This is a genomic window from Bradyrhizobium sp. SSBR45G, assembly GCF_030159255.1.
Lineage (GTDB): Bacteria > Pseudomonadota > Alphaproteobacteria > Rhizobiales > Xanthobacteraceae > Bradyrhizobium.
Genome location: NZ_BSCT01000009.1, coordinates 1 through 55414, shown reverse-complemented (window position 1 = coordinate 55414; position 55414 = coordinate 1). Strand labels below are relative to the sequence as shown.

The following is a 55414-nucleotide window of genomic DNA, read 5'->3' as shown; positions in this document are numbered from 1 at the left end:
CCGGATTTTCCCCGTCTCGGCCGGTCTCGTTCCGTCGTGAGACGTTATCGATGTGGTTTCCGGCTGTCGTTAGAGCCCGTTGAAATCGCGCCGTTTTTTCGAGCCACCTCTAAAAAAGTGCGGCCAGGCCTTGGGGGAGGCCTGGCCGCGCGCGAACCGGTCTGGGACGGGGAGGGGTGGGGATGTGACCGGGTCGCGTAACTCGAATTCTGTCGTTGCCTCGCTTGCGCTTTAGCGCTCTCGGGCGCTGGCGGTGGCCACTGCCGGGCGACCGTCGCCGAGCGAGACCCAGACGTTGGGGTCGCTCTGCGACTGCCGCTTGACGAAGCGGTAGCCGGTCTCGGTCCAGGCGACGACGTTCTCGTTCTGATTGTCGAGCACGTATTCGCCCTTGTCGGTCTTCACGGTGAGGACGGCGTGTCCTTCACCCTTCTTGTCGCGCACCACCGTGATCAGCAGCGCCTCGCGGGGCCAGCCGGCATCGATCAGAAGCTTGCGCTTCAGCAGCACGTAGTCCTCGCAGTCGCCGTAGCCGTCGGACGGCAGCGACCATTTCTCGACCACGCCCCAATGGTCCATGTCGGTGATGGGCTTGACGTTCTCGTTGACCCAGCGGTTCACCTTTAGCAGGTCCCGCCACGCCGTCTGGGACAGCACGATGTCGCGGGGCTGCGACGCACCGCCGCGGCATTCCTCAGGTGTCTCCGTGCAGAACTCGATCCAGCCGATCGGGGCCCGCGTGGTGTCGCCAAGGCTCGCATAGAGCACCCGGTCATCGCCGGCATGCGCCCCTGCGCCCATCGCCATCAGGAAGGCGACCACCGCCAACCCTTTTGCCTGTCCCGTCCGCTTGACCATTTTGGCCCCCGTTTTGTTGGGACCATGTGTCTCACAAAGGTTTTTCGCTGCCGCTAAATCGCCACGATGGATTTGAGGAAAACCCAATTCAAACAAGGCGATAATTCGCATTATTGTTGAATCGAATTCGCTTAAAATTTGAATCGATCGGAGTTGAATCAAAGGCTGTGCGTTAAGCCGCAGACCGCTGCATTTGCAGGCCCGGCCACGCTTCAGCGAACGCATGTTAACTGCGTCCGAGGCCACGTGCGATGGCCGAACGCCACACGGCGCCCGCGGTGGCGGACGCCGTGCACTCCGTGAAGTTGCGGGATTTCGGGGGGCTTCGGCTTTACCGCGCGGTAACGCTCTCTTCGAGCGTTTCGGCGAGCTGCGGATGCATGAACTCGATGGCGAAGCCGCCTTCGAGATTGCGGACCACGCGCGCCTGCACGCGACCGAGCATGACCAGCGATTTCAGCGGGGGTCTCGTCTCCGCCGCGATGGCCGCGCCCGACAGCGACATGTCCATGATGCGGCAGGTCATCTTGGTGCCGTCCTCGAGCGTCAGCACCGCGATCGGGTTGCGCGGGATGATACGGTCGTGGCGGCGATCCTCCGGCAGGTTGAGGATGTCGCGGTTGGCGAGCCAGGTCAGCTGCGCGGCGAGCTTGTCGCGCTTCCGCGCGGTGGCGCCGATCGTCATCGCAAAGCCGTTGTCGATGATGCGGGTGATCTTGCCCTCGACGCGGCCGATATGGTCGAGATAGGCGATCACGCGGTCGCCGACATTGCCGATGCCGGGCGCCAGCAGGGCCAGGCCGCCGGGCGACATGTTGATCACCTGGCAGGGAAACTCGCGACGGTCCGGCAACATGTAGCGGCCGAGCAGATGAACCTTCACCCGCTGGAAACGACGGCGCTCCTCGGCGGCCGGAAGAGATTGTTTTTTGTTCGGCAACGCCATGTTTCGCCACTCAAAGCCGGCTCTTAACAGGGCCGGACGATCCAGCAACGAAAGTAAATGCTGCACGGTTAATTCAGCGTTACGGTGCGCTCCGCCGGCTCTCTGCCACGGCCTGTGACAAGCGCCAATCCATGCTGATAGAACGGCCACGCGCGGCATCGCGCCAATGACACCCTTGAAGACGGGAGAGACATTCATGCGGAGCGTGATGGGCGCCATGGCGGTCGTGGTCTGCGCAGCGGTCGGATCGTGGCCGGCCGCGGCGGCCGAGATGAAGGTGACCTTGCTCGGGAGCGGCACGCCGACGCCGCGCCTGTCGAGCTTCAGCGCCTCCACCCTGATCGAGGCCGGACCCGAGCGGCTCCTGTTCGACCTCGGACGTGGCTCCACGATCCGTCTGTTCCAGAAGAACGTCCCGCTCGGCAGCATCACCGCGCATTTCCTCACCCATCTGCATTCCGATCACGTGGTGGGCCTGCCCGACATGTGGCTGAGCGGCTGGATCGGCACGCCCTGGGCCTCGCGCAAGGGGCCAATGGTCGTGTTCGGACCCAAGGGAACGGTCGCGATGACGGAGAATCTCACCAAAGCCTTCTCCGAGGACATCCGCATCCGCATCGATGACGAGAACTATCCGCCGGCGGGCGTTGCCTTCGCCGCCACCGACATCGGGCCGGGCGTCGTCTACGAGCGCAACGGCGTCAGGGTCAGCGCCATCGAGGTCAATCACGGCGAGAAGATCAAGCCGGCGCTCGGCTATGTCGTCGAGTTCGACGGCAAGAAGGTCGTGCTGTCCGGCGACACCAAGCCCGATCCTCGCGTGGAGAAGGCGGCGGAAGGCGCTGACCTCCTCGTCCACGAGGTGGCTGTGATCGAGCCGGAGCTGCTCACATCCTATCCGAACTACCGTGCCATCCAGGACCACCACACCTCGCCCGAGGACGCCGGCAAGATCTTCAGCGAGGCGAAGCCGAAGCTCGCGGTCTACTCGCACATCGTGTTTGCGACCGTGAAGCCCGCGCAGGACGTGCCTGAAGATGCGCTGGTCGCGCGCACGCGGACGACCTACCAAGGTCCTCTCGTCGTTGGGCGCGATCTCAGATCCTTCGTCATCTCGGATCACGTCGCAGCGTTTGCGCCCGACGGCAGTCCGATCGCGCCGCTGACCGGCTCGCAATGAGGCGAGGGACCTGGAGGCGAGGGAGCTGAGCCTGGATCCCGCAGGCCGCGCGAAGCGTCATGCGGGAGCGTTGTTCTCGGCGGGCGCTGCGCGCGCCCGGCCGATGTAGGCCACAATCAGCGCAGCCCCTCATAGACCATCAGGCCGCGGGCGAGCGCGAGCTTGCGCAGCGCGCGCGGCACGATCGGCTCGGCCGGCGGGTGGATGTAGCGCCAGGAGACCATTTCCAATGGCCCGAGCGCGCCTTGCGGCGTCTCGAACGGGGCGAGCAGGCCGGTCAGGCTGATCGGCTCGTGGGCGCGGTTGGCGAACGGCAGCAGCAGCAGTTCGAAATGTGCCGTCGTGTGATCCGGCGCCTGCGCCTTGACGCCGGCGATCGCCGGCAGCGTTTCCTCGCACACGACAGCGGTGATCTCCTCGATCTCGCGCCGGCTATCGGGCGCAAAATGCGCCGGGAAGCTCCTGTCCTTGACGTCGCCGCCGAGCAGGGCGCACAGCCGGGTGCCGGCCATCCGGAACGGAAAGCCGCTGTCGGCATCGCAGGACAGCACGAAGATGTCGCCGAGCAGTTCGCGCACCGCCGACGGCTCGAAATCGTGACGCTCCGGCGCCTTGGCATGGCCGCGCCTGGCGTTCCAATAGGCGAAGAGCTCGCGATTGGACGGATGTTTCATCTGAAGACCCCTCGCGCCCTCGACGTCGCCAGGACATCGCTGTCCCGCTTTCGTCCAGGCGCCTCCCTGGTTTGTTGTCGCAGGAGGGGCTGTGCAGCGTCCATGCCGATGGTGTGATCTTGCCGGCTTTGTCCGCGTCTTCCGCGCGTTAAGGTTAAATTAACGATGTGCTTGGCTTGGGCCGCGGGATCGTTAAGAAAACGTTCATCAGGTCGCGGCCGGAAGGTGGAAGGTCCACCGCGACGTGGGTGAGAGACACAGGGCGTCGAACACGTTGAGCGTCAAATGAGTTCGGTCGTCGCGACGGGGAGGGGTGGGGACATAACCCCGGGCTCTCCGGACGCACAAAAAGACCGGCGATCTTGCGAGGGAGGGTTTTCTCAGAACCCTCCCTCTTTTTCTTTCTCAGATCCCGCCTGACCCGAGCCATGGGGCCGCACATCAACTCTGCATGTGTGCGCTTGCACATGGCCGTCAAAGCCGCCTATCTGACGGGTCTGTTCCTCTCGTCGAAGGCGTGCGTTCCCTTGGATTCCCCGTCAGACCTCACGCCAGATCCGCCGCTTCAGGAAACGCGAGAGCCGGTTCTGAACCTGCCGGGCGCGCTCACCGCCTACGTCGTGCTGATCGCGATCATCCACCTCCGCGTGCTGCTGCCGGAGGAGTGGGACGGCTGGATCATCGACCTGTTCGCCTTCGTCCCGAAACGATACGACCAGACCTTGCTGGACGGCGCGTTTCCCGGCGGCACGCCGGCCAAGATCTGGACCTTCGTCAGCTACTCGCTGCTGCATGCCAATCTGGCGCATATCGGCTTCAACGTGCTGTGGCTGCTGCCGTTCGGCAGCGCGCTGGCGCGCCGCTTCGGCGCACTCAGGTTCTATCTGTTCATGGCGGTCACGGCGGCCGCCGGCGCGCTCGCCCATCTCGTCACCCATGAGCATGCGTTGGCGCCGATGATCGGCGCCTCGGCCTCGGTGTCCGGCGCGATGGCGGCGGCGATGCGCTTTGCCTTCGTGAAGGGCGGGTTCCTCTCGTTCGGCCGGGGCGATGCCGAGGCTGCCGCGAAGGTGCCCGCGCTGTCGCTGTCGCGTGCGATGCGCAATCCGCGGGTGCTCGGCTTCCTCGCGGTCTGGTTCGGCGTCAACATCGTGTTCGGCGCCTTCGACCTCACGCCCGGTGCCGACGGCGCCAGCGTCGCCTGGCAGGCGCATATCGGCGGCTTCGCCGCCGGCCTCATCCTGTTTGCGCTGTTCGATCCGATCCCGCATGTGCGTGATGATGCTGCACCTGCGTTGCCGTCCGAGCCGGTCGACAGTTAGTTGCCGCATTCCTGCGCTTGCGGGCGCACCGGATTTCATTCATCATTTGCGCGTGATGCAACCGGGGCACGATTCCGGGCAAATAAGGCAGGCGGCTTTTCAGACCAGTCGTCTTGAACAACGCCCGGCCTGCCGACGGCAATGCAACCTGAGCGAGATCCGGAAAGTTGGATCCTTTGCACTGCCAGACTGTTGATTAGACACGCGCTTGACTGAAAACTGCTGCACGCATCGGCCGCAACGACGCCTCGCTCAAGAAGGCGCACCGGCCTCTCAAGGAGACGAGCAATGACAGTACGTGCGATCCTCGACACCAAGGGCCACAAGGTCGAGAGCGTCGAATCCCAGACCACACTCGCCGAAGCCGCCAAGCTGCTCGCCGACCGCAAGATCGGCGCGGTGCTGGTGATGTCGGGGACCCGGATGGAGGGCATCCTCTCCGAACGCGACATCGTCCGCTCGCTCGGCGAGCGCGGCGCCGCGGCGCTGACTGAGCCGGTGTCGAACGTGATGACGCGCCGCGTCGTCAGCTGCAAGCCGGCTGACACGGTTGCGGCCATCATGGAGATGATGACCAATGGCAAGTTCCGCCATCTGCCGGTGATCGAAGGCGGCCTCGTCGTCGGCCTGATCTCGATCGGCGACGTCGTCAAATGGCGCGTCCAGGAATACGAGAACGAGCAGGAAGCGCTGCGTCAGTACATCAAGACGGCGTAGTCCCGCTGCTGCCAGGCGCGCCTGCCGTGGTCGGCTGGCCGATCGCCTCGTGAATCGAATCCAGCGCACGTTCGGCCGCCCTGGTGCCGAACGCGATGAGATCGGCTGCGCGGTGGAAGTCGAACCAGCCGATCTGTCCGACGCGTGGCGAGATCAGCAGGTCCGGCGGGTCGCCGGCAAGCCGTGCCCGGGTGATGCGGTCCTGCATGATGTTGAAGGCGTCGACCATCACCGAGGAGATGCCTGGCCGGCCGCCGCCGCCGAAGAACTGCCGCTTCACCGCGCGCTCGGGCGAGAACAGCTTGCCGAAGCGGCGTTTCGGCGGCGTGCTCTCCATCACCGTCTCCGGCACCTCGACCGGCTGGCCATGCGAATAGATCGTCGTCGAATGCGTGAACACGTCGCTCGACAGATTCGCCGCGATCACGATCTCGGCGCCGAGCGCCCGTGCCGCCGACACCGGCACCGGATTGACCATGGCGCCGTCGACCAGCCAGCGATCGCCGATCAGCACCGGCGCGAAGATGCCGGGCAGGGCGTAGGAGGCGCGCATCGCGTCGACCAGGCTGCCATGGGTCAGCCAGATCTCGTGCCCGGTGCGGATCTCCGTCGCCACGGTGGCGACCTTCATCGGCAGCTCCTCGATCGGGACGCGGCCGAGCGAGGCCTCGAGCAGGGCGGCGAGCTTCTCGCCGCCGATCAGGCCGGAGCCGTTGAGGCGGATGTCGAGATAGCCGAGGACGTTGCGCTTCTGCAGGCTGCGCGCCCATTCCTCGAGCGCATCGAGCTGCCCGGCCGCATAGGCGCCACCGACCACGGCACCGATCGAGGTCCCGACCACCACGTCGGGCACGATGCCATGCGCCATCAGGGTTCGAATCACGCCGATGTGGGCGAAGCCGCGGGCGGCGCCCCCGCCGAGCGCAAGGCCGATGACCGGCTTGCGGATGGTGCCAAGACCGATATCGGCGCCTTCGGTTCCGCTCTGGCGACGTCCTTTCAACATGTCCAGCACTGTCGTCTCCACACTTGCGCAACTGTGCAACGGGCAGGTCAACGGGTCATGACACGCTCGCAGCCGGTTGCCAGGTTAGCAGAAGCATTGTTTATGCCGGCTGACCGGCGCCTCCGATGCCGCCGATTTGAAGGTCTTGAGCCGCGCATGGCTGCGGCGCGGGTGGCTGGGCGCAAGCCTGCGGCGAAGCCGCGCGCCGGGGTGCAGTTGCCCCCATGCCCGTTCTTTAGAGGCTTGAATTCGCCGCGTTTTCGGTCAAAAGCAGGATGATGACGACAGGTCGCGGATCCATCGGTTTCCGGCGCAGCGGGCGGCTATCGCTCGCGCTCGCCTTGGCGTGTCCGCTCGCTTGTTTCGCGGTGTCGCCGGCGTCAGCCCAGCTGTTCAGCGATCGTCCGCCGCCGGTTCCACCGGCCTCGGTCCCAGATCCCGGCGCCGCGGTCAGCCTGGCTCCGCCCTCGGGGCCGGGCGCTGGTCCCGTTCCGCCGCCGCTGCCGCAGGCCGTGCCCGGACCACCGGTCGCGGCCATTCCGCCCGGAGCACCGGCCGCGATCCCGCCGGTTGCCCCGCCGCCCGCGGCGGCGCCCAATCAGGGCGTGCTGTCGCTGTCGGCGCGCTACGGCAAGGATCTGCCGAACATCAATGGTGGCCTAGTCTGGCGGGTGTTCGCCGACCGGCCCGACGAGACCGGCGCCTTCAAGATGCTGCGCGAGGACCGCGGTCCCACGCCGAACATCGTGCTGCCGCCCGGCAACTACGTCGTCCACGTCGCGCTCGGCCTGGTCAGCGCGGTCAGGACGGTCAATCTGAAGGCGGAGACCGACCGCGAAGCGTTCCTGCTGCCGGCCGGCGGCCTGCGCCTCGAGGGCCGGGTCGGCAGCAGCAAGATCCCGCAGAACCAGATCTCGTTTGCGATCTACAAGGGCAGCCAGTTCGACGGCCGCGAGCGCCCGCCGGTGGTGCCCAACGTCGCCGCCGGCGACATCCTGATGCTCCCGGAGGGCACCTATTACATCGTCTCCAACTATGGCGACGCCAACGCGGTGGTGCGCTCCGACATCCGCGTCCAGGCCAGCAAGCTGACCGACGTCACCGTCACCCACCGCGCCGCGGTCATCACCCTGAAGCTCGTGTCCGACAAGGGCGGCGAGGCGCTCGCCAACACCGCCTGGTCGGTCATCAACCCCGGCGGCGACGTGATCAAGGAATCGGTCGGCGCCTTCCCCAAGGTCGTGCTGTCCGAAGGCGACTACCGCGCCATCGCCAAATACGAAGGCAAGGTGTTCGAGCGCTCCTTCAACGTCGTCAACGGCGTCGACGGCGAGGTCGAGGTGCTGGCGCGGTAGCGTCAGTCGCAGGTGCCGTCGGGTGGGCAAAGCAGCCGCCGCACCACGGCGGCAGCGTGCCCACCGTTGATCAGCGAATGCCGCAGCAGGATGGTGAGCACGGCGGGAGGTTACGACCCGCCGCGGATCTTCGAGGTCAGTTCGTCGAATTCGATCAGGGCCTCATCGCTGATGGGACGTTGCATGACCTTGCGCCGATCCTCCCGCAGCGCCTCTATCGGTGTCGAGCTGGGAGAGCCGATCGTCTTCGCGCGGTCCAGCAGCGTCTTGGTCAAGGCGACGGCGTCGGGGTTGTTGTGCGGATTGTCGGCGAAGGACTGCAGGGCAGCATCTGCCGCCGGCGTGACGGCGTACCAGAGCGCCACCAGCAGCGACTTCTGAGTGTCGACATCAGCTTCGCGCCCGAGCCGCTCGATCAGGTCTGGGACGAACAGCTTCTCCTCCATTGGAAACAGCATGCAGATCAGTGCGAAGTCCTGCCCGAGCGTCAGGGAATGCTGGGGAAAGAAGACCTTGAGATCGGGAAACGGAAGGATCTGGAAGGCAGCCTCGCGCGCATCGAGTCCTGCGCCCGCAAGCTGGTGCACGGTGCTGACGTAGTCGGTCGGTTGGATCCCCCTCAAATCTGCCTTGGCGATCGCACGCAGCGCAATCGCCTGGTCGGATCGGTCCGTCGAGAGGGTGAGCAGAAGCTTGGCTCCGTCGTAGAAGAAGAACGCTGAGTTCGATGCAGTGTCCAGCTCGCGCCGCAGCTGCGGCAAGGTCGTTGAAGGATCGGCCTTTGCCATCGTCCAGAACTGATCGAGCTGAGCCGACTTCGCCTGCATCGCGGCGCGGTCCAGCTTGTGCGGCTCGAAGCTGTAGAGCTCGACGACCTTGGCGTGGAATTCAGCCGGCGAGGTCGAGGCGGCGGCTGCTGATCCTGCCCCGAGGGGATAGAGCATCAAAATGAGAGCAAGCGCGCGAGCTGCGATCATGGGGCGAGTGTCTCGAGGCGGTTGTATCGTCGACGCCAGCCTAGCACCGGTTTCTCCGTCTCGTCATGCGCCGATGCGGATAGCGGCTCGAGCCCGCTGAAGCGTCTGGCGTCATCGCAAGCGCGATCCCTATCTATGAGGGGCCATTCATCGGGAGATCAGCATGCAAGTCTCGGAGATCATCCGCCGTGCCATCGAGATCGGCGAGCAAAAGGGCTGGATCACGTTCGACGAGCTGAACGCGATTTGTCCAGGCAGCAAAGTCCAATCCGAGGACATCGAACGGATCATGGAGGCACTCAGCGACGCTGAGATCCGTATCGAGGAGGAGTGATGTAGAGCGTCGTGTTGGGGGCGGGAACGCGCTTCACCACGGCGGCCGGTGGTTATGGGTCCCGGCTCGAGGCCGGGACGACAGCAGTGACGGTCGAGGCGGCCGTGCCACATGGCGGCCTATTCGTGTCGCATCTGCCCCGTCGGATGACTTTGTTGCAGGAGCGTAGGGCAGGCAAAGCAGCTGCCGTCAGGCGGCAGCGTGCCCACCATCGATCTGGGACCGCGAGTGGATGCCTTGTGCGAGAAGGGGCCCTGTCTCGAACGCCCCAGGCGGAACGGAGGTCTCCGTCGTAACGGCGGCGGGCTCATTTTCCGTCGTGCCGTCCCGGACCACGCATGAGGCCGGTCCCGGCCAGCGTCAGCACCCTGCGAATGACGTCGTTCAGGTCGTCATCGCGAACGATCTGGCGGTCGATGAGCAGCAGACCGAGGCCGTGCACGAGCGCCCACAGGAACAAGCCGGCAATCGGCAGCTCCGCGGCCGTCAGCCGGGACTCGAGGCTCGCCTTCATGATCTCGTAGCTGCGCGTCCGCAAGGCGCGGATCGCTGCGCTGTGCTCTGACACGGCCGGAAAACCCTCGCCGAACATCAGCCGGTAGAGCGCAGGATTGGCGCGCACGAAGGCGATATAGGCCTCGCCATAGGTCAGGAGCGAGCCGCCCGGGTTTGGCGGCGCCGCGGCAAGGCATGCGGCGAGCTCTGCCGCGCCCTGCTCGGCGAGGCCGAGCGCGATGGCGTCGCGGCTAGGAAAATGATGATAGGCCGACGGCGCTGAGACGCCGACGCGGCGTGAGATCTCGCGCAACCCGAGGAACGACGGCCCGCGCTCCTCCAGCACCTCGCGCGCCGCCGTCAGCAGCGCGTTGCGCAGGTCGCCATGATGATAGGTCTTGCGCGGCGTCTTGGCCGGCCTTGCCATGTGCCCAAATCCCGTTCAATCTTTACAGTGTTAGAATTATGCGCTATCCCGCAACCTTGCGCAACCGGATGCCTCGGTGTGGGAGAGGGACAATCGTCATGCAGATGGGACAGCCCAGCCGCACCGCACTCGGAGCCGCCATCCTCCGCGCGGCGCATCAGACCGTCGACGGCGCCAGCATCTTTGCCGATCCGCTGGCCCGCGTGCTGCTCGGCGACGATGCCGACACGCTCATCGCGGCCGCGACAGCGGACGTAACCAGGCAGCAGCTCAGGCGGTTCATCGCCGCGCGCAGCCGGTTCGCCGAGGATGCGCTGGCCAAGGCTGTGGCGCGCGGCGTCCGTCAGGCCGCGATCATCGGCGCCGGCCTCGATACGTTCAGCCTGCGCAATCCGCACGAAGCTCATGGGGTGCGCGTGTTCGAGGCCGACCATCCGGCCACGCAGTCCTGGAAACGGGAGCGTATCGCCGCGGCCGGTCTCACTTTGCCCGCTTCGCTCACCTTCGTGCCGGTCGATTTCGAGCAGCAGCGTCTCGGCGATGCGCTGGCGGCGGCCGGCTTCCGGCTGGACGAGCCTGCCTTCTTCACCTGGCTCGGGGTCGTGCCCTATCTCAGGCGCGAGGCGATCCTGGCGGTGCTGACGTTCATCGCCAGTCTGCCCGGTGCGGAGGTCGTGTTCGACTACACCGAGCCGCTCGACAACTACGCGCCGGCGCGCCGCGCCAATGTCGAAGCGCTCGCCGCGCGCACCGCCGCCATCGGCGAACCCTGGCTGAGCCGTTTCGATCCATCGGATCTTGGCCGCGAACTGCGTACATGCGGCTTCGACGAGATCGAGGACGTCGGCCTGACCGGAATCATCGGCCGCTATCTCGGCGCGCCCGATCGTTGTAGCGCGAGCGAGGCAGGACCACACGTCGTGCACGCCCGGCGGTTTGCGTAGGGAGGAGGGTGTGCAAAGCGGCCGCCGAAGGCGGCAGCGTGCCCACCATGCAGCCGCGCCCTCATCGCGAAAACGGTGGGCACGGCGCCATATCGATCTCGCGCGTGGATGGGGCACGGCAGCGCCTTTGCCCGCCCTCCATCTTTGCGAATGGCTCCGGCGTTTGAGGCTACGGCACGCAGCCCTTGAGTATCGAGGTCTTGCCCTTGCCCAGCGCCTTGGCAGCACCGGCAAGCGAGAAGGTCTCTACCAGGCCGTATTTGGGAAACTCGATCGTGAACGAACGCGCACGGCTCGCGGCGAGCGCCGAGACCAGCGCCTGGAAATCCTGCAGGCCAAGACGCGACCCTGCCTTAAACTGCTGCTCATCGAGGTCAAACGCGTAGTTTTTCCCATCGACAATGACCTGCGCCGTCACGCGCTCGCCAACTGGCGGATTCAGCCCGGTTCCTGTGACGAACATGCCTGGCGTGTGGTCCTCCTGCCCACTTGGACAGTAGATGTTGAGGTTCGATCCACGCGCGTTCTCGATGATCGCCTCGACCGTCCCCTGCGCAAAGCCCTGCGTCCAGCGGTAGTCTACAGCCTGCGCGTCTGCTGCGCCCAAGCACATTGCCAATAGAACGATCTTGCCCCGCATGTCCTTCTTCCTTGCTCCGTGCCAGCGATGCACCCGGCGACGACGGAGTGACTTTTGTCACCGCATGCGCATGTGTACAGCGTCGTTTCCACGCCCCAAAGCTGATAGCACGAAATCTGCACGGCGAGGTACGAGACTTTCGCAGGCACTGTGGACGTGCGCGTTGGTCACGTGCGGGCCAGGCGCTCGGGGGACTTGCCGGCGCTGGAATCAGCCAAGTCCTGGTCACGTCTGCCCGTCGGGTTACTTTGTCGCACTTATTAGTTCTTGCGCCGTCGGGCAAATCAGGCCGATCTTTCCGCGCATCCCGTCCCGGGATGAGGGGCGTATCGCGGTCGTCACGGCACGCGGGGCGGGGAGCGGTGGGCGTGGTGGATTGCAGCGCGGGTTGCTCGCGCCGACGAACGATCTGTCACGCACGGTCAAGTCGCGCGGTCCTGATATCCCGAAGCTGATATCAACCTCGTAGCGACGCTCGCGCGTCGTGCGGGGGATGGTGGCCAGAAAGCCCGGCGCACCAGGGAGAACGCGAAGCAGCCGTTAAAGCCATCGCGCAGGGAGGGCCGGATTTCCGGCTGAACCTGTGGTACCTGCCGCCTGCATTTATTTTCGCAGGCGGGCCACGGGCCTCAGTCGAGGTCCGGTCCTCCTTGCGCCCTCACATCATGGGGGCAGTGGGATGCATCACTCGGGCGATATCACGCCGCGAGATCACGCAGTCACGTCTGGTTGTCGCTGCTCATCGCAGCGAGCGGAGGATGTCTGTTCTCGGCGGCTGTAGAGGTGAAGCGGCTGTCATAGTGTCTAATGCGCGATAACCATGGGACGACTTTGAACCGTCATAGTCGCGGCGCGCGTTGCATGGCCAATCTGGATTTACAGCCCGTTAAAAACAAATCTGCATGGAGTACCGCTCCGAGCAGCTGGCGATTGAGTACGATGCGATGAGTGCCGCGAAGAAGAAGACGTCCCCGACGGTCAGCAATGATCTGTTCGAGGACATCCCGGTGCTCAAGCGCAAATGGCACGCGGCGTTGCAGCCCGGCCAGAGTCTGCCCCGCTACGAAGACGTGATGCTGGGAAGCCTCGGCCGTCTTGCCGACCACGTCGCGCTGCTGCGGGAGGAGGACGACCGGCTCGAAATCACCCGCAGCGGCCGCTACGTCCAGCAATGGCTGCAGGACGACGGCTGGGACATTCCGGTCGAGTCCGTGTCGCCGGACTGCGCGACGGTGCTGACGGAAGCCGCGATCTGCGCCGTGACGAGCTGCAAGCCGCATCTGTCGACGGCCTATTGCGTGCGTGACGGCATGGTGCGCACCTACGACGTGCTGGCGCTGCCGACCAGCTCGCGCTGGGGCCGGACGCTGGTCGGCACCTACATCAACGAGCGCGCCGCGCAGTACAATCTGCTCGATTCGATCTTCTCCACCACCGAGGACGGCGTCGTCTCGCTCGCCACCATTCGTGACAGCGCCGGCGTGGCCTGTGATTTCCAGGTCGTTCATCACAATCAGTCCGCGGCGGCGCTCCTGAAGCTTTCGCCGGCCGAGCTGCAATGGCGTCGGTTGAGGCAGGGCGGGACGATGCTCGGCAGCGCCGACGTGCTGGCACGGTTGTTCGCCGTGGTGACGCATGGCAGCCGCGATCAGTTCGAGCTCGATTGCGACGATCGCAATCTGCGGCTCGGCGTGCATGCGTTCGGCGACATCGTCTCGCTGACCGTGTCCGATGTCACCGCGCTCAAGCGCCGCGAGGCGTCGTTCCGCCTGTTGTTCGACACCAACCCGCTGCCGATGGGCATCTTCGATACGGAGACCGGCCGCATCATGAAGGTCAACGCCGCCGCTGCCGAGCATTATGGCTATGAGCGCGATCGGCTGCTCGGCATGACCATCTGGGATCTCTGGCCCGAGAGTGAAACGGCCGATCTCGACGACGCGATGGCGCGACTGACGGCGCGGGACGATTTCCATCGCGAGTGGCGGCACGCCACCGCCGACCGCGCGCTGATCGACGTGCTGGCCTATGGCCGCCGGATCTCCTACGAGGGACGCGACGGTTTCCTCGTCGCCATCGTCGACATCACCGAGCGCCGCAAGGTCGAAGCCCGGATCGCGCACATGGCGCATCATGACGGCCTGACCAATCTGCCCAATCGCGAATTGTATCAGGAGCGCCTGCGGCAGGCGCTGCAGCCTGGCGCGGCCGGCGCCCGATCGATCGCCGTGCTGTGCGTCGATCTCGATCTGTTCAAGAACGTCAACGACTCGCTCGGTCATCCCATGGGCGACCGCCTGCTGCAGGCGGTGGCCGACCGGCTCAGGGAGCGGGTGCAGGGCGGCAATCTGGCGGCGCGGCTCGGCGGTGACGAATTCGCGGTCATCCTCGCCGACGGGCCGTCGCTCAACGAGGCCAGCGATGTCGCGGCGAAGCTGATCCAGGCGTTGAGCGCGCCCTACGAGATCGAGGGACATGAGCTCGTGATCGGCGCGTCGATCGGAATTGCGCTTGCGCCGTCCGACGGCGCGACCAGCGAGGAGCTGATGAAGAATGCCGACATGGCGCTGTACCGCGCCAAAGAGGAAGGCGGCGGCGTGCATCGCTTCTTCGAGAAGGAGATGGACCGCCAGGCGCAGAAGCGCCGCGACATGGAGCACGACCTGCGTCACGCCTTTGCCGAAGGCGATTTCGAGCTGCACTATCAGCCGCTGGTCGATGTCGCGACCAACACCATCTCCGGCTTCGAATGCCTGCTGCGCTGGCGCCATCCCGACAAGGGCATGATCTCGCCGGCCGAGTTCATTCCTGTGGCGGAGGACATCGGCCTGATCGTGCCGCTCGGCGAATGGGTGTTGCGCGAGGCGTGTCGTGAAGCCGCCGGCTGGCCCGACGGCATCAAGGTCGCGGTGAATCTCTCGCCCGTGCAGTTCCGCAGCCGCAACCTGGTGCAGGTCGTGATGCAGGCGCTGGCGCAGTCGGGGCTCGCGCCGGAGCGGCTCGAGCTGGAGATCACCGAGTCGATCCTGCTCGCCGAGACCGAGGCCAATCTCGCGACCCTGCACCAGCTGCGCGGGCTCGGCATCCGCATCTCGATGGATGATTTCGGTACCGGCTATTCCAGCCTCAGCTATCTCCGCAGCTTCCCGTTCGACAAGATCAAGATCGACCGCTCCTTCGTGAAGGATCTTGCGCAGCGCTCCGACTGCGTCGCCATCGTCCGCGCCATCGCAGGGCTTGGCCGCAGCCTCAATATCACCACGACCGCGGAGGGCGTCGAGACCTCCGACCAGCTCGACTGGCTGCGCGCCGAAGGCTGCAACCAGGTCCAGGGTTTTCTGTTCAGCGCCGCAAGGCCGGCGTCGGAGATCGCGGGTCTCCTGGCGCGGTTCGGCGCGAGAGCGTCGAAGGCGGCGTGACGGGATGATGGTTGCCACACCCACAAATGTCGTCCCGGACAAGCGTGCCGCAGGCACGCGCCGATCCGGGACCCATAGCCACAGGGCGATGTGGTGAAGGGCGGTGCCGACCCAGAGTCTGTCACCACACCCGCCGGTGGTTATGGGTCCCGGCGTTCGCCGGGACGACGGCGGAAGTTGTGGCGATCAGAAGCGCGTCACGATATCCGCGAGCGCCGGACGCGGGCGGTCCTCGCTCGGCTTGGTCGGCTTGCCGATATGAATGAGACCCGCCAGCTTCTCCTCCGGCTTCAGTCCCAGACCGTCCATCACGTCGCGGTCGAACATGAACCAGCCGGACAGCCAGCAGCCGCCGTAGCCGAGCGCGGTCGCCGCCGTCAGGATGTTCATCGCGCTTGCGCCGGCCGAGAGCTCCTGCTCGTAGGCGGGCACCTTCGGATGCGGCTTGGTGAAGCTGACGAGGCCGATCACCAGCGGCGCCTCCATGAAGCGGTTCTTCTCCACCTCGAGCTCGGCCGCGGTCGCCTGGGGGTGCGTCTTGGCGAACACGGCGGCGATGACCTCGCCGGCGCGGCGGCGGCCCTCGCCCTCGAACACGATGAAGCGCCAGGGCGCGAGCTTGCCATGGTCGGGCACTCGGGCGCCGATGGTCAGGATGGTGTCGAGCTCGGCGGCCGAGGGGCCGGGACCGCTCATCTCGCGCGGCTTCACGGAGCGGCGGGTCTTCAGGAGTTCAAGGGCGTCAGGCACGTCGTTGGATCTCGTTGGTTGTTCGCGCGAGAGATAGCATGCGGGCCGGCCTGCAACGAGGCCACGCCACGGCGTTTTGATCGGTTCTACCGCCTTGCAGATCGTGCGGCCGGCGCCGATGCTGCAGCCATTGCGGGTTCCAGCCCCTGGCTTCGCGCATGGCGATGGGCAGATGGCCCGACCGCTGCGGCTATCTGTCCGAACCGCGATATCGGCTGCGAATTGTCGAACCTTTGGCAAGCCGGTAAAAACATAATGTCGAGAGATCCACGGGGGCTGCTCGACGTGCAAGATCCGACCTACCGATGACCGCGCTGACACCTTCACCCGACGCCGTCATCCGTCTGCGCGGCCAGCTAGGCTTCGCCCAGGCGATGCGCGCCTCGACCGAGGCCGCCGTCAGGCTCTATCGCGGCGACCGCATCCTGAATGCGCTGCTCAGCGACCGGGCGCGGGCGCTGTTTCCGCATGTCGCGCTGTACCTGCATTTCGCCGGGGAGCGCGACGGCGAGCTTGGGCTCACCGTCGGCGCGATGAAGGAGATGTGCGCCAGGCTCGATTTGTGCAGCGGCGGCCGCTGCGAGGCGATGCTGGCCTTGATGCGCGCGGCGGGCTTCGTGGCCTCGGCGCCGCATCTCGACCGTCGTCGTCGTCCGCTGGTGCCGACCGACAGGCTGACCGCGCTGCACCGCGATCGCTGGGGCGTGCAATTCGACGCGATGAGCGCGGTGATCCCCGCAGCTGTGGCCTATCGGGCCGCGCTGAGCGACCCTGCCTTCGTCAAGACCTTCGTGCTCGAGCTCGGCCGCCGCTTCATCGCCGGCCTGCGTGTGCTCGATGGCGCGCCGGAGCTCGGGCCGTTTGCCGAGCGCACCGCCGGCATGGTGATCCTGTTCAGCCTCGCCCAGGGCGGGGGGGCGGACCAGCCGTTCCCGCCCGATGGTCCCGTGCCGCTCTCCATCAACGCGCTGGCGACGCGCTTTTCGGTCTCGCGCAAGCACGTGCTGACGCTGCTGCGGGACGCCGAGGAGCAGGGGCTGCTCGTCCGCGGCGGCGCCGGCAACGACGCGCTCACCATCCTGCCGCGGGGACGCGAGGCCATCGAGCGGATGCTCGCGACGATGTTCCTCTACATGGCCGAATGCGCCGAAGTGGCGCTGCAGGCGGCGGGCAGGGAGGCGCGAGCCTCCGGAACCGTGGCCAGCCTGTCGGCGTGACGAGGGCCCGGACCAGGAGGGTGGGCAAAGCGACGCCGTCAGGCGGCGCGTGCCCACCACCGGCGCGGGTGGGTGAGGGCGGTGGGCACGGCGCGCGATGGCGCTGTGCCAGCCGAGATGCAGGTGGAGCGCGCCTTTGCCCACCCTACCAACGACGGGCTCTCCCTCGCTCGGGAGCAAGCTCCCCCCGTGCTAGCAATGACGGAGAATGCGTGGCTGGCCTCGCACGTCGCTGTCGCCTGCGCCCTTGTGGGCGCAGGCCTCCGCTCATCCGGGTTACGTCGTCAGGCCGCCTCGCGCTGGCGCCGCCGCACGTCGGGCGGGGTCGCCTCGTCAACCAAAGCGGCGATGGCTTCCGCGGTCGGCATCACGGTCTGGCCATCGCGGCCGAGCCTTCGGACGGAGACCGAATGCGTCTCGGCCTCCTTCTTGCCGACGACGAGCAGCGCCGGGATCTTCTGCAGCGAGTGCTCGCGGACCTTGTAGTTGATCTTCTCGTTGCGCAGATCGATCTCGGCCCGCAAGCCCGCCCGCCGCAGCGCCGCCAGCACCTGCTTGGCGTATTCGTCGCCTTCGGAGGTGATCGTGGTGACGACGACCTGCGTCGGCGCCAGCCACAGCGGGAAGCTGCCGGCATAGTGCTCGATCAGGATGCCGATGAATCGCTCCATCGAGCCGCAGATGGCGCGATGGACCATCACCGGGGCCTTCTTGGCGCCGTCGGCGTCGATGTAGAACGCGCCGAACCGCTCCGGCAGGTTGAAGTCGACCTGCGTGGTGCCGCACTGCCAGTCGCGGCCGATGGCGTCGCGCAGCACATATTCGAACTTCGGCCCGTAGAACGCGCCTTCGCCCGGATTGATCTCGGTGCGGACGTGGTTGCTCTGCGCCTTGATCTCGTTCAGCACGGTGGCCATCACGCGCTCGGCGTGATCCCACATCTCGTCGGTGCCGACGCGCTTGTCCGGCCGGGTCGAGAGCTTGACCGTCAGCTCGCCCTCGAAGCCGAAATCCGAATAGGTCGACAGGATCAGGTCGTTGATCTTCAGGCACTCGTCGGCGAGCTGGTCCTCGGTGCAGAACACATGCGCGTCGTCCTGGGTGAAGCCGCGCACGCGCATCAAGCCGTGCATCGCGCCCGAGGCCTCGTAGCGATGCACCACGCCGAATTCGGCGAGCCGCAGCGGCAGATCGCGGTAGCTCTTCAGGCCGTGCTTGAAGATCTGCACGTGACCGGGGCAGTTCATCGGCTTCAGCGCGAACCAGCGCTTGTCCTCGGCCTCGTCGCCGGCGGACTGCGCCGCGAACATGTTCTCGCGGTACCAGCCCCAATGGCCGGAGGTCTCCCACAGCGACTTGTCGAGGATCTGCGGCGCGTTGACCTCGTCATAGTCACCGGCAAGACGCCGGCGCATGTAGGCGATCAGGGCCTGGAAGATGCTCCAGCCCTTGGCGTGCCAGAACACGACACCGGGGCCTTCCTCCTGGAAATGAAACAGGTCGAGCTCGCGGCCGAGCTTGCGGTGGTCGCGCTTTTCGGCCTCCTCGATCTGCTTCAGATAGGCGTCGAGCTGCTCCTGCTTGGCGAACGCGGTGCCGTAGATGCGGGTCAGCATCGGGTTGTTGGAATCGCCGCGCCAATAGGCGCCCGCCACCTTCATCAGCTTGAAGGCGTTGCCGATCTTGCCCGTCGAGGTCATGTGCGGGCCGCGGCAGAGGTCGAACCAGTCGCCCTGGTAGTAGATCTTGATCGGCTCCTCGCCCGGAATGGCGTCGACCAGCTCGACCTTGAAGGCCTCGCCCTTGTCGCGGAACACCTGCTTGGTCTTCTCGCGGTCCCACACCTCCTTGGTGAAGGGCTTGTCGCGGCCGATGATCTCGCGCATCTTCTTCTCGATCGCCGCGAAATCCTCCGGGGTGAACGGCTCGTTGCGGAAGAAGTCGTAATAGAAGCCGTTTTCGATCACCGGTCCGATCGTGACCTGGGTGCCCGGCCACAGCGCCTGCACGGCTTCGGCCAGCACATGCGCGCAGTCGTGCCGGATCAATTCCAGCGCCCGCGGATCGTCGCGGTCGACGAGCTCGAGCTTGGCATCCTCGTCGATCGGGTCGTTGAGGTCGGCGAGGTCGCCGTTCAGCGCCATCGCGACCGTGCGCTTGGCGAGCGAGGGCGAGATGCCCTTGGCGATGTCGAAGCCGGTGGTGCCCCTGGGATATTCGCGCTTGGCGCCGTCGGGGAAGCTGATCGTGACCTTATCGACCGGTGCGGCGGGCTTCAGGTTGCTGAGGCTGTACTGGAAGCCGGCCTTGGCGTGTTCGGATTTGGAATCGGGGGATTTGGAATCAGGCAGTTTTGAATCAGGCATGGATCTCTCCTTGAGCTCACTCCTGCGAACGAGCGCAGGTAAGCGGGAGCAAGGGGTATAGCAGGGGAATTGGAGGCTGCAACCGGGTCGGGCACGGGAAAACCGGCCGTTTGGGATCGACTGTTGCGGTGCGGACATTGCCGCAGCAGGCCGGTATGATACAACTTCAAGTGTTTTGGGCGTGGGGACGCGTGACGATGGTGTCTTTTGGGGAGACGCCGCTTGCCTTTGGGATTCGGCGTGGCGGCAGACAGCTCGCGGCCGTGCTGCTTGCGGCGGCGCTGATGGGCTCGTCGTCGTTTGCCGCGGCGCCGGCGACCACCAAGCCGCCGATGAGCAAGCCGCTGACGAGCAAACCGGCGGCCTCGCCGAAACCGGCGATGCTGCCGGCATTGCTCCAGAGATCCGCAACCCAGGCGAAGCCGGCTGCGGAAAAGCCGGCTTTCGTCAAGCCGGGGGCAGAAACCAAGCCGGCTGCGAAGCCCGCGGCCTCGCCGCGGATCCCCGACAACTCCGCGCCGATCGCCTTTGCACTGGTCAAGGGTGCACCCGATTCCTGCGGTCCGGGCTGCGACAGCTGGATCGCGGCCGAGGGCAAGATCGATGGCGGCGCGGCGGCGCGCCTGCGCAAATTCATGAAGCAGATCGGCGACCGCAAGCTGCCGATCTATTTCAACTCGCCGGGCGGCAATCTCGAGCAGGCGCTGGCGATGGGCAACTGGCTGCGCGAAAAGAAGGCCGCGGTGCGGGTCGGGCGCACCACGGTGCGCGAATGCGGCTTCGAGTCCCAGGAGGGCGACGTCTGCACCAGGCTCAAGCTGTCCGGCCGCGAGTTGCATGGCGAGATCTGGACGCGCGGAGCGATGTGCAACTCGGCCTGCCCGTACATCATCATCGGCGCGCCCAACCGCGAACTCGCTCCGGACGTGACGCTCGCGGTGCATTCGCCGCGCGTCATCCTGAACTTCACCGGCGGGGTGCCGACGCGCGAGATGCGGGTGCAGGCGCTGCAGCGGGCGATGGAGCGGGCCGACAAGATGGTGCTCGACTACATCAACAAGCTCGGCGCTGACGCCGGCCTGCTGACGGCGGCGCGGTCGGTGCCGTTCGAGAGCATGCGCATCCTGACACGCGAGGAGATCGTGCGCTTCGCGCTCGATCGGCGCGACCGCGTCGAGAGCCCCTGGATGTTCGAGGCTGCCAATCGCGGCATCGCCTACAAGACCATCCTGACGCGCAAGGACGGCGAAACCGCATTCCGGACCACGCGGTTTCAGCTCGTCTGCTTCGACCAGGACCGATTCGAGCTCGACGTCGAGCGCAACGCGGTGCCTGCTATCGGGATCAATGCGCTTTCGATCGCGAGCGGAGATCTCAAGCTCAGCTTCCTGTCGCCGCCGCGCCGTACGGGCGAGCGCGAGACCTGGGGCGTGTTTCTCAACGGCGTCCAGATGCGGACGCTGGCGGCGGCGCCATCGGCCGATCTCAGCGATGCGCCGCTGAATGCCGTGCGGCCGGCCGTCGCGACCTTTCCGGTTGGCAGCGATGGTCTGCAGAATGTTCTGAAGAAGCTGACGGAGAGCTGTCCGCCCTCGAAGGCCGTGGTCTATCCGTCCGGAACTCCGGTGCCGTGGACCAACAATCCGTCGCCACAGGCGTCGGCGCAGCCGGTGCGCTGACGGGCAGGGGGATGGGATGTCATGCGCGGCATGAGAGATTTTCATGCAAGTGCATGAAAATCTCTGCTAATGAACGGCGATGACATCCGCTCAGACGCCTCCCATCCACACCGCACCTCGCTTCGCCGCGACCGCGCTGATGCTCGGCAACATCGTCACCGGCTGCACGGTGCTGGCGCCCGCGGGCATGCTGCCCGAGCTCGCCGCAGGCCTGTCCATCGAAGTCCATACCGCCGGGCTGCTGATCACCTTCGGCGCCGTCGTCCTGTGCATCTGCTCGCCCCTGACCGCCTGGCTGACCAGCCGCTTCGACCGCCGCCATCTGCTTGCGGCAACGTTGCTGGTGCTCGCATGCGGCAATCTTGCGTCTGCCGTAGCGCCTGACTATGCGAGCCTGCTCGCGATCCGGCTGGTGATGCTCGCCGTCGGCGCGCTCTATACGCCGCAGGCCGCGGGAACGGCCGCGCTGATCAGTCCGGTCGAGAAACGCGGCAGCACCATCGCCTATGTGTTCCTCGGCTGGTCGCTGGCCGCCGCCGTCGGGCTGCCGCTGATCACCTTCATCGGCAGCCATGCCGGCTGGCGGACCGCCTATGTCGCCGTCGGCGCCGCCGGCGCGGTCAGCCTGCTGTTGCTGGCGTGGCGCCTGCCGTCGGGCTTGAAGGGCGCGCCGGTCGCGCTGAAGACCTGGAGCGAGCTCGGCCGCAACCGCACGGTGGTGCTCCTGCTGCTGATCACGGCGCTGCAGATGTCGGGGCAGTTCGTGATCTTCACCTTCATGGGGCCGTTGTTGGCCAAGCTGACCGGCGCGGACGCCAATGCGGTGGGGCTGGTGTTCGCGATCTATGGCGCCTGCGGCTTCGTCGGCGTCGTCATCGCCACCCGCATCGTCGACGGCTGGGGGCCCTATCGCACCTCCTTGCTGTTCACCTGCCTGCTGTTCGCGGGGATCGCACTCTGGACGATCGGCGCCGGTGTCTACGCCGCGATGGCGGCAGCGGTCGCGATCTGGGGACTCGGGTTCGCGTCGACCAATTCGATGCAGCAGGTCCGTCTGGTCGCGGCTGCGCCGCCGCTGGCCGCAGCCTCGGTGTCGCTCAACACCTCCGTGCTCTATATCGGCCAGGCGGTCGGTTCCGCGGTGGGCGGCAGCCTGTTCGCGCGGGGCTCTCTCGGCGCAACCGGCTACGTCGCAATGGGGTTCGTCATGCTGGCGCTGCTCGCGATCCTGGCGAGCCGGCCGCGGGCGCCGGTCGCGGCGCTCGCCTGAGGTCCACTGCAAACAGCGGCTTGGCGCTTGGCAAAACCGGTCGGACCGGATTAAAGCCGCTGTGGTGGGAGGCTGTAGGGCGGAGATAGCGCCAGTCGCAGGCGCGGTCACGACGGGGACGAACTCCCGGGCCCACGGTTGGATGAGAGAGACATGGCATGAAAAAGACGATGTTGAGCCTTGCCGCGGCGCTGGTTTGCACCTCTGCGCTGGCCCAGAGCGGCACGCCGATGGTCGGAGACCGCCCGCTGGTGCAGGTCAAGCCGAAGGGGATGAAGACGGCCGCCGCCGCGCCGGCCAAGCCGCAATCGATGGGCGCCAAGCTCCAGGCCTGCCTGGAGATCGAGGACGGCAGCAAGGAGCGGCTGGACTGCTACGATGCGGTCATTCCGCCGGCAGCCAAGCCCAAGGCGATGAAGGCGAAGGCCGTCGCCGACTGCAAGTTCACCAAGGAACAGGACGAGCGGCTCGCCTGCTTCAACGGCTTCGTCGAAAACATGCCGAAGCTGCCGAAGAGCTGATCACCTCAGCGGCTCGATGAACCGGAGACGCCGGCGGCAATTCGGACCGGCGGCTGGGCGGCCGCCATCTTGGTCAGCACGTCCTTGATCGGATGGCGGGTCCAGGCCTGGGTCACGTAATCACGGTGGCTGATGCCGTCCTCGGTCGCGACGAAGACGACGCTGCCCGGACGCAGCGGTTGCTGGATGTCGTCGGAGACCTCGATGCCGCGGCTGCGCAGCATCGCCATCAGCTCCTGATCATGGTGCGCGGTGTAGCGCGTATAGGAGCTCACGAAAAAGCCGGAGCGGTTGCGCTCGATCCAGTTGGCGAATTTGTCGAGCTGGCCGTAGACCGCATCGAGCAGCACGACGCCGCGCACGCGGTCGCTGATGCCGCCGACCTCGAGGCTCCACGCGGTCGGGAGGAACCCGCCGCTGTAGCCGACGATCACGATCGGCATGCCGGCAAAGGCCTTCGCGCTCGCGGGATCGCCGGTCAGGTGGGCGAGATTGACGGCGGCCTCATCCATGAAGCGCTTGAAGCCGCCGGGCTGCCAGAACTTGCCGGCGCTCGAATCGGCGGCGTCCACCGCCATCTGTGGCGCCAGCAGCACGGCGTTGACGCCAGATCCGGTGATCTGTTGCGGCACCAGCTGCCGGTCGCGCACATCGCGCTCCAAGGTGGCACCGTTGCCGTGGAAGAAGACCACGATCACGCCGGGCTTGCGTGCGTCGAACTGCTCGGGCACGTGCACCAGGACGCGGCTGTCATTGTAGGTCTGGTCCTGCCAATAGACGCGGCCCGAGAAGCTGCGATGGCCGCGGCGCTCGCCGCTTGAGACGTTGAGGAAGGGCGCGTCGGAGGCCGGATTGTTGCCGAAATAAGGGAATGCCGACGATGTCATGCTGACGAGTGTCGTGAGATTCTCGCGCTGCTGCCGGGCCGGAGCTTGCGGCTCCAGCGCTGCGACCTGAGAGGCCGGCGGCTTCGACGCGAAATTGGCCGGCGTGCGCAGCTCGAAGCTTTCGCGCGCAGAAGGAAAGCGGTCGCTGAACTCCGCGGCCGGGAAGCGCTCGTCGAATGTCAGCTCCTGCGTCGGCGTGGCGTTCGCAGCCAGCGCCGCCGGGTCCGGCGCCTGGCCGCATTGCGCCAAGGAGAGAGCAAGCGCGGCAGCAGCGATGCCACGGGCCGTGGCTCCAGCTCTATGCGCCGGCCGGAACGCCTGCAGCCGCAAACATGCCCGCAGGCCTGCGCGATCACACCTCGACGATCTCGGACCGGTCCCGATCATACGTCCCCAAGACGAGCAAGGGCCGTTGCGAGGGCCCACCACAACAATCGGCTTCCATCAATCTGCGCCGCCGCCGTTGAGGTCACGTTAAGGATGGTCCCCGGTGAAATCCGGCGCAGCAGGGGACACATCACGCGATCGTGGCGCGATTGTGGGACCCATCTCCGGTCGATGCAACGCTCAGGGCGGCGGAATGCATCAAATAGGTTTTATATTACCATCGAACACGGGCCTTATTTAGCACGCGTTAACTATGATTGAATGCTCTGGCCGGAACATGGGCCTGAAGCGCAGGGAACGGGCGTCACGCGCCCCTCAACGAGATGGCTGCATCCGAGGCAGACGACAGGACTCGCGCGGGCCGGACGAGCGGCGCCGCGATCCCGTCCGTGTCCCTGCCGGTCGCCATTGCGATCGTGATCGCCGACATGATCGGGGTCGGCGTGTTCACCAGCCTAGGCTTTCAGGTCAAGGACCTGCCCTCGGGGTTTGCGATCCTCGCGCTGTGGGCGGTCGGCGGTCTCGTCTCGATCTGCGGTGCGCTGTCCTATGCCGAGCTCGGCGCCATGTTTCCGCGCTCGAGCGGCGAATACAATTTCCTGACGCGAGCGTTCCATCCGGCGATCGGCTTCATGGCCGGCTGGGTATCATCCACCGTCGGCTTCGCGGCCCCGGTGGCGCTGGCGGCGATGGCGTTCGGTGAGTATGGCCGTGCTGTGCTGCCCGGTGCACCGCCGATGCTGCTCGCCATCGGAGCCGTCTGGCTGGTGACGGCCGTGCAACTCGGCGGCATCAGGCAATCGAGCCGCTTCCAGCTGATCTCCACGCTGCTGAAGCTCGGCCTGATCGTCGCCTTCCTGGTCGCCGGCTGCACCCTCTCAGTCCCGCAAGCGGTGAGGTTCATGCCTGCCGCAGCCGATGTCGGCTACATCGGCAGCGCAGCGTTCGCGACCGGCCTCGTGTTCGTGATGTACGCGTTCTCCGGCTGGAATGCGGCGACCTACATCATCGGCGAGCTGCATACGCCGGAGCGAAATCTGCCACGCGCGCTGCTCGCGGGCACGCTGATCGTGCTCGTGCTGTACATGGCACTCAACGCGGTGTTCCTGAGGGCCGCGCCGATGGGCGAACTGGCGGGCCAACTACAGGTGGCCAGCATCGCCGGCGCGCACATCTTCGGCGAGACCGGTGGACGCTTCGTGGCGGCGATGATCTGCATCGGACTGGTTCCCTCGATCGCCGCGATGATGTGGATCGGTCCGCGCGTGCTGATGACGATGGGCGAGGACATTCCAGCACTCTCGGTGTTTGCCCGCCGGTCGCGCAACGGTGCCCCAGCCTACGCCGTGCTGTTCCAGCTCACGGTGGCGACCTTGATGCTGTTCACAGGGAGCTTCGAGGCGGTGCTCGATCTGGTCCAGTTCGCGTTGCTGTCATGCTCGTTTCTGACCGTGGTCGGTCTGTTCCGGCTGCGCATCGCCATGCCCGATCTCAAGCGACCCTACCGTGCCTGGGGCTATCCGCTCACACCATTGATCTTCCTCAGCGTGACCGGCTTCATGATGTTCTATCTTGTCACGGCGCGGCCCTGGCAGGCCGGGCTCGGCGCAGTGGCGATGGTGTCGGGATTGCTCATCTATTGGCTCGCTCACGGGCGGTCGCGCCGGACCGCCGCAACGGCCATATCGGGTTCAGATTGAAATGCCGCTGGTGTCGAGATTGTGGTTTGTGGTTGCGTGCCTCGTCGCCCTGATGAGTTGTGACGTCAGGGCCCAGACCGTGACGCCGGACGACACGGCGCACGTGCTGGCGGGCCTGGCACCGGCGGCAGGCTCGCCGCTGTCTGCGCTGACAGAGGATCCCGCGTGGCGGCGGCACGCGGCCTTCTTCGATTCCGCGTTCAACCAGCTCGAACAGCGACAGCTGTCGAAGATCAGGACCTGGGCGGACGCCAACGTCGCGGCGCCGCGGCCCACGATGTTCTATTTCTTCTCCGGACCGGACTTCCTCTACGCCGACGCCTTTTACCCGAAGGCCACGACCTATGTGATGGCTGCGCTCGAGCCGACCGGGCCTATCCCCGACCTCAGCAGATTGCCGCGCGGCAGCATCGGTCCGGCGCTGTCCTATGTCGAGCGTTCGCTGCAGTCGATCCTGAGCTTCTCGTTCTTCATCACCAAGAACATGAAGGCCGATCTGCGCGACGGCGAGATCGAGGGAACGCTGCCGATCCTCTACGTGTTTCTCGCGCGGACCGGCAAGACCATCCGTGGAGCGAGCCTGATCTGGCTGGACGAGACCGGGGCCGTGCATGAGGCGAACGAGCCGCCGGCCCGCAACGCCACCAAGGGCGCGCGCATCGTGTTCGCCGGCAGCGACGGGGTCGAAAAGACACTCTACTACTTTTCAACCGATCTGTCCGACACCGGCGCGAAGGCCAGCGGCTTCCTCAAATTCTGCGAGCCGCTGGCCCCGGGCAACAGCCTGCTGAAAAGCGCGTCCTACCTGCTGCACGAAAGCTTCTTCTCCCGGGTGCGCAGCTGGCTGCTCCGGAACAGTGCGACGATGATCCAGGACGATTCCGGCATTCCGCTGGCGAGCTACGATGCGAGGGCGTGGCGCTTCTTCCCGTTCGGGCGCTATGCCGGGCCGATCGACAAGTTCCCGGACATGTACCAGGCCAGCTACGCGAGACTGTTCGAGCGCGCCCAGCCGCTGGAGTTCGGCATCGGCTATCGCTGGCGGACGCGAGAATCCAACGTTTTGCTGGCGGTGAGGTCACCCTCGGCCGACGCGACGATTTCGGCCGAAGCCACGGGGCCGGCGGAAACGAGCGATCAGCCGCCGCGCGTGCGGCGTGCTCCGCGGCCGCCCGAGCCGATTCCGAACTATCCGCCGCCCCCGCGCCGCGACGACTTCTTTTTCTTTCCGCGATGGTGAGCTTTTCCCGTGGGCAAGGCGGCCGCTAGCCATGGGGATGCAGCGTGCCTCAGCGAACGCATCAGCATGATATTGGGCGTGCGCTACAGTGATTGATCATGGAGATCGCGCGGCTGCGTCTTTGCCCACCAAGGTGTTCGCTTAGCCTGTGCCTGTCACCAATGCACGGTCTGGCTCGGCACGATGTAGGATGTCGTCGTCGGGGGCATGGTGGTGGTGTCGGCCAGGTAGCGCCACGCGCCGACGATGACGATCAGCAGTGCGATGATGCAGAGCAGGTCGACTTGCCGTGCGTCATGGGCAACGTGAGTGCCATCATCGTGATCGTGGGTGACGCCGGTGCGTGATCGGCGCGATCTCGGATTGATCGTCCAGCGCATCGCTGCTTCTCCCTTCCCAGGAAGCTTCAACATCAATGCAAGACTGCAGGGCGACGTTCCCTCGGCAAGAGACCGACGCCACCTTGAAACGTAATCCTACTGTGAGATTTTGCTAGTTGGATTTGTTTCAAATCAAGCGATGCGCGGTCCGCTCTGTTGCGTTGCAATCAGCCGGGACCGTTGACGCCGCGCCAGCGCGCATAGCGCCACGGCAGATACCAGCGCGCGCGCGGCGGAAGATCGATAGGGACATTGTCGATGCCCGAGGTGCCGAATGGCTGGCAGCGCAGCAGCCGGGCGAGCGTCATCCATCCGCCCGCCCAGAGTCCGTAACGGGCAATGGCCTCGTCGGCATAGACGGAGCAGGTCGGCAGATGCCGGCAATTATAGCCGACCAGCGGCGAGAGGGTGTGACGGTAGAGCCAGATGAGCGAGCGGGCTGCGTGTCGCGGCATCTGCGACAGCAGCACTGACCGGTTGTGCGCAGATTGGCAGTTCGGATCAGAGCATGAGTGCTTCATGGGCGCTTTGCCGGACTGATGTGCGCAGTGTGAGCGGTTCCTCGGCAGGAAACCCGGGCTCGCGTGCTCGTGTGATGATGTGATGCAACAATGGCCGGTTTTCAGCAACGCTGCGATGCGGCGCACCTGGACGGTCGGGGATTGCCCGGATACGATTCCAGACAATGATGTGACAGACTCATAACGGATTTGAGGCTGATTTGTCAGGCCTGACGGCGAGGACGACGAGGGACGGCATACCGAGCTTGACGGGGGGGAACGGAGTGCGCGTGAGATTGCTGCGGTCGCGTGGATTGCGCTGGATGCTTCTCGGTGTTGCGGCGCTGGGTGCGGTGCTCGGGGGCACGGTTTCCCTGATGTCTAACTCCGCGCGCGCCGGCAGCGCGCTCGAGGAGCGCAAGCTCCCGATGCGATTCAGCTGGGTGGCCTGCGAGCCGAATTGTGGCTGGGTCAGCGCAGTCGGCATCGTCACCGGCGACAGCCCGAAGGATTTCGAGGAGTTCGCCCGGGATCGTGACCTGACCGGCACGACGGTCGTGCTCGACTCCAGCGGCGGCTCCGTCAACGATGCCATCACGCTCGGCCGCCGCCTCCGCGCCCTGAAGATGCGCACCACCGTCGGCCAGACGCAGCGTCCGAGCCGGGCGAACGAGCGGCCGCGCATCGTGCCTGAGGCTTACTGCGAGTCGATGTGCGTGTTCCTGCTGCTGGCCGGCACCACGCGCTATGTTCCCGACACCGCGCATGTCCGCGTCCACCAGATCTGGATGGGCGACCGTGCCGACGACGCCAAGGCGGCGAGCTACTCGGCGCAGGACCTGATGATCGTCGAGCGCGACATCGGGCGTCTGGCCAAATACACCTTCGACATGGGCGGCGCCGGCGACCTGCTGCTTCTCGCCCTCAACGTGCCGCCGTGGGAAGATCTGCACGAACTGTCGCGGACGGAGCTGCGCCTGACCAACGTCATGACCACCGAGCTGCTGGCCGACGTGCTGCCGCCGAAGGGCACGACGCCGGCCGTGGCCGAACTGGCGCCCAAGCGGACGGAGCCGGGCCAGACCAAGCAGCAGGACCGCTTCTCGGTGTCGTTCGAAAAGCCGCTCTCGCGCACCGCCGAAGCCTTGCCCCCGGCCACCGTGGCGGCGACCCCGCCGCAGCAATAGGCCGCGGCCACAAAGCCGCCGCCGTCTCGCGGATGACCGACAGCCAACGCACGGCACGCGCGCAGGCGATAGCGACATCTGGCGTCTCACGTGCTGTCTCGGAGAAACCCGGATATGGCTTTCGGCCTTCGCCCTTGCGGGCGCAGGCCTCTCGCTCATTCAGGCTACGGGTCTGTGTCCATCAATCCGAGGCCCGCTCTCTCCACATCGTCATTCCGGGGCAGCCCGCAGGGCTGAGCCCGGAATCCATAACCCCGAACGGTCGTGAGACGAAGACGAGGGCCACGGCGATCTCGCACCACATATCGGCCTGTGACTATGGATTCCGGGCTCGCTCTGCGCGCGCCCCGGAATGACGGGTGGAGAGAGTCGTCAGGCCCTGCTGGCGTCTCGGGCTCAGCCCGGCGCGGCCTCGGCCTTGACGCCGGCTTTGGCCTCTATCTGGCCGATGGCATCGACGACGGCGTCGAAGGTCAGCATCGTCGAGGCGTGGCGGGCCTTGTAGTCCCGGACCGGCTCGAGCAGGGCGATATCGGCCCATTTGCCTTCCGGAGGAGAACCATTTTCCTTCAGCATGCGGCGGACGGTGTCCCTGATCTCGCGCAGCTCGGCGGCACTGGAGCCGATCACATGGCGGGCCATGATCGAGGAGGAGGCCTGGCCGAGGGCGCAGGCCTTCACGTCATGGGCGAAATCGGTCACCACGGGACCGTCCATCTTGAGATCGACCTTCACGGTGGAGCCGCACAGCTTGGAATGGGCGGTGGCGGTCGCGTCCGGATGCTCCAGCCGTCCGAGGCGCGGAATGTTGCCGGCGAGCTCGATGATGCGCTTGTTGTAGATGTCGTTCAGCATGTGCCTGACGTCCAGGAACTGCCGCCGGAATTACCGGCGGGTCGGCCTTGGCGGCCGGGTTTCATCGCCCTATATTGCGACTATATGGAAACGATTGGCAGGAATTCCAGCCACATCCACAGCCGTCCGGCCCGAGACCGCAAGTCGGCTCGCGTCTCGGCTGTCGGAAATGCTTCTATGCGGGTGACGCTCTGCCGGTGACACTCCGGTCGGACCACCGACCGGTCGAACGGAGTTGAGATGGACGCTTTGATCAAGACGCTGCGCGGGACCACGCCCGATGGCAAGTCATCCGAGGCCAAGCTGGCGGGTGAGCGCCCGGCGGAGCTCGATCCGGCGGAGTTTCTGGCTGCTGCCGTGCGCGCCGACCGTCCTAGGCCGTCGCGCGCCGAGGCTGAGGCCGCGGTCTATACGCTGCTGAATTACATCGGCGAGGATCCCACCCGCGAGGGCCTGGTCGATACCCCGCGCCGGGTCGTCGAGGCCTATGACGAGTTGTTCCAAGGCTATCATCAGTGCCCGGCTGAGGTGCTGGACCGGACCTTCGGCGAAACCGCCGGCTATGACGACTTCGTGCTGATTCGCGATATCGAGTTCACGTCGCAATGCGAGCATCACATGATGCCCTTCTACGGCCGCGCGCATATCGCCTATACGCCGGTCGAGCGCGTCGTGGGCCTGTCCAAGCTCGCGCGCCTGACCGACATCTTCGCGCGCCGGCTGCAGACCCAGGAGCATCTCACCGCCCAGATCGCAGCCGCGATCGACGAGGTGCTGAAGCCGCGCGGCGTCGCCGTGATGATCGAGGCCGAGCACACCTGCATGTCGGTGCGCGGCGTCGCCAAGCATGGCGCGGTCACCTTCACCAGCCGTTTCACCGGCATGTTCCGGGACAATCCGGCCGAGCAGGGGCGTTTCCTCTCGATGGTGCGCTCGCCGCAGCGTTAGGCGCGCCAAACGCCGGCTTGCCAAGGTCTTAGCGAGAATTTCGTGTCTGCATCCTCAGTTGAGCGCGAGGAGGGCTTGGCCTTCCTGCCCAAGTTCGACGCCGCCGGCCTCGTCACCTGCGTCACCACCGATGCGGTCAGCGGCGACGTGCTGATGGTCGCCCACATGAACGACGAGGCGCTGCGCCGGACCATCGCGACCGGGGAGGCCTGGTATTTCAGCCGCTCGCGCAACGCGCTGTGGCGGAAAGGTGAGAGCTCGGGCCAGACCCAGCGCGTGGTCGAGATGCGCACGGATTGCGATCAGGACGCGGTCTGGCTGCGCGTCGAGCAGCGCGGGGCGGCCTGTCACACCGGCCGTCACTCCTGCTTCTATCGCAAGGTTGAAAGCGCCGACGGGGACGGGGCACGGCTCGTGTTCGTCGATGCCGACAGGCTGTTCGACCCGGCTGCGGTCTATCGCAAATAGGCGGCAAATCGAGCGGCAGTTCGCGGGAGCCGGGTCGCGCCGTGAATATGAAGCTCGGCGCGGGCAGGTCGGCCAGCGACCTGCATCCGCAAATGTCCGGGTCGTTCATTGGCCTTGTCGGGCCGGCGAATTAACCAGCCATTAACCATGCCCGCCGCAATTTGCCTGATGTTTCCGGCGCGTTCGTCTGCCAGCGAATCTGCAAACAGCGGGTCTTCCCATGTCGGTCGACGCATCCAATTCCTCACCAGCGGGACTGCTCGACGGCGTCCGGGCGAAGGTGGCCGGCGCCATCAAGCAGGCGGCCGATAGCGTCGGCGCCAGCTTCGAATATCTGCTGTCGACCGCGAAGATGGAGTCGGACTTCAACCCGACCGCGGGCGCCTCGACGTCGTCGGCGCGCGGGCTCTATCAGTTCATCGACCAGACCTGGCTCGGCACGGTGAAGGAAGCCGGCGCCGATCTCGGCTACGGCCAATACGCCGACGCCATCACGCGGACGTCGTCCGGCGACTACACGGTCAGCGATCCCGGCATGCGGCAGGCGATCATGAAGCTGCGCGACGACCCCAAGGCGTCGTCGGCCATGGCCGCTGCGCTGACCCAATCCAACAGCTTCCAGCTGACCGCCAAGATCGGCCGGCGGCCGAGCGATTCCGAACTCTACATGGCGCACTTCATGGGCGTCGGCGGAGCCGCGAAGCTGATCACCAGCGCCCAGGACACCCCGAGTGCGTCCGCGGCGCAGATGTTTCCCAACGCAGCCGTAGCCAACCGCTCGATCTTCTATGATCGGGACGGCCAGGCCCGCAGCGTCTCCCAGGTCTATTCGGTGCTGAACACCCGCTACGCCGGCGCTGCCAACTCCTCGACGACCCGCGGGGCACTCGCGCTCTATGGTGGCTCCTCGCCGAACGTCGCGGTGGCCAACTCGGCCGGCGGCGGCGCGCTGCCGACAACCGACACCGCCACCTTTCTCTCGATGTTCCCGGATGCGCGCGGCGCCCAAGCCGCGTCCGCGACGACGGCGGACGCATCGGCGGGCCGGCCGGCCGATCCGATGTTCCGCTCGCTTTTCCAGGTCGACGGTCAGTCGAGCCAGGCGGTGTCGCCGACGGTCCGCGAATTGTGGGGCCGCTCGCCGGTCGCCAGCGCCGACTCTGCCGACGCCGGCAGCAACAATACTGGCAGCGGCAGTGGCCAGCGCCGCCTCGACCTGTTCAGCGACCCCAACGGCACGTTCTCCGGCTGACTGCCGACGCGTAGCCTCTCGTAACCCAGATGAGTGATCGCGCCCGCCCGGAGAGCGCAGGCCTCCGCTCATCCGGGTTACGCAGCGCGGCGTGTCGCTGGCGATCGGGCCGGTTACGATCATCATTTTTTTTGCGGGGGTGGGCGGTCGTTTTGGCCCGTCGGATTACGGCAAACGTCGCCAAAAACGGTATCCTAATATTGTATTAACTCCCGGCCTTAACAAAACATCAACAAAACCAGCCACTTATGGTGAACGCTTTGTTAAGCGTCGTGGTTTATTTTCGGTGTTGTTGAGGCCCCCCGTGGCCTTGTTTGCAAGTTGCGTAAGCCGGAAAGACCATGATCGTTCGGCAGTTTCTCAGTTGGGTCAGAACCGCACCCGCCGGTGAGCGGGCCGAGGCCACCAGGGCGCTCGCGCGGGCGTGGTTGCTGTCGGATCTCAGCGATGAGGACCGCGGTGCCGCCGAAGGCGCGCTCCTTATGCTCCTCGACGATCCCTCGCCGCTGGTGCGGCAGGCCATGGCGGAGGTGTTCGCGCGCTCGGACGAGGCGCCTGCCGCCATCGTCCAGGCGCTGGCCACCGACCAGCCCTCGGTCGCCGTCGTCATCCTCGAACATTCGCCGCTCCTGATCGATGCCGACCTCGTCGACATCGTCGCGACCGGCAATTCCGAAACCCAATGTGCGATCGCGCGCCGTGTCGGCTTGCCGGCGCCGGTCTGTGCCGCGATCGCCGAGGTCGGCAGCGCGGCCGCAGCGCTCGAACTGATCGAGAACGCCTATGCCGAGCTCGCGCCCTTCTCCTGGGATCGCATCGTCGAGCGGCATGGCCATCTCGCCGCCATCCGCGAAGCGATGCTGGTGCTGGACGATCTGCCGGCGGCCACCCGCGCCGCACTGGTCGACAAGCTGTCGGAGACGCTGGCGCAGTTCGTCGTGGCCCGCAACTGGCTCAGCCTCGACCGGGCCGGGCGCATCACCAGCGAGGCGCGCGACCGCTCGACCATCACGATCGCGGCGCGCACGCGCGGCGAGGAGCTGCGCGGCCTCGTCGAGCACCTGCGTGTCACCTCGCAGCTCACCGCGGGCCTGATCCTGCGCGCGCTGCTCTCAGGCAATGTCGAATTGTTCGAGATCGCGCTCTCGGAGCTCGCGGAGATGCCGCGGGCGAGGGTGTCCGCGCTGCTCAACGACCGCGGCCGCGCCAGCCTGCAGGGGCTGCTGCGCAAGGCGGGCATTCCCGACACCACCTTCGATGCGTTCGCCATCGCGCTGGAGGTCTGCCGCGAGAACGGCTTTGCGGACACTTTGAGTGGAGCGGCGATCCTGCGCCGCAAGATGGTCGAGCGCGTGCTGACGCATTGCGCCACCGATCGCGACGCCGCCGAGCCGCTGTTGATCCTGCTGCGACGGTTCGCCACCGAGTCGGCCCGCGACGAGGCCCGCGAATTCTGCGACGAGGTGATGGCGGAGGACTTTGTAGCGGGGGTGGAGTTCGGGCTGATCGCGGCGTGAGCCGCGGCTCGCGGTCGATCCGCGACACCGTTGTGAGAGAGCGTCCTATCTCTCTCCACGTCATTCCGGGGCATCGCGCAGCGATGAGCCCGGAATCCATAACCCCGAGCCGTCGTTTGGCGAAGGCAAGCGCCATTGCCATCTCGTACCACACATCGTTCTGTGGCTATGGATTCCGGGCTCGCGCTGCGCGCGCCCCGGAATGACGAGCGGAGAGAATGTGCCCATAGTGCCGTAGCTCGGACGAGCGAAGCGATATCCGGATTGCCCGCGCAACCGCACAAATAGTGCTGTCGCCAGCAAGCCTACGGCTGATCGCTCGGCACCAAGCTTGGCGCCAAAATCGCCTCCAGATGCTCCGGCCGGTTGCGGTTGACCTGGACCAGATAGTCGTCGGCGACGCGGCGCAGGCGACGGCTCAGCTCGGCGGCGACGGTCGGGCTGTGGTACTTCGTATGATCGTGCACGATCGCCTGGATGGCGTTGACGTGATGCTCGAACAGCTCGGCGGGGACCTTCTCGAGATCCGGCGCGTGCTCGATGATCCGGCACAGGCTGTCGGCGACCTCGGCGGCGGCCGGATAGCCGAAGGTCGCGGCATCGCCCTTGATGTCGTGGGCGGCACGGAACATCTCCTCGCACGCGTCGTCATCGAAGCCGCTCTTGAGCACGCTCGCGTAACCCTTCGACAGCCGCTCGGCCTCGGTGTCCATCCATGACTTGAACTCGCCGGACAGTCCGGCCAGCGCGGCTTCGGCGCGCGCGATCGGATCGTCGAGATCCTTCTCGTCGGTTCTGTGCAGCACCTTCTTCAGCGGGTTCGGCTGGGTGATCACATGATGCGAGGCATAGCTCTTGACCTGGATCGCCGGAGCCTTGTCTTTCGCCATCTCGATCTCCTCAGGTGATGCCGACCAACGCAATCTGACCGAAGTTAGGATTCATAGCCGAGGACCGGGACCTGCTGTGCGGCGAATCCCGGACGGCGTTAACAGAGGCTCACTGCTGCGCCCTCAAACCGCGGAGCGCGCTTTATCCAGAAGTGACGGCTGCTGGAAGATCTCCGCCTCGCCACCGATCCGGCGCTCGGGGCCGATATAGGCGCTGTTGGTGTTGCGGCGCCGGTCCGGTCCGAAATAGGTCTTGGTCTTGATGAAGGGGCGGGGATTGGCGACCACGTTGAGGATGCGCTGGTAGAGGCCCTTGGCCGAGATCGGCTTGGCGAGAAACTCGGTCACGCCGGCATCGCGCGCGACGGTGACGCGGCGCTTCTCCGAATGGCCTGTGAGCATGATGATCGGCGCGTAGGGATTGCCCTTGGCTTCCGGCTGCCGAATCATCTGCGCCAGCTCGAGGCCGTCGAAGATCGGCATCGCCCAATCGGTGATGACGATGTCAGGCGAGAAATGGGTGTACATTTCGAGCGCGGTGGCGCCGTCCTCGGCCTCGTTGACCTCGCGGGCGCCGAACGAATGCAGCAGCGTGCGCAGGATGCGGCGCATGTGCGGGTTGTCGTCGCAGACGAGGAAGCGCAGCTTGTTGAAGTCGATGCGATACATTTGGCCGGCCTGAAGGCATCACCCATGAAGGTGGTCAACGCGCATTAACCATAAGGAGCGCCGGGTTAACAAAGCGTTGCGGCAAGGGTGTTTTGGGCAGGCGCGCCCCACGCTCTCCGCCGTCATTCCGGGGCGCGCGGAACGCGCGAGCCCGGAATCCATAACCCCGAGCGGTGATGTGGCGAAGACAGGAGCCACTGCCATCTCGCACCTCACACCATCCCGTGGTTATGGATTCCGGGCTCGCCCTTCGGGCGCCCCGGAATGACGCGTGGAGAGCGTGGGGCGGGCGTCTTGCGACTCTCTTTCCGCCGTCATTGGGAGCGCAGCGAATCCATCCAGAGTCGTGGGCGGGATTCTGGATTGCTTCGCTGCGCTCGCAATGACGGGTGGAGGGAGCGGGGGCCGCCATCCAGCGACCGACGCCCGTGCTAATAGCCGAACTGCTCGCTCAGGATGCGCTCTTCCAGGCTGTGGCCGGCGTCGAACAGCATCCGCATCGAGATCGTCTTGTCCGAGAGCACCTCGACGCGGCGGACGTTGCGGACCTCGTCGTGGTCGGCGACGGCTGCCACCGGCCGCTTGTCGCCCTCGAGCACCTCGACGATGACATAGGCGGTGTTGGGGAGCAGGGCGCCGCGCCAGCGCCGCGGCCGGAACGCGCTGATCGGCGTCAGCGCCAGCAGCGCGGCATTGATCGGCAGGATCGGGCCCTGCACCGAGAGATTATAGGCGGTCGAGCCCGCCGGCGTCGCCACCAGCACGCCGTCGGCGATCAGCTCCGGCATGCGCTCGCGCTCGTCGATCATGATCCGCAGCCGTGCGGTCTGCGCGGTCTGGCGGAACAGGTAGACCTCGTTGATGGCGTGATGAATGTGAACCTCGCCGCCCGCGTCGGTCGCCCGCATCAGAAGCGGATGGATCACCGATTCCTGCGCCGCCTCGAGCCGCCCGTGCAGATCGATGGTCGAGAACTCGTTCATCAGGAAGCCGACCGTGCCGCGATGCATGCCGTAGATCGGCTTGCCCGAGCGCATTTGGTCGTGCAGCGTCTGCAGCATCAGGCCGTCGCCGCCGAGGGCGACGACGACATCGGCCAGATCGGGATCGGAATTCCCATACAGCGCGCTCAGCTGGGTCAGCGCAGCCTGCGCCTCGGCACTCGGGCTCGCGACGAAGGCGATCCGCTCATATCGCTTGGGCGTGGTCATCAGTCGCAGGGCTCGCTGGGTCGATCGACCGGAATGAAGGCGCCGTGTCGTCTAGCCGACCTTGGCCGTGCTTGTCCATCGCGGCCGGTATGCGGGGCCAATGCGGCCGGGATGAGGGCTGATATCGCCCGGAAATGGGCGCCCAACGCGGCTGTTGCGACGGATTATGACTCCCGTCTGCGCTGATGCGGGCGACGGGACCGTCATCGCCGTGTCATTTCTCTTGCAATGTGCGCACGGGATCCCAGGCGGCGGCTTCGTCCCGCATCGTTGCAGTCACGCGTTCGGCGAACAGGGCGCTCGGCGGGTCGCTCGTGGCCGCCGGCGCAAAGCATTCGGCCGCCTGCGGCAGTTCGCCAGCCCGCCAATGCGCCAGACCCGCCGCGTAGCCGGCGAGCACAGCCTGGTCGTGCGGCGTGAGCTCGGCAGCGCGGCCGTGCAGCTCATGGATCTTCAGCGACTGCTCGCGGCCCTTGACCCGGATCGTGTCGAGCTCGCGCCAGGCGAACTCGGCGCCGGCGAGCGCCACGGTGCTGTCCGAGGCGATGATCGTGGTGCCGTAGAACTTGTTGGCGCCTTCGAGCCGCGAGGCGACGTTCACCGCGTCGCTCATCACGGAATAGTTGAAGCGGCGCTGCGAGCCGAAATTGCCGACCAGCGCGGCGCCGCTGTTGATGCCGATGCGTTGCGCCACCGTGATGCCCTGGAACGCCGTCGACGACAGATTGAGCTCGGCGAGCCTCGCCTTGCAGCCGAGCGCCGCGCGCGCGGCGCTCTTCGCATGGTCCGGATCGTCGAGCGGGGCGCCGAACACCGCGACCACGGAGTCGCCGATATATTTGTCGACATAGCCGTCATGGCTTTCGATGACGTCGGTCATCGCCGACAGATATTCGTTGGTCAGCGCCATCAGCTGCTCCGGCGTCATCTGCTCGGCGATGCGCGAGAAGCCTACGATGTCGGAGAAGAACACCGTGACCTCGCGCGTTTCGCCGCCGAGCTGCGGCAGCCGGCGCGAGGCCAGCATGCGGTCGATCTCGCGCGGCGCGAGGTAATAGGCAAAGCTCTTCTGCAGCAGCCGGCGGTCCTTGTCGGTGACCATGAAGCGATAGCCGGTGGTCGCGGCCAGTGCGAGTACGCCAGCGGCGAGCGGCTCGGCCAATGGCAGCACGATGGCCTGGTTGAAGAGCGCGGTGGCCAGCGCAGCGTAGACAACGGCCAGCAGGCCCAGGAGTCCGGCCGCGAAGGTCGGCCGCAGCAGGCGGGCGAGCAGGGCGGCCAGCAGCGCCATCGTCATCGCGATGCCGAAGATGGCGAGCCGGCTCATTTCGATGGCGGCGTCCTGCCTGACCAGATTGTTCACCGCGGTCGCGTGGATGTAGACGCCGGCGATGGTGCTGCGGGCGAACGTCTCGGTGACCTTGCGCTCCTCCAGCGCGCAGCGCGGCCGCCGCGCGCCCTCGGCGCGGGTCGCGAAGCGCTTCGACGTCAGCCGCCGGTCCTCGATCCCGACCGTGCCGATCAGGACGACCTTGCCGGCGAACTCGCGGCGGAAATAATCCTTGTCGCCCTTGACCGCGCAGGCGCGCAGGTCGGCGAAGGAGTAGGTCGGGATGTCCTGCGCGCCGCCCGCGAAGTTCAACGTCATGATGCCGGGCACGCTGCTGGGCACGCGGTCATCGCCAAGCGTCACGCCGTCGGACGTGAACACGGGCGCGGTGCCGCGGGCGCGTGCCGCCAGCTCGAGCGCCATGCTCGGAATCGCCTTGCCGTTCGCGCTCAGCGTCAGCGGATGTCGGCGGACGACATCGTCGCTGTCGGTGTAGGTGTTGAGCGGCCGCAGGTTCTGCTGCTGGCGCACCGCGATGCGCTGTCCGGGCGCGGGCAGGATCGGAGGCTCGCCGAAGATCTCGCCGAGCACCACCTTGCCGCCGGCTGCGGCGGTCGCCAGCGCGCGCAGGAAATCGCGATCGAAGCCGCGCGTCTTGTCGCCGAGCGTCGAATCGCCCAGCGGAATCTCCGACTGCTCGATCGAGGTCTGGAACACCATGTCGAAGCCGACCACCTTGGCGCCGCCATCGAGCACGGACGTCAGCACGCGGCCGATCTCGCCGGTCCAGGCCAGCAGCGGCGCGCCCTTGAAGGGTGGGGCCTGATAGCTCTCCTCGTCGATCGCGATCACGACGGCGGGACTGGTCGCGGCGTCATGCCGGTTGCCGAACGCCTCGAAGCGCAGCCAGGTCAGCGCATCCAGGGACAGGCCGCGGCCGCGCTCGAACGCCGGCGAGATGAACAGGCCGACGCAGGCGAGCGCGATCGCGATGAGGGCGAGCGCGTCGCGCGTCCGGCGTCCGATCGCCACCGACAGCTGCTTTCGATTTCAGTTGAGCCGGATCAACCGCCCGATGGCCGGTCCGGGACCGGCCTTGGCCTGCGCGTCGACCTTGAACACGAGCCGCGACGGACCGAAGCTCGCGACATAGGTGCCGCCCGGCGTCAGTGGATGGCTGGTGCCGGCGAAATCGTAGAAGCGGCCCTTGTATTGCCGGCCGGTCAACTCGATCTGCTGGCGCTCGCCCGGCTGGTCGAGCCGTTCGACGATCAGCGTGCCGCGGCCCTTGGCCTCGACGATCGGCGAGGCGCCGTAGATGACGGCCTGCGCCAGCGGCGCGCTGTCCGGCCCCAGGCCGCGCACGATGGTCGCCGCCACCTCGCTGGTTTCACGCGAGCTTGCCTGCGCATGGCTGGCGTCGCAATTGACGATGTCGCTCTTGAGCATGACGCCGTCAGCCGTGCTCTCGGCGGGACCGATGGTCACGCTGCCGGCGCCGCTGACGGTTTCGCGGCGGCATGATTTGAGGTAGCTCATGACCACGCTGCCGTCGCGGCCGAGCTTGATCACCTGACCTGGCGCGACATAATCCATCAATTCAGCGCCGGCGACCTCGCCCTGGACGTCCTCGACCAGGGCCGCGGGCGGCCCGGCCAAGGCGGGGGCCACGAGCCCCGTCAGGGCCACGACGATGAACGTCGGCAACTTCATGATGAACTCCGTGATCGCAACCGGCGGTGCGCCTCTTGTCCCATTGATGGGACGTTGGACGGGATCGAGAGGTTCGAGCCCATAGCACAACTGCCGGTCACAGGCACTTGCCCTGATGTGACCTGGATCACGGAAGCGTTGGTTGAGGTTGGTTCTCCGCCGCGTTTCATGCGTTACGGGCCGCGATGGTCTATTCGGTTGGCGTCCAGGGAGTTTGAGCCGATGGCAGGTTTGAAGTCGTCCATCTTGCGATCGGGTCTCACGGCCTTGGCCCTCGCGATTCTGGTCGCCGGTCCCACCTTGCGGGCGCAGGATACCCCTCCAGCCGGGCAGGAGCAGGCGGCGCCCGGCGGATCCCGCACCGGTTCGGCCGGCAATCGGTCGGCCGGTCCGTCCAGTTCGTCGTCGGCAGCCGAGCAGCACAAGCTGCCGGCGGATTCCACGACGACGCAAAAGCTCGAGCTGCCCGGCCGCACCTTGTCGTTTACGGCGACGGCAGGCGCGATCCGCGTGTTCGACGACAAGGGCGAGCCTCAGGCCGACATTGCCTACACCTCCTATCAGCTCGACGGCACCCAGCGTGCGAGCCGTCCGGTCACCTTCTTCTTCAATGGCGGGCCGGGCGCGTCCTCGGCCTATCTGCAGCTCGGCAACGCCGGCCCGTGGCGCATCTCGATCGACGCGCCCAGCGTGACGCCGTCGTCGAAGCCGGACCTGCTTCCCAATGCCGAAACCTGGCTCGACTTCACCGATCTCGTCTTCATCGATCCCGTCGGCACCGGCTACAGCCGCTTCGTCGCGACCGGCGACGAGGTCCGCAAGCGCTTCTTCTCGGTCGATGGCGACGTGCGCTCGCTGTCGCTGGTGGTGCGCCGTTGGCTCGAGAAGCACGACCGGCTGGCGTCCCCCAAATTCATCACCGCCGAAAGCTATGGCGGGATCCGCGGGCCGAAGATCGTGGGCAACCTGCAGCAGGACCAGGGCATCGGCGTCAGCGGCCTGGTCCTGCTCTCTCCGCTGCTGGATTTCCGCGATTATTCCGGCTCCAGCCTGATGCAATATGTTGCCAGCCTGCCGAGCTATGCCGCTGTCGCCAGGCAGATGAAGGGGCCGGTGACACGGGCCGATCTCGCCGATGTCGAGCGTTACGCCAGCGGCGATTTCCTGCTCGACCTCGTGAAAGGCGAGGCCGATGCGGAGGCGACCAACCGGCTCGCCGACGCGGTGGCGAGCCTGACAGGGATCGACCAGACGGTCAGCCGCAGACTTGCCGGCCGCTTCGATGTCTCCGAGTTTCGCCGCGAGTTCGACCGCAAGAACGGCCGCATCACCGGCCGCTATGATGGCTCGGTGCTGGGCATCGATCCCTATCCGGATTCCAGCCATTCGCGCAGCGCCGATCCCTCAGGCGACGTGCTCACCGCGCCGCTGACCAGCGCCGCGGTCGAGCTGACGACCCGCAAGCTGAACTGGCGTCCCGACGGCTCCTATGAGCTGTTGAGCGGCGCGGTAAACCGGTCCTGGGATTTCGGCCGCGGCATCAGCCCGCCGGAATCGATGAGCGACATCCGGCAGATCCTGGCGCTCGACCCGAAGCTGAAGCTGCTGGTCGGCCACGGCCTGTTCGACCTCGCCACGCCGTATTACGGCTCGAAGATCGTGCTCGACCAGCTGCCGTCCTTCGCCCGGCCGCCGCGGGTCAAGCTGGTGGTCTATCCGGGCGGGCACATGTTCTATTCCCGCGACGATGCGCGGAAGGCTTTCCGCGGCGAGGTCGAGGCGCTGATGAAGTAGTTCGTCGTCTGGATGTCGCTTCTGCCTTGCCCTGGCGAGCTTCGGCGGACAAGTCGATCATCTGGGCTACAGGAGCGTTGCCGCTGACGTCCTCCGCCCTTCCAACTTGCTCCGTCATTGCGAGCGCAGCGAAGCAATCCAGAGTCCCGCACACCACCCTGGATTGCTTCGCTGCGCTCGCAATGACGATGAAGAGAGCGTCGTTCGGAGCCCGGATGTCGCCATCGCTCATCCGGGCTGCGCGTCGACGCTGCCGCTACGCGTCCTTCTTCCGCCGTCCCTTCGGGTATTTCCGCTCCATCTCCGTGCGGACCACGCGCTCGGGGCGCACGCGGGTGCCGGCGAGCCAGATCTCGCTGACGCCGGTTTTGGTGCGCACCCGCCGAACCGGTTCGCCATGGCTCGCATAGCCGGCGGCCTGGACGATGCGGCCGGCGTCGCGGCCGGTGACCTCGATGCGGGCGGCATCGATGAAGGGATTGATGAAGGACGGGTTGGCGACCAGAACCTGGGCGCCGAACGGGACCAGATCGACCGCGCCCCACAGCGTCCACCAGCGCCCGGTCCAGTCGTGCGTCCTGCGCGATGGTGCGCCGTGGGTGGCGAAGGCCTGCAGGATGAACTTGATGCCGTTGGCCCAGCCGGGCGCCCAGCCGTCGACCGCGTTGGTGAGCACGGTGATCGCGATGTCGTGGGCGGGAATCACCGAGGTGCGCGAGATGTAGCCCTGGAAGCCGCCGCCATGGCCGAACCAGTCGAAGCCGGCGGTGGTGCCGCTCATCAGGCAAGGCCGTAATAGACTTCCTCGATGTCCTGCGGGACCCGCCATTGCCGGCGGGTCATCTCGCGGCGGCTCGCGACCGACAGCAGGCTCTTCTTCGCGTTCGGCGCGAGCTGGGCGAAGAAGCGCGCGGTGTCGGCGGCCGTGGCGACCACGCCCGCCGCGGCCATGATGGCGTTGGTCGGATTGTCGCCGGGAATCACGACACGGCGGCCGACCGGCACGGTTCGCGAATGGCCGCGCGCGAACGGCACGTTCTTGCCGAGCAGCGTCATGTCCGGCGCGCTTTCGCGCAAACCGAGCGGCGTCATGATCTCGCGCTGGAGAAACGCCGGGTAGGGCTCGCCGCTGATCGCCTCGATGACGAGGCCTAGCAGGCCATAGCCGTGGTTGGAATATTTGAAGCGGGTGTTCGGATCGATCACCGGCGGAAGCTTCAGCTCGGCGAGCAGCTCGTCCCGGTCGAGATAGGAGCGGCCGTCGGTGAACTGACCCGAATCTTTGCCGTCGCGGATCAGGCCGGCGGTGTGCGACAGCAGTTGGCTGATGGTCGCTGTCGCGATGTCCGGATGCAGGTCCTTGACGTATTGGCCGACCGCATCGTCGAGCTTCAATCGCTTCTGTTCGCGAAGGCGCATGATGCCGGCGGCGGTGAACGCCTTGGTATGCGAGGCGATGCGGAAGCGATGTCGCGGCGTTAGCCGCTCGCCGGTGTCGAGATTGCCGTGACCATAGGCGGCTTCCAGGACGATTTCGCCGCGATGAGCAATGGCGATGATGCAGCCGGGCTGCCCGGAGACCTCGACCTGAAAAGCCATCCAGTCGCGGACATAGTCGAGCGCTGCGCCAAGCCAGGACTCCACGCGGCAATCTCCCGTTCAAATCGAATGATGAAAATGGATGGCAGCGACGCTCATCCTTAGCCGACAATCCGCGGCCGACAAACAGAAATGGCGCAACCCTTTCGGGTTGCGCCACTGTCGAGATCGGAGCAGATCCGATCGCGTGTCGTCAGTAGACGAGGCCAGTGCCCGGCTGCTTCTCAAGCGCGTCGGCCAGCGAGCGATATTCGGCGCTGTTGGTGCCGGCGAGCTGCGCCACCTTGTCGAGGTGGTACTTGGCCTGCTCGCGGTTGCCCTGCTCGAGCTGCCACAGGCCGTAATACTGCCAGGTGCGCACGTGGTTCGGATCATCCGCCAGGGCCTGCTCGTAATACTGCTTGGAGGCCTGGTAGTTGCCGAGCTTGCGGTAGGAGTACCCGATCAGATTGGCGACGTCGGCGACATCCTCGCGGTTCAGCGCTTTGAGCTGCTGGATCGCGGTGGTGTAATCGCCGCGATCATAGATCGAGGTGTAGGCCGTGCGATAGGCCGCGAGGAACTTCGGATCTTCGATGCTCGAGCTCTTGTCCTTCTTCTTCTTGTCCGGCGGCGGCGAAGACGGAGTCTCGCTGCCCGCGGCATAAGCCTTCGACAGAAGCAGCGGCCCGGAGGCCACGGCCATCGCGCAAAGTGCCAGCGTGGCAATCCTGATCGCAGACTTTTTCATTCGTATCTCCCGAGTTGTCGATCCAACAGGTGACTGCATGCGGAGAAGAACTTCCGCAGCTGCGAAATATTCCCGGTCATTTGCGCGGATTTTGCGCCGCGATCGGTGCATTATACTGGCCACATGGTGACAGGCCAGTCATCTCGATGACTATCCCTTCATCTGCATGAACTGAAACATTCGCTTTACTTCAGGGTGGGTTCAGTGCCGGTTCCCTATGGTCGCATCCATGATCACGAGCCCATCCGCCACTGGATGGTGTCTCCAGATCTTCAACATCACGGAGACGACCATGCTGAAGACAATGTCCGTTGCGCTCCTCGCCGCGTCGATCCTGGCTGCGCCCGCATTCGCCGCAGGTCCTGCAAAAACCGATACGTCCGCGAAGTCGACGCAGATCACCGGCACGACCACCGGCACCGCCAAGACCGACGCGGCGAAGACGGAGGCCGGCAAGTCGGACGCCGCGAAGGCGGGCGGCACGCAGGTTGGCGACAAGGCCAATGAGATGAAGCCGACGGTCGGCAAGTCGAAGACCAAGCCGCACGCCTCGCTGCTCCGCCACACGCACCGGCATACCGCGCACCTTCGCCATCACGACAAGGTGAAGGTTCAGCATGCCTCGCTGACCGGCCACAAGACGATGAGCGTCAAGCGCCTGACGCCGGCGACCCGCCGCGGCTGATCGGCCCGGCCGACGGTCACGTCGTCCATCAGAAGGCCATCAGGTGTTGTGCCGCCGGCGCGCCTCACGTGTGCCGGCGGCCGCCGTTTGGCGGTGGCGTGAGCGGTACGATTTCCCTGACTGCCGGCTTTGGGTTAGAAGCGGGCGTCGGACATGTCTTTCAGAGTTGGGCGCTGTGCGGATGGGGAGATCGACTTGGTGGCCGGCGGTGACGCTGGCGCTGTTGCTGGCCGGCTGCGCCAGCGGCGGACCGGCTGCTTTCATGAACGAAGACAATCGCGGCATCTCCTACACCGGCGACCGCGGCGTCGCGAACCAGCCGTTTCCGACCAATTACCGCGGCGAGATCGTGTCCTATCTCAGGACCTACCTGAACAATCCCGTGGGGGTGCGTGAGGGCGTCCTGGCCGAGCCGGTGCAGCGGACGGTCGGCGGACGGCTGCGCTATGTCACCTGCGTGCGCTATGCGGCCCGAGAATCCGACGGCAGCTACCGTCCTGCCAGAGAGCGCGCGGCCGTCTATGTCGACGGCCGCTTCGATCGCCTGATCGAGGAGGGAGGCGAGCTTTGCGCCGGCTCAACCTACGGGCCATTTCCAGAGTTGGCCGCCATGACGCGTTGACGCGGCCGCCTCGGTGAGCGGACGCGCAGCGGGGTGCTTCAATGGAGCTCGTGTGATCGCCCCGAGGCCGCTGCGGCTCCGTGCTCTCGACGCAGACCTGCCAAGTCGTCGCAGCGGGTTGTCAGGACGCGGTCGTGATCACAAATCGGGGATGTATCGAACCGCTTTGCCGCCGTAGTGCGACCAAATGTCGGGCGCGGCGTGCAGCTTCACGAAATATTCGGGAAGCCTATGGAACATAAGGCCTTTGTTGCTCGCTGGTGACACGCTGACGCAATCACAGCTGCGTCACCGCCATCGGGCAACCCAAATGCGGCCACGATGTTCAATTGATGTCGCAAACGAATAACAGGGACATTCCATGAAACGCGTTGTTTTCAGTGCAGTGGCTTTGACCGCTCTGGCTGTCCCGGCCTTCGCCGCCGACATGCCGGCCCGCACCTATACAAAGGCGCCCCCGATGACGCCGCCGCAGGCCATCTACAACTGGACGGGCTTCTATATCGGCGGGCATCTGGGCGGTGCGTTCGCGGGCGGCAACGGCCTCGAGGGCAACAACGGCCGCTTCCTTGGCGGCGTGCAGGGCGGCTTCGACTATCAGTTCGCACCGAACTGGGTGGTCGGCATCGAGGCCCAGTACAGCTGGATGGATCGCAACACCACCAATTTTGGCTTTCCCGGCGCGACGGTCGTGACCTCGAGCGGCGCCAACCAGCTAGGCTCGGTGACCGGGCGGCTCGGCTACACCTGGGGACCGGCGCTGGTCTATGCCAAGGGCGGCTATGCCTGGCGTGACGGTAACGGCCTCGGCGTGAGCGTCGCCGGCGTGCCGGCCGGCTTCACCACGAACGGCAACACCAAGGATGGCTACACCGTCGGCGCCGGCCTCGAATACATGTTCGCACCGAGCTGGTCGGCCAAAGCCGAGTATCAGTACTATAATTTTGGTAACACCACTTTCACGGGTGGTCCGGCACCGGTTGTGGGCAGCCGGTTCAACAACGAGGACCATACTGTCAAGGTCGGCGTGAACTATCGTTTCGGCTGGGGTGGCCCGGTCGCGGGCAAATACTGAGTCCTCCGGCTGAGATGGCGCAGCTGGACGGCTTAGCTGACCGCCCCGGCAATGACATCATTGTCCTACGCCCGCGCCTCGGCGCGGGCGTTTTGCTGTGTCCGGCCTGAGGCCAACGATGGTTTCAGGGGTGCTCACGCAGTGCAAAAAAATTTTCAAACCTTCGTGAAACTTTCGCCACCAGTTGATATTATGAGTCCGCCGGTTTGATGGATCATCCCACATGCGTATCTTGTTGTCCGTGCTGTTGTTATCGGCGGCCGTTTTGCCGTGTTCTGCCCAGACCGTCCTGAAGTCCGAACCGTTGATGCTGGCTCCTTACGAGGTGGCGCTGGTGCAAGCCGCGTCCTGCCCCTCGGGCAAGGTGCTGAAGGTGACCGGCGCGATCCGCGGCGTCAGCCGCAAGCGCGCTTGTGTCGCCCTTCCGGCTGAAACCGCCTCGCTGGCGACGGCCACGCCGTAGGCCCGGACGTCATGGCAACACTGCAGCGGACAGCTTCGGCTGCCCGCTGATCGCGGTATCGTCTCTGCAAATCCTGTTGCGAAAGCTGCCGCCGAACGGGCCCGTCATCCGGGCGTCAGCGCATGATAACCGCTGCCAGGGCCCTTTGGGCCCGCTATCCCGCTGCATGTGTCGCGTGATGCCGGCCACAGCCGGCCTCGTTGCTTTCTGTTGCGCGTCTCCGGGAAGGCCCAGGAGAGTGGAGGCCGCGCAAGACGATCAGGACGCGTAGGGGAGGTTGAACTCCTGCTCGGCCTCGGCCCGGTTCTGCCACGGATCCTCTTCCGGCTCGGCAGCGCAGGGACGGATCTCGTAATCATTGTCGAGTTGCAGATGCCCGCCCGCGCGGCGCGCATTGATCATCACATCCACCACCAGCCCACTCTGCCGCGCCAGCCGCCAGACATCAGCCTCGGTCGGATAGGTCTTGCTCAGCTTGGCCTCATTGCAAAACAGCGCATAGGGCATTCCAAACGGCTCCAGAGAAGCGAAGGATGAACCGACGATGAACAGCGGTTGTAGCGAGACACGGGCGTGTTCGCGGCCGGAAAGCGGCCTTTTCGGCCGCGGCGAGTCGTAAACGAGTCCTAAATTTTTGGAAAAAGAATCCGTGGGACTCCGGGGCCAGAATCGCCGGATGGTTAAGTCATGGGAACCGATCTCCACATCTTTTGCGGGCGGATCCAGCTGACACTCGCCTGTGGATTGCTGCTCGCCTTCATCGCCAACCTGGCGCTTCTGTGCGCCTGGCTGTGAGCCGGCATGCCGCTTGCGGGCACCGATCACCGTGCGCAGGCGCGCTCAGTCCTCGGGGAGCTCCGTCCCCTCGGCCGACGCTTTCAGACGGGCCAAGGTCGCGCTGAAATATTCCTGGCGCTCGCGGTTGAAGCGTTCCTGATGAGCGCGGAAGCGGGCGACCCGAGCGCGGATTTCAGCCTGCATGTCGCGCTGCAGATCGAGCTGCGAGGCGATGCTGGTGAAACGTTCGGGGAGCCCCATGCTCGGGCGGGCAGGGGCCGCGTCCGGAGCTGCAAACTCCCGCGCTCTGGTGTCAGGCGACGGGATGGCAGCAGGATTCGGCCCCTGGTTGGCGTGCGAGTGGTCGGCGTGCGAGGCGTCGGCCTCGGTCAGGGTGACAGCAGCGGGCCGTGCAACAGCGGGCGCGCCACGCGTCGCGGCGGCTTGTTGGGGCGTGACCGGAGTCCCAACCGGGACGGCAGGCAGCTCGAACTGGGAGAAGTCGGCCGGCTTGCCGGTCACCGACTGCACGAAAGCCATCGTCTGCGCGATCAGCGCATCACGCTCTTCCTTCCACGACATGCGATTGTCCCCCAGAAGTCGCAATTGCAACAAATGCTCGCTGTGAAATCAAGCTGAAAGACCAGTGACTTCTGGGGATAAGTGAGAGTCCTGGTTGAGATGTGGCAATATTGTTGCCACAGTCTGAGCCCGTTTCGTCCCGCCCGCGGAAGCCGGTACCGTCAATCCGCCGGTGTGCAGATGGTTCCTGCGCCCCGATCCGAGAGGCGCGGCTTGACAGAAGAGGGTGGCTCTCGCCTAACACCTCTGGGCAGGAGCGCAGTCTCGCTCTCCTCTGCCCGAACCCCATGCACCTCCCGCGAGACTTGGCATTTTCCGATGGACAATCCCTCGCGCTCCGAACGGTCGCGCAAGGCCGCGCTGACCGCCGCCCTCACCATCATCGCCCGCGACGGTCCGGGGCGCCTGACGCTGGACGCGATCGCGCGCGAAAGCGGCCTCAGCAAGGGCGGGCTGATGCACCAGTTTCCCAACAAGGAAGCGGTGCTCAAGGCGCTGCTCGAGCAGCAGTTCGCCCATTTCGACGAATTTGCCGGCAAGTTCAGGGCTGAAGCGGGCAGGGCGGATCAGCCAGAGCTCGCCACCCAGATCGCGATCTCGCGTGAGCTGATCGCCCAGCAATATTCGGTGGCGCAGGCCATGCTCGGCGCGCTTGCGCAGGAGCCCGGATTGCTGGCGGACGCCCGAGCGAAGGATGCCGAGAGAGTGGCCGAGATCCGGGACGAAGCTGACGACGCCGACCTCGCCGTGCTGCGATGGGCGGCGGCCCGCGGGCTCGCCTTGATGACGATGCTCCGCGTCTCGCCGCTCGAGCAGCCGGAACTCGATCGCCTGTTCGCCCGCCTGCTCGACGATCGCCAATGGACGGGGTTCGAGCAGGACGTCGCGGCCAGGCGCTGAGTCGGCAAAGCGCCGTGGATGGACGCGCGTTGGCGCGTCGCCGTCCGTCCGGTCCTTGCCGCCGGATTAACGCAATCTTCATCGTGCCACTTTACAAACCGTCTAGTCGGTTTTATTGGATGGCAACACTGATTGTGCTCTGCAACAGGCCGCACGATAAGGAGAGAGGGAAATGGTGGTTCGAGTCCGGATATCCGGTTGGGTGGCAATGGCTGCCGCGGCTCTCTGCGCCGGCTGCAACACGGTGACGCCGGTAGCCTATTCCGAGATGGCATCGGCGCGCTATCTGGCGCCGAATTCCTCCGATCCGTCCGGGCGGGTGCCTTACCGCTACGCGGCCGCCGCCGACTGGCGCAGCTATGACAAGGTCATGCTCGACCCAGTCGTGATCTATCGCGGCCGTGATCACCAGTTCGGTGACATGCCCGAGCCCGACAAGGCGAAGCTCGCCGCCTACATGCGCGCGCGCTTCCAGGAAAGCCTGTCGGCGCGCTTCCAGCTCGTCAATCAGCGCGGTCCGAACACCTTGCGCGTGCGGCTCACCTTGACGGGCGCCGTCGCCAACACGCCGGTGCTGGGCACGGCGTCGCGCTTCGATCTCGCTGGAGCCGTCTACAACGGCGTGCAGCGCACGCGATGGCGAGGGGCTGCTGACCGGCTCGGTGTTCTACGCCGCCGAGATCTTCGATGCCGCGAACGGCCGGCTGCTGAACGCCTTCGTCAGCAAGCAGTATCCGACGCCCTACGACATCAAGGCCAGCGTCGGCGCGCTCGCGGCGGCCGAAGCCGGGATCGACAAGGGGGCCGATGCCCTGGTCGCACAGCTCCAGTGAGGGGGCGGGACGGACTGCGCCGGGCCCGCGGTTGGCGGCTCACGACGGCAGCCGCGCTGCCGCGCTTTGGAATCGAGGGCACCGGCCAACGCGGCGCGGCCGCCAGCGACGGCCGGCCTGTCGCACGAGCGCATGGCTTGAGACCCTGGAGACAACGAGGATCCTGAACATGACTGTGAGATTCGTTCTGCGCGTCGGCCTGCGCATCGTCGTCAGCCTGATCGTGTCGATGGCGGAGGGCCGCGGTCAGGCTGCAACGGTGAGTGATCCGGTTGGCACCTGGCTGACCGAGGACGGCCGCGCCCGCGTCCGCATCGAGCGCTGTGGCGCGATGGCCGATCGCATCTGCGGCTACATCGTCTGGATGAAGGAGTCCGCCGATGCCAAGGGGCAGCCATTTCGCGACCGCCTGAACCCCGATCCGGCCAGGCGCGGCCGCCTGCTGCTCGGCCACCAGATGCTGCTCGGCCTGAAGCTGAACGCCGACGGCCGCCATGCGGGAGAGGTCTACAATGCCGAGGACGGCAAGACCTACGGCGTCTCGATCTGGCGAGAGGGGGCGAAGATGCTGGCCGTCAAAGGCTGTCTGCTCGGGCTGTTCTGCGCCACCCAGGGATGGGTTCAGGTGACGGATCAAGTGCCGGGCCAGCTCCTGGCCCCGACCGGGGACGGCGGCGGCCCCGTCCCGGACGCGGAATGGGCGCCCCCGAAGCCGGCGTCAGGAGCCGCGCTCAAGCCGTCAGCAGCCGCTGTCAGGACGAAGCCGAACTGACCGCTCGTCCGACGAGATGCCGATCCCGAGAACTGCGACCTTCCGGCACGAGTGGTTCTGCGGGGGATGGTGCCGGCTGAGGGGATTGAACCCCCGACCTTCGGTTTACAAAACCGCTGCTCTACCGCTGAGCTAAGCCGGCGAAGGCACCTGATGGGTGGTGTCGGAGGTCTCGACCTTGCAGGTGCGGCGAGGGCCTCCGAAGCGCGGTGTTCCTACCAGAGTTGATGCACAGAGGCTACTGGCGTTGCACGCGCCCGCAGGATTGAGTCCAGATCGCAAAAAGGGCGGCCGTGAGGCCGCCCCTGTCGAACGCCGCCAAGCCGGCCTTACTGGCAGATGTGCATCAGGCCGTCGCTGCCTTTGAACACGGTGCCGGGACGGCACACCAGTCCATTGCGGGTGGCGTAGCTGTTCCAGTCGCCGTAATAGCCGTTCGGGCCGCGATCATAGCCGGGCTGGCTGAAGCGATACGGGCCCGGATCATAGGCATAGGCATCCGCGGTGCGGAATGGCGCAGTGGCAATGGCGCCGGCGGTGCCGATCGCGGCACCCGCGATGCCTGCCGCGGTGCCGACTGCGCCGACGGCGATGTCGGTCGGCCAGAAGCCAGTGCCGCGGCGGTTCCAGTCATTGTTCCAGCCGCCATCCGTGCGCTGCTGCATCATCGCAGCGTCGTGGCCAGCCATATGGTGGTCCATGTGGCGGTGGTGCATGTCGCGCGCCATCGCCGGGCCGGCGAGCGCGGTTGCGAGAACAGCAGCCCCGAGAATTGCAGATCTGATCATGGGTTGACTCCGTCGTTGCGCCCCGAAGCTTAAGCGCATCCGGCCGCTGCTGTTCCGCCGCTGCGTCGATGTTTTTCGCCGGCGGCTCGCGGCAGAGGAAAATGCGAACGGCAACCCGCTGTGGCGGGCGAGGCGGTCAGGCTTGCGGGCAGGGCAGGCGCGTTTGATGACATGGCGATCGGAGGGCACATGATCGCGGCGGCCACAGGCGGATGATGATCCCCCATTAACCGTCGCGTGCGAACCGGCCTGGCGCCTTAACCCGAAGGAATGGCTCGTGCGTTAGCCTTACCGGCAGATTGAGCCGCGCGTTTAACCCATCCGGGCGCGCGTTGCGCTATTGATAGGACAGCAACCGGGGCGTGAATTCATGCGTTGTGCAACAGCTCTCGCGATTCTGATCGGGACGGCGTCCGCCGCGCTCGCCAGCGAAGGCTTCGAAATCGTGATCCCGCAGCGGCCCGGCGTGCCCGTCGTCATCAACGGCATCGATGCGTCCTATGCCGTCGTCGAGGGCCAGACCAGCCTCGGCAAGGGCAACTACATGCAGCCCTCCCTCTATGGCGGCCGTCCGGTCGAGCCCGAGCCCAACGTCGGCCACTATTATCCGACGCTCGGCGCGAAGCCCGGCTACGGCCGCATGGAAATCGAGCCGCCGGCCAACCGCAAGCTGCCGAAGCCGGCCGAAAGCTATTCCCGCTCGTGGGGCGCCCAGTCGCAGATGCAGCCGGTCCAGCCCGAGGTGCCGATGTCGCCGCCGAACGTCATCCTCGCGCCGCGAGAGGACGGAGTGCCGGGCGATTATGCCAATCCGCCGCCGGCCTATCGCCGGTAGCAGCTGTCCATCGACAATGAGTTCAAACAAAAAACAGATCATCAGGAGAGTGTTCATGCGTGGAGTGATTTCAGGACTTGTCGCCATCGTCGGTCTCGCTGTTGCGGGCAGTGCGCCAGCCGCCGCCTGCGGCGCCTCCGCCTGCGCACCGTGCGGCTATGCGAGCCCGTGTGCGCCGACCGTCGCCTATCAGCCGACCTACAGCTATCAGCCGGCCTACACCTATCATCCCGGCTACACCTATGGTCACACCGGCTGCGGCAGCTGCGGCGTCAGCTATGAACGGCTGCCCGAGCCGACCCGGCAGTACTATTATGTCAACCAGGGCCCGACCTATAGCGGCCCCGGCGCCTTCGCGCCGTATCCGGCCTATGAGGAGCGGGCGATCCCGGTCTATCGCTATCACCATCGTCACCACGCCTACGAGGAAACCCGCGTCGCGCCTGAAGTGGTCTATGCGCAGCCGCAGCACGCCTATCGCTGGGGCGCCTCGCCCTATTATCACGGCCGGCGCGTGCTGCGCCGCTACTACTGATCGGCCCGAACAAGCTCTCAGCAAACGCCCGTGCGCTTCATGCGCGCGGGCGTTTTGTCGTCCGGACTGCAGGCGGATGGCCGGGTCTCACGCGCGGCGATCAGCGCGCCCCTCGGGGATCATCCGCCCATCAACCCCAGCCGGCTGGCCCCGACATAGAGTGCAAGCACGGCGGCGTTGGAGACGTTGAGGCTCTTGATCGCGCCGGGCATGTCGAGACGCGCCACCACGCTGCAGGTGTCACGCGTCAACTGCCGCAGGCCCTTGCCCTCGGCGCCGAGCACGAGCGCGAGCGGCTGGCGCAGGGTGACGGCGGCGATGTCGGTGTCGCCGGCGCTGTCGAGCCCCACGGTCTGGAAGCCGCGCTCGTCGAGGCGGGCCAGCGCACGGGCGAGGTTCTGCACCGTGATCATCGGCACCAGCTCCAGCGCGCCCGAGGCCGATTTGGCCAGCACGCCGGTGGCCTCCGGGCTGTGGCGCGCGGTCGTGATGATCGCCTTGACGTCGAACGCCGCCGCCGAGCGCAGGATGGCGCCGACATTGTGCGGATCGGTGATCTGGTCGAGCACCAGGATGATGCCCTCGGGGCTCAGCGTGTCGATGTCGGGCGAGGGTAGCGGATCGGCCTCGGCGAGCAGCCCCTGATGCACGGCGTCCGGCCCGAGCCGCTGGTCGATCTGGCTCGGGCGCACGATCTCGGGCGTCACCCGCGTCTCGATGCGCTCGTCGGCGAGCCGGCGCGCGGCGTTCTCGGTGAGGTACAGCTTGCGAATCCGGCGCTGGGGATTGGCGAGCGCCAGGGTCACGGTATGCCAGCCATAGAGAATGACCGGGCCATCCGCGCCCGAGTCGCGCTCCCGCCGGGCTTGCGGCCGGTCGAAACCGCGCGGTTTGCCGGTGAATTTGCCGCCTTGGCGGCGAAAAGGGGGCTTTCGGTCACGTTCGCTCATGACCTGAGCTTCTGTCACGGCCTGCGGATTCTGGCAATTTGGCACCGCCGGCTGCGAAAATTCGTCGGGCCTTGGTTGACTTTACGGTCCCGGTTCGATCATAAGGGCCCCGGTCGCGCGCAGCCCTCATCGGGCCCCCGCGGCCTTACCGTCTCCATGGCGCTGATGGTCGCTCAACCGCTGTTTCCTGCGGCCGGCCTTCAACTGCCATCGGTACGGGGGAGTGTCCCGAGTGGCAAAGGGAGCTGACTGTAAATCAGCCGCCTCATGGCTTCGCAGGTTCGAGTCCTGCCTCCCCCACCATCCCTCAGGGGAATCGCATGTGAACTAGCCCTGTAAGGCATTGTGATCCGGTCAAAAATCGATTCTGAAGGTGGCTTCTGAGTTGGAAGGAGCTGCCGATGGATCGATTCTCGGAATGCTTCGAAGACCTGCCGGATCCGCGCGCGGACAATGCGCTGCACGATCTGACGGAGCTTTTGTTCATTGCGCTGATGGCGACGTTGTGCGGGGCCACGAGTTGTACCGACATGGCGCTGTTTGCGCGGTTGAAGGCTTATATTTGGAAAGATGTGCTGGACCTCAAGCATGGACTGCCGGGCCACGACACGTTCAGCCGTGTGTTCCGCATGCTCGACCCGAAGGCGTTCGAGACGGCATTCCGGCGCTTCATGGAGGCCTTCGCCGAAGGCGCGAAGATCGCACGGCCGCAGGGCGTGATCGCCCTGGATGGAAAGGCGCTCCGGCGTGGTTACGAGCGCGGCAAGAGCCACATGCCGCCGGTCATGGTCACGGCATGGGCGGCGCAGACGCAGATGGCTCTGGCCAACGTTCTGGCGCCGAACAACAACGAAGTGGACGGCGCTTTGCAGTTGCTGCAACTTCTGCAACTCAAGGGATGCGTGGTGACAGCCGACGCGCTGCACTGCCATCGCGAGATGGCCAAGCAGATCGTGGCGCGAGGTGGCGATTACGTCCTGGCGGTGAAGGAGAACCAGCCCGCTTTGCTGGCCGACGCACGGGCGGCGATCGCCGCAGCGGCGCGCAAGGGCAGCAAAGCGGTTGCCACGACCGATGCGGACCATGGCCGCAAGGAAAAGCGCAGTGCGCTCGTGGTGCCCGTGAAGGACATGGAGGCGAGGCACAACTTTCCAGGCCTCAAAGCCGTCGCGCGGATCACCAGCAAGCGCGGCACGGACAAAACCGTCGAGCGCTACTTTCTGATGAGCCAGAACTTCAGCCG

At 66.0% G+C, this 55414-nt stretch carries 53 protein-coding genes, 2 tRNA genes and 2 pseudogenes; 32 read left to right on the top strand and 25 right to left on the bottom strand.

The annotated features are described in order from the left end of the window. Positions 1-231 precede the first annotated feature (231 nt). Positions 232-858, bottom strand: a complete 627-nt coding sequence (locus QQL87_RS13815; RefSeq protein ID WP_284419193.1) for a transglutaminase-like cysteine peptidase — start codon at positions 856-858, stop codon at positions 232-234. A gap of 331 nt (positions 859-1189) precedes the next feature. Beyond that, entirely contained in the window at positions 1190-1804 is a 615-nt protein-coding gene (locus QQL87_RS13810; RefSeq protein ID WP_284419194.1) for a PilZ domain-containing protein, read from the bottom strand. A gap of 196 nt (positions 1805-2000) precedes the next feature. On the opposite strand from QQL87_RS13810, the gene QQL87_RS13805 reads away from it, so the two are divergent. Beyond that, positions 2001-2984, top strand: a complete 984-nt coding sequence (locus QQL87_RS13805; protein WP_284419195.1) for an MBL fold metallo-hydrolase — start codon at positions 2001-2003, stop codon at positions 2982-2984. A 116-nt stretch (positions 2985-3100) separates the two neighbouring features. Here the strand turns inward: QQL87_RS13805 and QQL87_RS13800 are convergent, their stop codons facing one another. Next, the gene (locus QQL87_RS13800; protein ID WP_284419196.1) at positions 3101-3658 is read right to left on the bottom strand and encodes a PAS domain-containing protein; all 558 of its coding nucleotides are present in this window, start codon (positions 3656-3658) and stop codon (positions 3101-3103) included. Positions 3659-4185: 527 nt separating this feature from the next. Between QQL87_RS13800 and QQL87_RS13795 the strand changes: the two genes are divergently transcribed. Beyond that, complete coding sequence (locus QQL87_RS13795; RefSeq protein ID WP_284419258.1) at positions 4186-4980, top strand: rhomboid family intramembrane serine protease; 795 nt, start codon at positions 4186-4188, stop codon at positions 4978-4980. Between the two features lie 288 nt (positions 4981-5268). Continuing rightward, positions 5269-5697 (top strand): CBS domain-containing protein, encoded by a 429-nt coding sequence (locus tag QQL87_RS13790; RefSeq protein ID WP_284419197.1) that lies wholly within the window; start codon positions 5269-5271, stop codon positions 5695-5697. On the opposite strand, the gene QQL87_RS13785 is transcribed toward QQL87_RS13790, so the two are convergent. Continuing rightward, positions 5684-6712, bottom strand: a complete 1029-nt coding sequence (locus tag QQL87_RS13785; protein WP_284419199.1) for a patatin-like phospholipase family protein — start codon at positions 6710-6712, stop codon at positions 5684-5686. The two genes, QQL87_RS13790 and QQL87_RS13785, sit on opposite strands and share 14 nt — an antisense overlap. Before the next feature lie 266 nt (positions 6713-6978). On the opposite strand from QQL87_RS13785, the gene QQL87_RS13780 reads away from it, so the two are divergent. Then, complete coding sequence (locus tag QQL87_RS13780; protein ID WP_284419200.1) at positions 6979-8058, top strand: RgsD C-terminal domain-containing protein; 1080 nt, start codon at positions 6979-6981, stop codon at positions 8056-8058. A gap of 110 nt (positions 8059-8168) precedes the next feature. On the opposite strand, the gene QQL87_RS13775 is transcribed toward QQL87_RS13780, so the two are convergent. Then, positions 8169-8885, bottom strand: coding sequence for a hypothetical protein (locus QQL87_RS13775; RefSeq protein WP_284419202.1), 717 nt, complete (start codon positions 8883-8885; stop codon positions 8169-8171). Positions 8886-9198: 313 nt separating this feature from the next. Here QQL87_RS13775 and QQL87_RS13770 point away from each other — a divergent pair, with 313 nt between their 5' ends. Continuing rightward, positions 9199-9369, top strand: a complete 171-nt coding sequence (locus QQL87_RS13770) for an RNA polymerase sigma factor region1.1 domain-containing protein (RefSeq protein ID WP_284419203.1) — start codon at positions 9199-9201, stop codon at positions 9367-9369. A gap of 307 nt (positions 9370-9676) precedes the next feature. Here the strand turns inward: QQL87_RS13770 and QQL87_RS13765 are convergent, their stop codons facing one another. After that, positions 9677-10291: a TetR/AcrR family transcriptional regulator gene (locus QQL87_RS13765; RefSeq protein ID WP_284419204.1), complete on the bottom strand. Its 615-nt coding sequence runs from the start codon at positions 10289-10291 to the stop codon at positions 9677-9679. A 98-nt stretch (positions 10292-10389) separates the two neighbouring features. On the opposite strand from QQL87_RS13765, the gene QQL87_RS13760 reads away from it, so the two are divergent. Further along, positions 10390-11235 (top strand): class I SAM-dependent methyltransferase, encoded by an 846-nt coding sequence (locus QQL87_RS13760; RefSeq protein ID WP_284419206.1) that lies wholly within the window; start codon positions 10390-10392, stop codon positions 11233-11235. 169 nt (positions 11236-11404) lie between these two features. On the opposite strand, the gene QQL87_RS13755 is transcribed toward QQL87_RS13760, so the two are convergent. Beyond that, positions 11405-11875: a YfjT/YkfB family phage-associated protein gene (locus tag QQL87_RS13755; protein WP_284419207.1), complete on the bottom strand. Its 471-nt coding sequence runs from the start codon at positions 11873-11875 to the stop codon at positions 11405-11407. 902 nt (positions 11876-12777) lie between these two features. Between QQL87_RS13755 and QQL87_RS13750 the strand changes: the two genes are divergently transcribed. Next, positions 12778-15294: a putative bifunctional diguanylate cyclase/phosphodiesterase gene (locus tag QQL87_RS13750; protein ID WP_284419208.1), complete on the top strand. Its 2517-nt coding sequence runs from the start codon at positions 12778-12780 to the stop codon at positions 15292-15294. A 186-nt stretch (positions 15295-15480) separates the two neighbouring features. On the opposite strand, the gene QQL87_RS13745 is transcribed toward QQL87_RS13750, so the two are convergent. After that, positions 15481-16044 carry a nitroreductase family protein gene (locus QQL87_RS13745; RefSeq protein ID WP_284419209.1) on the bottom strand — a complete coding sequence of 188 codons (564 nt, stop codon included), beginning with the start codon at positions 16042-16044 and terminating at the stop codon, positions 15481-15483. Positions 16045-16349: 305 nt separating this feature from the next. Here QQL87_RS13745 and QQL87_RS13740 point away from each other — a divergent pair, with 305 nt between their 5' ends. Then, positions 16350-17261 carry a hypothetical protein gene (locus tag QQL87_RS13740; RefSeq protein ID WP_284419210.1) on the top strand — a complete coding sequence of 304 codons (912 nt, stop codon included), beginning with the start codon at positions 16350-16352 and terminating at the stop codon, positions 17259-17261. Positions 17262-17545: 284 nt separating this feature from the next. Here QQL87_RS13740 and thrS read toward each other — a convergent pair whose 3' ends face one another. Further along, the gene (gene thrS / locus QQL87_RS13735; protein ID WP_284419211.1) at positions 17546-19627 is read right to left on the bottom strand and encodes a threonine--tRNA ligase; all 2082 of its coding nucleotides are present in this window, start codon (positions 19625-19627) and stop codon (positions 17546-17548) included. 197 nt (positions 19628-19824) lie between these two features. On the opposite strand from thrS, the gene QQL87_RS13730 reads away from it, so the two are divergent. The 3 genes from QQL87_RS13730 to QQL87_RS13720 all read left to right on the top strand — a co-directional run bounded on the left by QQL87_RS13730 (position 19825) and on the right by QQL87_RS13720 (position 23097). Beyond that, positions 19825-21306 carry a hypothetical protein gene (locus tag QQL87_RS13730; protein ID WP_284419213.1) on the top strand — a complete coding sequence of 494 codons (1482 nt, stop codon included), beginning with the start codon at positions 19825-19827 and terminating at the stop codon, positions 21304-21306. A 79-nt stretch (positions 21307-21385) separates the two neighbouring features. After that, a complete protein-coding gene (locus QQL87_RS13725) occupies positions 21386-22576 on the top strand; it encodes an MFS transporter (RefSeq protein WP_284419214.1) in 1191 nt (396 codons plus the stop codon). 158 nt (positions 22577-22734) lie between these two features. Continuing rightward, positions 22735-23097: a hypothetical protein gene (locus QQL87_RS13720; RefSeq protein WP_284419216.1), complete on the top strand. Its 363-nt coding sequence runs from the start codon at positions 22735-22737 to the stop codon at positions 23095-23097. A 5-nt stretch (positions 23098-23102) separates the two neighbouring features. Here QQL87_RS13720 and QQL87_RS13715 read toward each other — a convergent pair whose 3' ends face one another. Further along, on the bottom strand, positions 23103-24233 hold the full coding sequence (locus QQL87_RS13715; RefSeq protein WP_502871169.1) for an alpha/beta hydrolase: 1131 nt from the start codon (positions 24231-24233) through the stop codon (positions 23103-23105). Between the two features lie 461 nt (positions 24234-24694). On the opposite strand from QQL87_RS13715, the gene QQL87_RS13710 reads away from it, so the two are divergent. Together QQL87_RS13710 and QQL87_RS13705 are read left to right on the top strand one after the other, a co-directional pair. After that, positions 24695-26071: an APC family permease gene (locus tag QQL87_RS13710; RefSeq protein ID WP_284419218.1), complete on the top strand. Its 1377-nt coding sequence runs from the start codon at positions 24695-24697 to the stop codon at positions 26069-26071. Between the two features lies 1 nt (position 26072). Beyond that, positions 26073-27311: a hypothetical protein gene (locus QQL87_RS13705; RefSeq protein WP_284419219.1), complete on the top strand. Its 1239-nt coding sequence runs from the start codon at positions 26073-26075 to the stop codon at positions 27309-27311. A 155-nt stretch (positions 27312-27466) separates the two neighbouring features. Here the strand turns inward: QQL87_RS13705 and QQL87_RS13700 are convergent, their stop codons facing one another. Together QQL87_RS13700 and yidD are read right to left on the bottom strand one after the other, a co-directional pair. Further along, positions 27467-27691 carry a hypothetical protein gene (locus QQL87_RS13700; RefSeq protein WP_284419220.1) on the bottom strand — a complete coding sequence of 75 codons (225 nt, stop codon included), beginning with the start codon at positions 27689-27691 and terminating at the stop codon, positions 27467-27469. A gap of 167 nt (positions 27692-27858) precedes the next feature. After that, positions 27859-28212 (bottom strand): membrane protein insertion efficiency factor YidD, encoded by a 354-nt coding sequence (yidD, locus tag QQL87_RS13695; protein WP_502871168.1) that lies wholly within the window; start codon positions 28210-28212, stop codon positions 27859-27861. A 263-nt stretch (positions 28213-28475) separates the two neighbouring features. Here yidD and QQL87_RS13690 point away from each other — a divergent pair, with 263 nt between their 5' ends. Beyond that, positions 28476-29378 carry a COG3904 family protein gene (locus QQL87_RS13690; RefSeq protein ID WP_284419223.1) on the top strand — a complete coding sequence of 301 codons (903 nt, stop codon included), beginning with the start codon at positions 28476-28478 and terminating at the stop codon, positions 29376-29378. Between the two features lie 396 nt (positions 29379-29774). On the opposite strand, the gene QQL87_RS13685 is transcribed toward QQL87_RS13690, so the two are convergent. Next, positions 29775-30233, bottom strand: a complete 459-nt coding sequence (locus QQL87_RS13685) for an iron-sulfur cluster assembly scaffold protein (protein ID WP_284419224.1) — start codon at positions 30231-30233, stop codon at positions 29775-29777. A 240-nt stretch (positions 30234-30473) separates the two neighbouring features. Between QQL87_RS13685 and folE the strand changes: the two genes are divergently transcribed. From folE to QQL87_RS13660, 5 genes are all read left to right on the top strand, one after another. Next, entirely contained in the window at positions 30474-31181 is a 708-nt protein-coding gene (gene folE / locus QQL87_RS13680) for a GTP cyclohydrolase I FolE (protein ID WP_284419226.1), read from the top strand. A 42-nt stretch (positions 31182-31223) separates the two neighbouring features. After that, a complete protein-coding gene (gene hisI, locus QQL87_RS13675) occupies positions 31224-31649 on the top strand; it encodes a phosphoribosyl-AMP cyclohydrolase (RefSeq protein WP_284419227.1) in 426 nt (141 codons plus the stop codon). A 220-nt stretch (positions 31650-31869) separates the two neighbouring features. Then, complete coding sequence (locus QQL87_RS13670) at positions 31870-32901, top strand: lytic transglycosylase domain-containing protein (RefSeq protein ID WP_284419228.1); 1032 nt, start codon at positions 31870-31872, stop codon at positions 32899-32901. 91 nt (positions 32902-32992) lie between these two features. After that, complete coding sequence (locus tag QQL87_RS13665; RefSeq protein ID WP_284419230.1) at positions 32993-33292, top strand: hypothetical protein; 300 nt, start codon at positions 32993-32995, stop codon at positions 33290-33292. Further along, positions 33243-34418 carry a DUF2336 domain-containing protein gene (locus QQL87_RS13660; protein ID WP_284419231.1) on the top strand — a complete coding sequence of 392 codons (1176 nt, stop codon included), beginning with the start codon at positions 33243-33245 and terminating at the stop codon, positions 34416-34418. Before QQL87_RS13665 ends, QQL87_RS13660 begins: the two co-directional genes overlap by 50 nt. 305 nt (positions 34419-34723) lie before the next feature. Here QQL87_RS13660 and QQL87_RS13655 read toward each other — a convergent pair whose 3' ends face one another. The 5 genes from QQL87_RS13655 to QQL87_RS13635 form a co-directional block, all read right to left on the bottom strand. Continuing rightward, entirely contained in the window at positions 34724-35308 is a 585-nt protein-coding gene (locus QQL87_RS13655; protein WP_284419232.1) for an Hpt domain-containing protein, read from the bottom strand. Positions 35309-35431: 123 nt separating this feature from the next. After that, a complete protein-coding gene (locus QQL87_RS13650) occupies positions 35432-35977 on the bottom strand; it encodes a response regulator (protein ID WP_284419233.1) in 546 nt (181 codons plus the stop codon). Positions 35978-36408: 431 nt separating this feature from the next. Then, on the bottom strand, positions 36409-37188 hold the full coding sequence (locus tag QQL87_RS13645; protein WP_284419234.1) for an NAD kinase: 780 nt from the start codon (positions 37186-37188) through the stop codon (positions 36409-36411). A gap of 214 nt (positions 37189-37402) precedes the next feature. Next, positions 37403-39550: a CHASE2 domain-containing protein gene (locus QQL87_RS13640; RefSeq protein WP_502871167.1), complete on the bottom strand. Its 2148-nt coding sequence runs from the start codon at positions 39548-39550 to the stop codon at positions 37403-37405. Between the two features lie 18 nt (positions 39551-39568). Next, the gene (locus tag QQL87_RS13635) at positions 39569-40231 is read right to left on the bottom strand and encodes a hypothetical protein (RefSeq protein ID WP_284419235.1); all 663 of its coding nucleotides are present in this window, start codon (positions 40229-40231) and stop codon (positions 39569-39571) included. 222 nt (positions 40232-40453) lie between these two features. Here QQL87_RS13635 and QQL87_RS13630 point away from each other — a divergent pair, with 222 nt between their 5' ends. Then, complete coding sequence (locus QQL87_RS13630) at positions 40454-42025, top strand: S10 family peptidase (protein ID WP_284419236.1); 1572 nt, start codon at positions 40454-40456, stop codon at positions 42023-42025. 256 nt (positions 42026-42281) lie between these two features. Here QQL87_RS13630 and QQL87_RS13625 read toward each other — a convergent pair. Together QQL87_RS13625 and QQL87_RS13620 are read right to left on the bottom strand one after the other, a co-directional pair. Next, positions 42282-43669: pseudogene (locus tag QQL87_RS13625) on the bottom strand (serine hydrolase domain-containing protein). Positions 43670-43817: 148 nt separating this feature from the next. Then, positions 43818-44354 carry a tetratricopeptide repeat protein gene (locus QQL87_RS13620; protein ID WP_284419237.1) on the bottom strand — a complete coding sequence of 179 codons (537 nt, stop codon included), beginning with the start codon at positions 44352-44354 and terminating at the stop codon, positions 43818-43820. Between the two features lie 292 nt (positions 44355-44646). On the opposite strand from QQL87_RS13620, the gene QQL87_RS13615 reads away from it, so the two are divergent. From QQL87_RS13615 to QQL87_RS13600, 4 genes are all read left to right on the top strand, one after another. Next, complete coding sequence (locus QQL87_RS13615; RefSeq protein ID WP_284419238.1) at positions 44647-45039, top strand: hypothetical protein; 393 nt, start codon at positions 44647-44649, stop codon at positions 45037-45039. Positions 45040-45220: 181 nt separating this feature from the next. After that, entirely contained in the window at positions 45221-45661 is a 441-nt protein-coding gene (locus QQL87_RS13610) for a hypothetical protein (RefSeq protein WP_502871166.1), read from the top strand. Between the two features lie 361 nt (positions 45662-46022). Next, a complete protein-coding gene (locus tag QQL87_RS13605; protein ID WP_284419240.1) occupies positions 46023-46736 on the top strand; it encodes an outer membrane protein in 714 nt (237 codons plus the stop codon). A gap of 223 nt (positions 46737-46959) precedes the next feature. Further along, positions 46960-47199 (top strand): DUF6719 family protein, encoded by a 240-nt coding sequence (locus QQL87_RS13600; RefSeq protein ID WP_284419241.1) that lies wholly within the window; start codon positions 46960-46962, stop codon positions 47197-47199. A 258-nt stretch (positions 47200-47457) separates the two neighbouring features. Here the strand turns inward: QQL87_RS13600 and QQL87_RS13595 are convergent, their stop codons facing one another. Then, positions 47458-47706, bottom strand: a complete 249-nt coding sequence (locus QQL87_RS13595; protein ID WP_284419242.1) for a hypothetical protein — start codon at positions 47704-47706, stop codon at positions 47458-47460. A gap of 180 nt (positions 47707-47886) precedes the next feature. Between QQL87_RS13595 and QQL87_RS13590 the strand changes: the two genes are divergently transcribed. After that, positions 47887-47994: a glucose transporter gene (locus QQL87_RS13590; protein WP_284419243.1), complete on the top strand. Its 108-nt coding sequence runs from the start codon at positions 47887-47889 to the stop codon at positions 47992-47994. Positions 47995-48039: 45 nt separating this feature from the next. Here the strand turns inward: QQL87_RS13590 and QQL87_RS13585 are convergent, their stop codons facing one another. Beyond that, positions 48040-48558, bottom strand: a complete 519-nt coding sequence (locus tag QQL87_RS13585) for a hypothetical protein (protein ID WP_284419244.1) — start codon at positions 48556-48558, stop codon at positions 48040-48042. A gap of 318 nt (positions 48559-48876) precedes the next feature. On the opposite strand from QQL87_RS13585, the gene QQL87_RS13580 reads away from it, so the two are divergent. The 3 genes and pseudogenes from QQL87_RS13580 to QQL87_RS13570 all read left to right on the top strand — a co-directional run bounded on the left by QQL87_RS13580 (position 48877) and on the right by QQL87_RS13570 (position 51063). Next, entirely contained in the window at positions 48877-49458 is a 582-nt protein-coding gene (locus QQL87_RS13580; protein ID WP_284419245.1) for a TetR/AcrR family transcriptional regulator, read from the top strand. Between the two features lie 172 nt (positions 49459-49630). Beyond that, positions 49631-50291 (top strand): annotated as a pseudogene (locus QQL87_RS13575) (DUF3313 domain-containing protein). Positions 50292-50460: 169 nt separating this feature from the next. Further along, positions 50461-51063 (top strand): DUF2147 domain-containing protein, encoded by a 603-nt coding sequence (locus QQL87_RS13570; RefSeq protein ID WP_284419246.1) that lies wholly within the window; start codon positions 50461-50463, stop codon positions 51061-51063. Positions 51064-51130: 67 nt separating this feature from the next. On the opposite strand, the gene QQL87_RS13565 is transcribed toward QQL87_RS13570, so the two are convergent. Beyond that, positions 51131-51205: transfer RNA gene (locus QQL87_RS13565), tRNA-Thr, on the bottom strand. Between the two features lie 187 nt (positions 51206-51392). Further along, a complete protein-coding gene (locus QQL87_RS13560; protein ID WP_284419248.1) occupies positions 51393-51851 on the bottom strand; it encodes a hypothetical protein in 459 nt (152 codons plus the stop codon). A gap of 370 nt (positions 51852-52221) precedes the next feature. Here QQL87_RS13560 and QQL87_RS13555 point away from each other — a divergent pair, with 370 nt between their 5' ends. Further along, positions 52222-52686: a hypothetical protein gene (locus QQL87_RS13555; RefSeq protein ID WP_284419249.1), complete on the top strand. Its 465-nt coding sequence runs from the start codon at positions 52222-52224 to the stop codon at positions 52684-52686. Positions 52687-52741: 55 nt separating this feature from the next. Beyond that, a complete protein-coding gene (locus QQL87_RS13550) occupies positions 52742-53221 on the top strand; it encodes a hypothetical protein (protein WP_284419250.1) in 480 nt (159 codons plus the stop codon). 119 nt (positions 53222-53340) lie between these two features. Here QQL87_RS13550 and rlmB read toward each other — a convergent pair whose 3' ends face one another. Then, positions 53341-54171 (bottom strand): 23S rRNA (guanosine(2251)-2'-O)-methyltransferase RlmB, encoded by an 831-nt coding sequence (gene rlmB / locus QQL87_RS13545; protein WP_284419251.1) that lies wholly within the window; start codon positions 54169-54171, stop codon positions 53341-53343. A gap of 217 nt (positions 54172-54388) precedes the next feature. On the opposite strand from rlmB, the gene QQL87_RS13540 reads away from it, so the two are divergent. Together QQL87_RS13540 and QQL87_RS13535 are read left to right on the top strand one after the other, a co-directional pair. Beyond that, positions 54389-54474 (top strand) — tRNA-Tyr (locus QQL87_RS13540). A 98-nt stretch (positions 54475-54572) separates the two neighbouring features. Next, positions 54573-55414: ISAs1 family transposase (locus QQL87_RS13535; protein ID WP_284424111.1), on the top strand; the 842-nt coding region annotated here is incomplete at its 3' end.

Coding starts and splice junctions, on each gene's coding strand:
- rlmB (WP_284419251.1), bottom strand. CDS start 54,171: ATGAGCGAACGTGACCGAAAGCCCCCTTTTCGCCGCCAAGGCGGCAAA.
- QQL87_RS13775 (WP_284419202.1), bottom strand. CDS start 8,885: ATGCAGGCGAAGTCGGCTCAGCTCGATCAGTTCTGGACGATGGCAAAG.
- QQL87_RS13560 (WP_284419248.1), bottom strand. CDS start 51,851: ATGATCAGATCTGCAATTCTCGGGGCTGCTGTTCTCGCAACCGCGCTC.
- QQL87_RS13730 (WP_284419213.1), top strand. CDS start 19,825: ATGGTGTCTTTTGGGGAGACGCCGCTTGCCTTTGGGATTCGGCGTGGC.
- QQL87_RS13720 (WP_284419216.1), top strand. CDS start 22,735: ATGAAAAAGACGATGTTGAGCCTTGCCGCGGCGCTGGTTTGCACCTCT.
- QQL87_RS13635 (WP_284419235.1), bottom strand. CDS start 40,231: ATGAAGTTGCCGACGTTCATCGTCGTGGCCCTGACGGGGCTCGTGGCC.
- QQL87_RS13655 (WP_284419232.1), bottom strand. CDS start 35,308: ATGGCGAAAGACAAGGCTCCGGCGATCCAGGTCAAGAGCTATGCCTCG.
- QQL87_RS13605 (WP_284419240.1), top strand. CDS start 46,023: ATGAAACGCGTTGTTTTCAGTGCAGTGGCTTTGACCGCTCTGGCTGTC.
- QQL87_RS13570 (WP_284419246.1), top strand. CDS start 50,461: ATGACTGTGAGATTCGTTCTGCGCGTCGGCCTGCGCATCGTCGTCAGC.
- QQL87_RS13755 (WP_284419207.1), bottom strand. CDS start 11,875: ATGCGGGGCAAGATCGTTCTATTGGCAATGTGCTTGGGCGCAGCAGAC.
- QQL87_RS13645 (WP_284419234.1), bottom strand. CDS start 37,188: ATGACCACGCCCAAGCGATATGAGCGGATCGCCTTCGTCGCGAGCCCG.
- QQL87_RS13765 (WP_284419204.1), bottom strand. CDS start 10,291: ATGGCAAGGCCGGCCAAGACGCCGCGCAAGACCTATCATCATGGCGAC.
- QQL87_RS13805 (WP_284419195.1), top strand. CDS start 2,001: ATGCGGAGCGTGATGGGCGCCATGGCGGTCGTGGTCTGCGCAGCGGTC.
- QQL87_RS13725 (WP_284419214.1), top strand. CDS start 21,386: ATGACATCCGCTCAGACGCCTCCCATCCACACCGCACCTCGCTTCGCC.
- QQL87_RS13650 (WP_284419233.1), bottom strand. CDS start 35,977: ATGTATCGCATCGACTTCAACAAGCTGCGCTTCCTCGTCTGCGACGAC.
- QQL87_RS13815 (WP_284419193.1), bottom strand. CDS start 858: ATGGTCAAGCGGACGGGACAGGCAAAAGGGTTGGCGGTGGTCGCCTTC.
- QQL87_RS13800 (WP_284419196.1), bottom strand. CDS start 3,658: ATGAAACATCCGTCCAATCGCGAGCTCTTCGCCTATTGGAACGCCAGG.
- QQL87_RS13630 (WP_284419236.1), top strand. CDS start 40,454: ATGGCAGGTTTGAAGTCGTCCATCTTGCGATCGGGTCTCACGGCCTTG.
- folE (WP_284419226.1), top strand. CDS start 30,474: ATGGACGCTTTGATCAAGACGCTGCGCGGGACCACGCCCGATGGCAAG.
- QQL87_RS13770 (WP_284419203.1), top strand. CDS start 9,199: ATGCAAGTCTCGGAGATCATCCGCCGTGCCATCGAGATCGGCGAGCAA.
- QQL87_RS13555 (WP_284419249.1), top strand. CDS start 52,222: ATGCGTTGTGCAACAGCTCTCGCGATTCTGATCGGGACGGCGTCCGCC.
- QQL87_RS13705 (WP_284419219.1), top strand. CDS start 26,073: ATGCCGCTGGTGTCGAGATTGTGGTTTGTGGTTGCGTGCCTCGTCGCC.
- yidD (WP_502871168.1), bottom strand. CDS start 28,212: ATGAAGCACTCATGCTCTGATCCGAACTGCCAATCTGCGCACAACCGG.
- QQL87_RS13550 (WP_284419250.1), top strand. CDS start 52,742: ATGCGTGGAGTGATTTCAGGACTTGTCGCCATCGTCGGTCTCGCTGTT.
- QQL87_RS13700 (WP_284419220.1), bottom strand. CDS start 27,691: ATGCGCTGGACGATCAATCCGAGATCGCGCCGATCACGCACCGGCGTC.
- QQL87_RS13660 (WP_284419231.1), top strand. CDS start 33,243: ATGATCGTTCGGCAGTTTCTCAGTTGGGTCAGAACCGCACCCGCCGGT.
- QQL87_RS13610 (WP_502871166.1), top strand. CDS start 45,221: ATGGGGAGATCGACTTGGTGGCCGGCGGTGACGCTGGCGCTGTTGCTG.
- QQL87_RS13740 (WP_284419210.1), top strand. CDS start 16,350: ATGACCGCGCTGACACCTTCACCCGACGCCGTCATCCGTCTGCGCGGC.
- QQL87_RS13780 (WP_284419200.1), top strand. CDS start 6,979: ATGATGACGACAGGTCGCGGATCCATCGGTTTCCGGCGCAGCGGGCGG.
- QQL87_RS13585 (WP_284419244.1), bottom strand. CDS start 48,558: ATGTCGTGGAAGGAAGAGCGTGATGCGCTGATCGCGCAGACGATGGCT.
- thrS (WP_284419211.1), bottom strand. CDS start 19,627: ATGCCTGATTCAAAACTGCCTGATTCCAAATCCCCCGATTCCAAATCC.
- QQL87_RS13590 (WP_284419243.1), top strand. CDS start 47,887: ATGGGAACCGATCTCCACATCTTTTGCGGGCGGATCCAGCTGACACTC.
- QQL87_RS13710 (WP_284419218.1), top strand. CDS start 24,695: ATGGCTGCATCCGAGGCAGACGACAGGACTCGCGCGGGCCGGACGAGC.
- QQL87_RS13685 (WP_284419224.1), bottom strand. CDS start 30,233: ATGCTGAACGACATCTACAACAAGCGCATCATCGAGCTCGCCGGCAAC.
- QQL87_RS13790 (WP_284419197.1), top strand. CDS start 5,269: ATGACAGTACGTGCGATCCTCGACACCAAGGGCCACAAGGTCGAGAGC.
- QQL87_RS13600 (WP_284419241.1), top strand. CDS start 46,960: ATGCGTATCTTGTTGTCCGTGCTGTTGTTATCGGCGGCCGTTTTGCCG.
- QQL87_RS13670 (WP_284419228.1), top strand. CDS start 31,870: ATGTCGGTCGACGCATCCAATTCCTCACCAGCGGGACTGCTCGACGGC.
- QQL87_RS13580 (WP_284419245.1), top strand. CDS start 48,877: ATGGACAATCCCTCGCGCTCCGAACGGTCGCGCAAGGCCGCGCTGACC.
- QQL87_RS13620 (WP_284419237.1), bottom strand. CDS start 44,354: ATGAAAAAGTCTGCGATCAGGATTGCCACGCTGGCACTTTGCGCGATG.
- QQL87_RS13615 (WP_284419238.1), top strand. CDS start 44,647: ATGCTGAAGACAATGTCCGTTGCGCTCCTCGCCGCGTCGATCCTGGCT.
- QQL87_RS13750 (WP_284419208.1), top strand. CDS start 12,778: ATGGAGTACCGCTCCGAGCAGCTGGCGATTGAGTACGATGCGATGAGT.
- QQL87_RS13760 (WP_284419206.1), top strand. CDS start 10,390: ATGCAGATGGGACAGCCCAGCCGCACCGCACTCGGAGCCGCCATCCTC.
- QQL87_RS13595 (WP_284419242.1), bottom strand. CDS start 47,706: ATGCCCTATGCGCTGTTTTGCAATGAGGCCAAGCTGAGCAAGACCTAT.
- QQL87_RS13810 (WP_284419194.1), bottom strand. CDS start 1,804: ATGGCGTTGCCGAACAAAAAACAATCTCTTCCGGCCGCCGAGGAGCGC.